The 55401-nt window shown below is 68.3% G+C and carries 53 protein-coding genes, 2 tRNA genes, 1 other RNA gene, 2 pseudogenes and 1 riboswitch (2 of these 59 running past the window's edge); of the genes and pseudogenes, 40 read left to right on the top strand and 18 right to left on the bottom strand.

Annotated elements, in window-relative coordinates; genetic code table 11:
- Nucleotides 1-425: the 3' end of a flavin monoamine oxidase family protein gene (locus tag ACWEQQ_RS01285; RefSeq protein ID WP_452346746.1), read on the top strand. It extends 925 nt beyond the left edge of the window; the window shows 425 of its 1350 coding nt (coding positions 926-1350); its start codon lies off the left edge, out of view; the stop codon is at nucleotides 423-425.
- A gap of 121 nt (nucleotides 426-546) precedes the next feature.
- Here ACWEQQ_RS01285 and ACWEQQ_RS01280 read toward each other — a convergent pair whose 3' ends face one another.
- From ACWEQQ_RS01280 to ACWEQQ_RS01265, 4 genes are all read right to left on the bottom strand, one after another.
- Nucleotides 547-1260, bottom strand: coding sequence for a maleylpyruvate isomerase family mycothiol-dependent enzyme (locus ACWEQQ_RS01280; RefSeq protein WP_452346745.1), 714 nt, complete (start codon nucleotides 1258-1260; stop codon nucleotides 547-549).
- Between the two features lie 27 nt (nucleotides 1261-1287).
- Nucleotides 1288-2013, bottom strand: coding sequence for a DUF998 domain-containing protein (locus ACWEQQ_RS01275; protein WP_452344457.1), 726 nt, complete (start codon nucleotides 2011-2013; stop codon nucleotides 1288-1290).
- Nucleotides 2014-2171: 158 nt separating this feature from the next.
- The gene (locus ACWEQQ_RS01270) at nucleotides 2172-2594 is read right to left on the bottom strand and encodes a very short patch repair endonuclease (RefSeq protein ID WP_379387570.1); all 423 of its coding nucleotides are present in this window, start codon (nucleotides 2592-2594) and stop codon (nucleotides 2172-2174) included.
- A gap of 50 nt (nucleotides 2595-2644) precedes the next feature.
- Nucleotides 2645-3787 (bottom strand): DNA cytosine methyltransferase, encoded by a 1143-nt coding sequence (locus ACWEQQ_RS01265; protein WP_452346866.1) that lies wholly within the window; start codon nucleotides 3785-3787, stop codon nucleotides 2645-2647.
- Between the two features lie 276 nt (nucleotides 3788-4063).
- Between ACWEQQ_RS01265 and ACWEQQ_RS01260 the strand changes: the two genes are divergently transcribed.
- Entirely contained in the window at nucleotides 4064-4666 is a 603-nt protein-coding gene (locus ACWEQQ_RS01260) for a putative glycolipid-binding domain-containing protein (protein ID WP_354838690.1), read from the top strand.
- 16 nt (nucleotides 4667-4682) lie between these two features.
- Here ACWEQQ_RS01260 and ACWEQQ_RS01255 read toward each other — a convergent pair whose 3' ends face one another.
- Nucleotides 4683-5633, bottom strand: a complete 951-nt coding sequence (locus ACWEQQ_RS01255) for a prephenate dehydrogenase (protein WP_452346744.1) — start codon at nucleotides 5631-5633, stop codon at nucleotides 4683-4685.
- 58 nt (nucleotides 5634-5691) lie between these two features.
- On the opposite strand from ACWEQQ_RS01255, the gene ACWEQQ_RS01250 reads away from it, so the two are divergent.
- The 3 genes from ACWEQQ_RS01250 (at nucleotide 5692) to ACWEQQ_RS01240 (ending at nucleotide 6837) form a co-directional block, all read left to right on the top strand.
- Nucleotides 5692-6231: a tRNA adenosine deaminase-associated protein gene (locus tag ACWEQQ_RS01250; protein ID WP_452344460.1), complete on the top strand. Its 540-nt coding sequence runs from the start codon at nucleotides 5692-5694 to the stop codon at nucleotides 6229-6231.
- 26 nt (nucleotides 6232-6257) lie between these two features.
- Nucleotides 6258-6695 (top strand): nucleoside deaminase, encoded by a 438-nt coding sequence (locus tag ACWEQQ_RS01245; protein ID WP_452344464.1) that lies wholly within the window; start codon nucleotides 6258-6260, stop codon nucleotides 6693-6695.
- 54 nt (nucleotides 6696-6749) lie between these two features.
- Nucleotides 6750-6837: transfer RNA gene (locus tag ACWEQQ_RS01240), tRNA-Ser, on the top strand.
- A gap of 235 nt (nucleotides 6838-7072) precedes the next feature.
- On the opposite strand, the gene ACWEQQ_RS01235 is transcribed toward ACWEQQ_RS01240, so the two are convergent.
- Entirely contained in the window at nucleotides 7073-7639 is a 567-nt protein-coding gene (locus tag ACWEQQ_RS01235) for a TetR/AcrR family transcriptional regulator (protein WP_452343990.1), read from the bottom strand.
- Between the two features lie 88 nt (nucleotides 7640-7727).
- Between ACWEQQ_RS01235 and ACWEQQ_RS01230 the strand changes: the two genes are divergently transcribed.
- The gene (locus ACWEQQ_RS01230; protein ID WP_452346743.1) at nucleotides 7728-8831 is read left to right on the top strand and encodes an FAD-dependent monooxygenase; all 1104 of its coding nucleotides are present in this window, start codon (nucleotides 7728-7730) and stop codon (nucleotides 8829-8831) included.
- A gap of 75 nt (nucleotides 8832-8906) precedes the next feature.
- Here the strand turns inward: ACWEQQ_RS01230 and ACWEQQ_RS01225 are convergent, their stop codons facing one another.
- A complete protein-coding gene (locus ACWEQQ_RS01225) occupies nucleotides 8907-11234 on the bottom strand; it encodes an MMPL family transporter (protein ID WP_452346742.1) in 2328 nt (775 codons plus the stop codon).
- A 220-nt stretch (nucleotides 11235-11454) separates the two neighbouring features.
- Between ACWEQQ_RS01225 and ACWEQQ_RS01220 the strand changes: the two genes are divergently transcribed.
- The 5 genes and pseudogenes from ACWEQQ_RS01220 to tgt all read left to right on the top strand — a co-directional run bounded on the left by ACWEQQ_RS01220 (nucleotide 11455) and on the right by tgt (nucleotide 17824).
- Nucleotides 11455-12042 carry a TetR/AcrR family transcriptional regulator gene (locus tag ACWEQQ_RS01220; RefSeq protein ID WP_452346741.1) on the top strand — a complete coding sequence of 196 codons (588 nt, stop codon included), beginning with the start codon at nucleotides 11455-11457 and terminating at the stop codon, nucleotides 12040-12042.
- A 37-nt stretch (nucleotides 12043-12079) separates the two neighbouring features.
- A pseudogene (locus ACWEQQ_RS01215) lies at nucleotides 12080-12541 on the top strand (RrF2 family transcriptional regulator); the annotation flags it as partial.
- A gap of 207 nt (nucleotides 12542-12748) precedes the next feature.
- Nucleotides 12749-14482 carry an ABC transporter ATP-binding protein gene (locus ACWEQQ_RS01210; protein ID WP_452343986.1) on the top strand — a complete coding sequence of 578 codons (1734 nt, stop codon included), beginning with the start codon at nucleotides 12749-12751 and terminating at the stop codon, nucleotides 14480-14482.
- Nucleotides 14479-16446 (top strand): ABC transporter ATP-binding protein, encoded by a 1968-nt coding sequence (locus tag ACWEQQ_RS01205; RefSeq protein ID WP_452346740.1) that lies wholly within the window; start codon nucleotides 14479-14481, stop codon nucleotides 16444-16446. The genes ACWEQQ_RS01210 and ACWEQQ_RS01205 overlap by 4 nt, the downstream gene beginning before the upstream one ends.
- Nucleotides 16447-16573: 127 nt before the next feature.
- Complete coding sequence (tgt, locus tag ACWEQQ_RS01200; RefSeq protein WP_452346739.1) at nucleotides 16574-17824, top strand: tRNA guanosine(34) transglycosylase Tgt; 1251 nt, start codon at nucleotides 16574-16576, stop codon at nucleotides 17822-17824.
- A 55-nt stretch (nucleotides 17825-17879) separates the two neighbouring features.
- Here tgt and ACWEQQ_RS01195 read toward each other — a convergent pair whose 3' ends face one another.
- Nucleotides 17880-18647 carry a queuosine precursor transporter gene (locus tag ACWEQQ_RS01195; RefSeq protein ID WP_452343993.1) on the bottom strand — a complete coding sequence of 256 codons (768 nt, stop codon included), beginning with the start codon at nucleotides 18645-18647 and terminating at the stop codon, nucleotides 17880-17882.
- Nucleotides 18648-18719: 72 nt separating this feature from the next.
- On the opposite strand from ACWEQQ_RS01195, the gene ACWEQQ_RS01190 reads away from it, so the two are divergent.
- Nucleotides 18720-19265, top strand: a complete 546-nt coding sequence (locus ACWEQQ_RS01190) for a DUF4190 domain-containing protein (RefSeq protein WP_452343983.1) — start codon at nucleotides 18720-18722, stop codon at nucleotides 19263-19265.
- 124 nt (nucleotides 19266-19389) lie between these two features.
- Here ACWEQQ_RS01190 and ACWEQQ_RS01185 read toward each other — a convergent pair whose 3' ends face one another.
- The 3 genes from ACWEQQ_RS01185 to ACWEQQ_RS01175 form a co-directional block, all read right to left on the bottom strand.
- Nucleotides 19390-20187, bottom strand: coding sequence for an RDD family protein (locus tag ACWEQQ_RS01185; protein ID WP_452346738.1), 798 nt, complete (start codon nucleotides 20185-20187; stop codon nucleotides 19390-19392).
- A gap of 50 nt (nucleotides 20188-20237) precedes the next feature.
- On the bottom strand, nucleotides 20238-21143 hold the full coding sequence (gluQRS, locus tag ACWEQQ_RS01180; RefSeq protein ID WP_452343992.1) for a tRNA glutamyl-Q(34) synthetase GluQRS: 906 nt from the start codon (nucleotides 21141-21143) through the stop codon (nucleotides 20238-20240).
- 173 nt (nucleotides 21144-21316) lie between these two features.
- Entirely contained in the window at nucleotides 21317-21814 is a 498-nt protein-coding gene (locus ACWEQQ_RS01175; RefSeq protein ID WP_452346737.1) for a DUF309 domain-containing protein, read from the bottom strand.
- A 394-nt stretch (nucleotides 21815-22208) separates the two neighbouring features.
- Between ACWEQQ_RS01175 and ACWEQQ_RS01170 the strand changes: the two genes are divergently transcribed.
- On the top strand, nucleotides 22209-22418 hold the full coding sequence (locus ACWEQQ_RS01170) for a DUF397 domain-containing protein (protein ID WP_452346736.1): 210 nt from the start codon (nucleotides 22209-22211) through the stop codon (nucleotides 22416-22418).
- A 200-nt stretch (nucleotides 22419-22618) separates the two neighbouring features.
- On the opposite strand, the gene qcrB is transcribed toward ACWEQQ_RS01170, so the two are convergent.
- Nucleotides 22619-24238, bottom strand: a complete 1620-nt coding sequence (qcrB, locus tag ACWEQQ_RS01165; RefSeq protein ID WP_452346735.1) for a cytochrome bc1 complex cytochrome b subunit — start codon at nucleotides 24236-24238, stop codon at nucleotides 22619-22621.
- A 97-nt stretch (nucleotides 24239-24335) separates the two neighbouring features.
- On the opposite strand from qcrB, the gene ACWEQQ_RS01160 reads away from it, so the two are divergent.
- Entirely contained in the window at nucleotides 24336-25745 is a 1410-nt protein-coding gene (locus ACWEQQ_RS01160; protein ID WP_452346734.1) for a wax ester/triacylglycerol synthase domain-containing protein, read from the top strand.
- A gap of 155 nt (nucleotides 25746-25900) precedes the next feature.
- On the opposite strand, the gene ACWEQQ_RS01155 is transcribed toward ACWEQQ_RS01160, so the two are convergent.
- The 4 genes from ACWEQQ_RS01155 to ACWEQQ_RS01140 all read right to left on the bottom strand — a co-directional run bounded on the left by ACWEQQ_RS01155 (nucleotide 25901) and on the right by ACWEQQ_RS01140 (nucleotide 28984).
- On the bottom strand, nucleotides 25901-26386 hold the full coding sequence (locus ACWEQQ_RS01155) for a hypothetical protein (RefSeq protein ID WP_452343977.1): 486 nt from the start codon (nucleotides 26384-26386) through the stop codon (nucleotides 25901-25903).
- Nucleotides 26386-27099: a DUF2637 domain-containing protein gene (locus tag ACWEQQ_RS01150; protein WP_452346865.1), complete on the bottom strand. Its 714-nt coding sequence runs from the start codon at nucleotides 27097-27099 to the stop codon at nucleotides 26386-26388. Before ACWEQQ_RS01150 ends, ACWEQQ_RS01155 begins: the two co-directional genes overlap by 1 nt.
- 647 nt (nucleotides 27100-27746) lie before the next feature.
- Nucleotides 27747-27832 (bottom strand) — tRNA-Ser (locus ACWEQQ_RS01145).
- A 54-nt stretch (nucleotides 27833-27886) separates the two neighbouring features.
- Complete coding sequence (locus ACWEQQ_RS01140; RefSeq protein WP_452343903.1) at nucleotides 27887-28984, bottom strand: hypothetical protein; 1098 nt, start codon at nucleotides 28982-28984, stop codon at nucleotides 27887-27889.
- 99 nt (nucleotides 28985-29083) lie between these two features.
- Between ACWEQQ_RS01140 and ffs the strand changes: the two genes are divergently transcribed.
- Both ffs and ACWEQQ_RS01130 read left to right on the top strand, forming a co-directional pair.
- Nucleotides 29084-29178, top strand: an RNA gene (gene ffs / locus ACWEQQ_RS01135) — signal recognition particle sRNA small type.
- A 140-nt stretch (nucleotides 29179-29318) separates the two neighbouring features.
- Nucleotides 29319-30626, top strand: a complete 1308-nt coding sequence (locus tag ACWEQQ_RS01130; RefSeq protein ID WP_452346733.1) for an aminotransferase class I/II-fold pyridoxal phosphate-dependent enzyme — start codon at nucleotides 29319-29321, stop codon at nucleotides 30624-30626.
- A 167-nt stretch (nucleotides 30627-30793) separates the two neighbouring features.
- On the opposite strand, the gene ACWEQQ_RS01125 is transcribed toward ACWEQQ_RS01130, so the two are convergent.
- Nucleotides 30794-31648 (bottom strand): methyltransferase domain-containing protein, encoded by an 855-nt coding sequence (locus ACWEQQ_RS01125; RefSeq protein WP_452346732.1) that lies wholly within the window; start codon nucleotides 31646-31648, stop codon nucleotides 30794-30796.
- Between the two features lie 76 nt (nucleotides 31649-31724).
- Between ACWEQQ_RS01125 and ACWEQQ_RS01120 the strand changes: the two genes are divergently transcribed.
- From ACWEQQ_RS01120 to ACWEQQ_RS01035, 18 genes and pseudogenes are all read left to right on the top strand, one after another.
- Entirely contained in the window at nucleotides 31725-32303 is a 579-nt protein-coding gene (locus ACWEQQ_RS01120) for an HhH-GPD-type base excision DNA repair protein (RefSeq protein WP_452346731.1), read from the top strand.
- Between the two features lie 117 nt (nucleotides 32304-32420).
- Nucleotides 32421-33116, top strand: a complete 696-nt coding sequence (locus ACWEQQ_RS01115) for a hypothetical protein (RefSeq protein WP_452346730.1) — start codon at nucleotides 32421-32423, stop codon at nucleotides 33114-33116.
- Between the two features lie 157 nt (nucleotides 33117-33273).
- On the top strand, nucleotides 33274-33978 hold the full coding sequence (locus ACWEQQ_RS01110) for a hypothetical protein (protein ID WP_452346729.1): 705 nt from the start codon (nucleotides 33274-33276) through the stop codon (nucleotides 33976-33978).
- Nucleotides 33979-34181: 203 nt separating this feature from the next.
- Nucleotides 34182-34877: a hypothetical protein gene (locus ACWEQQ_RS01105; protein WP_452346728.1), complete on the top strand. Its 696-nt coding sequence runs from the start codon at nucleotides 34182-34184 to the stop codon at nucleotides 34875-34877.
- A gap of 143 nt (nucleotides 34878-35020) precedes the next feature.
- A complete protein-coding gene (locus tag ACWEQQ_RS01100) occupies nucleotides 35021-35569 on the top strand; it encodes a flavin reductase family protein (RefSeq protein WP_452346727.1) in 549 nt (182 codons plus the stop codon).
- Nucleotides 35570-35671: 102 nt separating this feature from the next.
- A riboswitch (SAM riboswitch) is annotated at nucleotides 35672-35764 on the top strand.
- Between the two features lie 8 nt (nucleotides 35765-35772).
- Nucleotides 35773-36669 carry an amino acid ABC transporter permease gene (locus ACWEQQ_RS01095; RefSeq protein WP_452346726.1) on the top strand — a complete coding sequence of 299 codons (897 nt, stop codon included), beginning with the start codon at nucleotides 35773-35775 and terminating at the stop codon, nucleotides 36667-36669.
- Entirely contained in the window at nucleotides 36666-37430 is a 765-nt protein-coding gene (locus tag ACWEQQ_RS01090; RefSeq protein WP_452346725.1) for an amino acid ABC transporter ATP-binding protein, read from the top strand. Before ACWEQQ_RS01095 ends, ACWEQQ_RS01090 begins: the two co-directional genes overlap by 4 nt.
- Before the next feature lie 28 nt (nucleotides 37431-37458).
- Nucleotides 37459-38436 (top strand): ABC transporter substrate-binding protein, encoded by a 978-nt coding sequence (locus ACWEQQ_RS01085; protein WP_452346724.1) that lies wholly within the window; start codon nucleotides 37459-37461, stop codon nucleotides 38434-38436.
- Nucleotides 38433-38951, top strand: coding sequence for a GNAT family N-acetyltransferase (locus ACWEQQ_RS01080; protein WP_452346723.1), 519 nt, complete (start codon nucleotides 38433-38435; stop codon nucleotides 38949-38951). Before ACWEQQ_RS01085 ends, ACWEQQ_RS01080 begins: the two co-directional genes overlap by 4 nt.
- A complete protein-coding gene (locus ACWEQQ_RS01075; RefSeq protein WP_452346722.1) occupies nucleotides 38948-40018 on the top strand; it encodes an LLM class flavin-dependent oxidoreductase in 1071 nt (356 codons plus the stop codon). Before ACWEQQ_RS01080 ends, ACWEQQ_RS01075 begins: the two co-directional genes overlap by 4 nt.
- Complete coding sequence (locus tag ACWEQQ_RS01070; RefSeq protein WP_452346721.1) at nucleotides 40015-41649, top strand: ABC transporter substrate-binding protein; 1635 nt, start codon at nucleotides 40015-40017, stop codon at nucleotides 41647-41649. Before ACWEQQ_RS01075 ends, ACWEQQ_RS01070 begins: the two co-directional genes overlap by 4 nt.
- A 4-nt stretch (nucleotides 41650-41653) precedes the next feature.
- On the top strand, nucleotides 41654-42613 hold the full coding sequence (locus tag ACWEQQ_RS01065) for an ABC transporter permease (RefSeq protein WP_452346720.1): 960 nt from the start codon (nucleotides 41654-41656) through the stop codon (nucleotides 42611-42613).
- Nucleotides 42606-42767: a hypothetical protein gene (locus tag ACWEQQ_RS01060; RefSeq protein ID WP_452339796.1), complete on the top strand. Its 162-nt coding sequence runs from the start codon at nucleotides 42606-42608 to the stop codon at nucleotides 42765-42767. The genes ACWEQQ_RS01065 and ACWEQQ_RS01060 overlap by 8 nt, the downstream gene beginning before the upstream one ends.
- A 65-nt stretch (nucleotides 42768-42832) precedes the next feature.
- Nucleotides 42833-43702, top strand: coding sequence for an ABC transporter permease (locus ACWEQQ_RS01055; RefSeq protein ID WP_452346719.1), 870 nt, complete (start codon nucleotides 42833-42835; stop codon nucleotides 43700-43702).
- A complete protein-coding gene (locus tag ACWEQQ_RS01050) occupies nucleotides 43699-45324 on the top strand; it encodes a dipeptide ABC transporter ATP-binding protein (protein ID WP_452346718.1) in 1626 nt (541 codons plus the stop codon). The genes ACWEQQ_RS01055 and ACWEQQ_RS01050 overlap by 4 nt, the downstream gene beginning before the upstream one ends.
- Nucleotides 45325-45437: 113 nt before the next feature.
- Nucleotides 45438-46190, top strand: a pseudogene (locus tag ACWEQQ_RS01045) (LLM class flavin-dependent oxidoreductase); the annotation flags it as partial.
- On the top strand, nucleotides 46187-46999 hold the full coding sequence (locus ACWEQQ_RS01040; protein WP_452346717.1) for a DUF1684 domain-containing protein: 813 nt from the start codon (nucleotides 46187-46189) through the stop codon (nucleotides 46997-46999). The pseudogene ACWEQQ_RS01045 and the gene ACWEQQ_RS01040, both read left to right, overlap by 4 nt.
- Nucleotides 46996-48132 (top strand): LLM class flavin-dependent oxidoreductase, encoded by a 1137-nt coding sequence (locus ACWEQQ_RS01035; RefSeq protein ID WP_452339792.1) that lies wholly within the window; start codon nucleotides 46996-46998, stop codon nucleotides 48130-48132. The genes ACWEQQ_RS01040 and ACWEQQ_RS01035 overlap by 4 nt, the downstream gene beginning before the upstream one ends.
- A 184-nt stretch (nucleotides 48133-48316) precedes the next feature.
- Here the strand turns inward: ACWEQQ_RS01035 and ACWEQQ_RS01030 are convergent, their stop codons facing one another.
- A complete protein-coding gene (locus tag ACWEQQ_RS01030) occupies nucleotides 48317-49591 on the bottom strand; it encodes an ROK family protein (RefSeq protein ID WP_452346716.1) in 1275 nt (424 codons plus the stop codon).
- A 709-nt stretch (nucleotides 49592-50300) separates the two neighbouring features.
- Here ACWEQQ_RS01030 and ACWEQQ_RS01025 point away from each other — a divergent pair.
- The 6 genes from ACWEQQ_RS01025 to ACWEQQ_RS01000 all read left to right on the top strand — a co-directional run.
- Nucleotides 50301-51089, top strand: a complete 789-nt coding sequence (locus ACWEQQ_RS01025) for a GntR family transcriptional regulator (protein WP_452339791.1) — start codon at nucleotides 50301-50303, stop codon at nucleotides 51087-51089.
- The gene (locus ACWEQQ_RS01020; protein ID WP_040853885.1) at nucleotides 51090-51317 is read left to right on the top strand and encodes a 4Fe-4S dicluster domain-containing protein; all 228 of its coding nucleotides are present in this window, start codon (nucleotides 51090-51092) and stop codon (nucleotides 51315-51317) included.
- Nucleotides 51318-51326: 9 nt separating this feature from the next.
- Nucleotides 51327-52775 carry an ABC transporter substrate-binding protein gene (locus ACWEQQ_RS01015; protein WP_452346715.1) on the top strand — a complete coding sequence of 483 codons (1449 nt, stop codon included), beginning with the start codon at nucleotides 51327-51329 and terminating at the stop codon, nucleotides 52773-52775.
- A gap of 88 nt (nucleotides 52776-52863) precedes the next feature.
- Nucleotides 52864-53736 (top strand): ABC transporter permease, encoded by an 873-nt coding sequence (locus tag ACWEQQ_RS01010; RefSeq protein WP_452339789.1) that lies wholly within the window; start codon nucleotides 52864-52866, stop codon nucleotides 53734-53736.
- A complete protein-coding gene (locus ACWEQQ_RS01005; RefSeq protein ID WP_452339788.1) occupies nucleotides 53733-54494 on the top strand; it encodes an ABC transporter ATP-binding protein in 762 nt (253 codons plus the stop codon). Before ACWEQQ_RS01010 ends, ACWEQQ_RS01005 begins: the two co-directional genes overlap by 4 nt.
- Nucleotides 54494-55401 carry the 5' end (the start) of a fumarate reductase/succinate dehydrogenase flavoprotein subunit gene (locus ACWEQQ_RS01000; protein WP_452346714.1) on the top strand. 1792 nt of this gene lie beyond the right edge of the window, so only the first 908 of its 2700 coding nucleotides appear in the window; it begins with the start codon at nucleotides 54494-54496; its stop codon lies beyond the right edge, outside the window. Before ACWEQQ_RS01005 ends, ACWEQQ_RS01000 begins: the two co-directional genes overlap by 1 nt.

Genomic DNA, 55401 nt, shown 5'->3' with positions numbered 1-55401 from the left:
GCCTCAACGGCCAGGCGATCTCCGAGGCCGGCCCCGTCAAGGTGACCTTCGACGTCTCGCCTCCCGGCAGCGAGGTCGGCATCCTGCTGGGCTTCGTCGAGGGCGGCGAGGCGCGCCGGTGGCAGCGGCTGTCCGCGGCCGAACGACGCAGCGAAGTGCTCGGCAGCTTCGTCCGATACTTCGGGCCCGCGGCGGCCGACCCGATCTCCTACGTCGAGAAGGACTGGAGCGCAGAAGAATTCACGCGCGGCTGTTATGGCGCGCATTTCGCGCCGGGCGTGTGGACCAGCTATGGCGACGTGCTTCGTGAACCGATCGGCCGCGTGCACTGGGCCGGGGCGGAGTACGCCGTCGAATGGAACGGCTACATGGAAGGCGCGGTCCGATCCGGCCGCCGCACCGCCGCCGAGATTCTGGCCCGATGACCGGCATCAACATGACCGATATCGACAATGACGATCGAGCGACTCACGTCCGGTGAACGCGCGTTGGGCGTAGGCGCCGATCTCCGAGCGTCGTGACCTCCTGCTCGAGGCGGGCGCCCGGTTACTTCCAGGCGGACAGGTCGGGGAGGTCGCCGGTGAGGTCGGTGCCGGGGGAGCGGCCGATCAGCCAGGCGGCGAGGGCGGCGGTGGGCCCGGTGATGGTCGCGGCCGGGACGCCGACGGTGCCGGTGTAGCCGGAATCGGTGGCGGTGACCGTGAAGCCGGTGCCCTCGGCGGGCTCGACCTCGGTGATGGACTGGGCCAGGAGGCGGGCGGCGAAGTCGGCCGGCCAGTCGGCGGGGGTGTAGCCGATAGCGAGGTCCACGTGGTGGATCTCCACTTCCAGCAGACGCATCCACGGGATGCGGGTGGCGGGGATCTCGCCGCCCTGGCGGTTGCGGACGAGGGTGGGCCAGCGGTCGGCGGGCATGACCCGGGCCAGGTCCAGCCACCGTTCGGCGGAGGCGGTGAGGTCCTCGAGCTGGTCGCGCAGCGGGCGGGGGGCGCCCGCCTCGATGTCGGCCTCGCGGAGGAATTGGCTTGCGTACTGCGGGGTTTCGATGCCGGTGCGGGCCCACAGCAGCAGATTGACCAGGCTGTCGGCATTGCGGGAGAGGTGGGCGAGCACGTGGCCGCGGGTCCAGCCGGGCAGCAGTGAGGGTTCCACCAGGTCGGCGTCGCCGAGGGCGGCGATCGCTGGGAGCAGGCGCTCGGTCGCGGCGGCGACGGTGTCGAGCAGGGCTGCGGTGTCGGCGAGTTGCGCATCGCTGGTCACGAGTCCGACCCTACCCAGTCGGAGCGGTCAGTGACCGGATGAGCGCGTGGTGTGCCGACGCCGGGTCGGGATTCCGGAATCCCGTTCGGCCACAACGATTTGCACCGCCAGCGCCACCAGCCACAGCGACATGGCCCCGACCTGGATGCGCTGTGCGATGCCCAGGCCGTAGTTGCCGGGCAGATTGTCGGCGATCAGCATCCAGGCCGTCACCGCCGAACCGACGATCAGAATCCACAGTCCGGTGTGCCGCAGAATCGGCCAGCGCCGGTATTTGAAGGCGGCCACGGTGAACGCGATCATCGCGATGTAGATGGAGAACACCGCCAGCGTGCTGGTCAGCGCATGGATCTGGTGCAACTGCGGGAACAGGCCGGTGTCCACATACCGTTTGGGCCCGTTCGGATCGTCCGGCACGATGGGCCACTGCGCGTCCGCGATGGTGGACGCGCCGAAGCAGGCCAACGCCGCCCAGCCGATGGAGGAGTACCGCCGCCGAGAGAACAGCAGCAGGCCGCCCAGTCCCGCCACCACCAGCAGCGCGCCGGACCCGGTGTCGCCGGTGGTGAACACCCAGCTGAACGGCGCGCCCTTCTCGGCCAGCTGGCTCAGGAAGGTGTTGGTGGGATTGCTGTGGATCGGGAGGATGAATTCCAGGACCCAGGAGGAATAGCCGAGTCCGGCGACCGCGATCAAGATCGCGATGAACCACCGCAGCACCCGTCGCCATCGCGGCTGGAGACTGTTCTCCACGGGGGCCGCCTCGGCTAGTTTCTGCTCGGTTGGCATCACCGCGCTCGCTTTCGCTGGCCTCGCTTACTCGTACTGCCCTGCCCGCAGCTTCCGATCTGTCCGGACTGGTCGGCTGGTCCGGTCGTAGGACCATTGTCGCCCATGCGCCGGCGCGGACGTCAGACGCCGCGCGCCAAAGCCCGCATCACCAGGTCGGCCGCCGAATCCGCGGCCTCGTGTTCCCAGACCCGCACCACGGTCCAGCCCGCCGCGGCCAGCCGGGCATCGGTGTCGCGATCGCGCGCCACATTGCCCGCCAGTTTGTCGGCCCACCACTGGGCATTGTTCTTCGGGCGTGTCGCGTGCTGCGGGCAGCTGTGCCAGAAGCATCCGTCCACATAGACCGCCACCTTCCGCCGCGGGAACACGAGATCGGCCCGCCGCCGCAGCCCGGGCAGCGGAGCCCGGTCCACGAAGAAGCGTTTTCCGCGCCGATGCAATTCCCGCCGCAGGGCCAGCTCCGGCTTCGTCCCCACGCGCCGCTGCCTGGCCATGCGCGCGCTGGTGGCCGCATCGGTGCCGGGTCGTCGCGCATCCGCCATCGGGCCATCCTCGCCGCGCCCGGCACCGCCGGCAAGGTGCCCCGGAGCTGTCATGCGGCCTCGCGCGGTGCGCCCCCCATGCGCTCGAGATGGTTCTCCACATCGTCGAGGAAACCCTCGGGGAAGCGCAGCGAACCCATCCGGGTGCGACGCAGGAAGCCCGCGGTCGCGCGCGCGGACAGCAGCCGGGAGTCGTCGAGGAACCAGCGCAGATCCTCGTACGGCGCATGAACGGGCCAGGTGGACACCGGAACCCGATACACCTCGCCGCGATGCCCCCAGGCCGCCGTCGGCCAGCTGCGGCGGGTCAGCGGCGCGCCGTCCGGGATCGGGTCGTCGGACGGGTGGGTGACGCGCTCGGCGATCCAGGACGCCATGCGCACGCTCACCGCATTGCCGACCAGTTTCCAGCGATGCCCCGGCCGCACCCCGGGCACCGCGAGCGCGGCCGTGGTCCAATCCCGGTCGAAGCCCTGCAGCCGCTCGGCGTCGGTGATGCCGGGCGTGACCAGTTCACCCGAGGGCAGCCGCACCGCGGGCGGGCTCGCAATGCCCAGGGCCGAACCGCCTTTCAGGGTGGGCACGGCATTCACCGCCCAGCCCAGGCCGCGGGTGCCCTCGGTCCAGTAGAAGCCGCACGGATCGTGCGCCGGGTCGCCCACCTCGCGGGGCCCGGCGTCCGTGCCGAACAGGATCGGCCGCGGATCCTCGGTGCGGGAGGCCAGCATCAGCACCCGCTCCCGCCGCTGCGGCAGTCCGAAGGCGCGGGCGTCCACCACCCGGTAGGCCCAGGTGTAGCCGAGGTCGGTGAGCGCGGCGGTGATGTGCCGCATCGCCGCGCCGCCGCCGAGCTGCAGCATGAACGGCACATTCTCGATGAGCAGCCAGCGGGGGCCCTTCTTGCGCTTGACCAGCCGGAACACCTCGTCCACCAAACCCGAACGGGCCCCGGTGATTCCGGCCGTCCGCCCGGCCTGCGACAGATCCTGGCAGGGGAAACCCGCCGCCACCAGCTCCGTCCCGGACGGCAGCGCGCGCAGCCTGGTCACATCGGAATGCAATGGCACGTCCGGGAAATGCGCGGCCAGCACCGCCTGCGCTCCGGAGTCGATCTCGCACAGCAGTTCACTGCGCCATCCGTGCGCCGCGAGCCCGAGCTCCAGCCCGCCGATGCCGGCGAACAGGCCGACCATCCGCGCGCCCGTCACAACAGTCCCTTTCACCCCGGAGTCCTCCGTGCCCCAGAGCACGTTACTCGAGTCCCCGCACCCCCACCGTGACCAACACCCCTGCCCACCGCCGGTCCAGAGCGCCTCGCTATGACTCGGGCGGGTGGACGGTGGTCGATGTCGTGCGCAAACACCGAGAACCGGTCGGCACCATTGCATGTTGATCACGATGTGCCGCCGGGGCGGTGATACCGGCCGGGGATCGCGGGTGCGCGGGCGCGGGGAACTACGGTTATAGGCGTGACGGATAACGGGAGTGAGGACGCCAACCCGGCTGCGCCGCGGTGGCCGGCCATTCTCACCTGGCGGGCGCACAACGCGTCGCGCATGGAGTCGGTGCGGGTGGTGCTGAGCGGCAACCGGATTCGGGCCGCGGGCCGCATCATCGCGGGCGACTGCGAGGATCACCCGGCCTTCAGCGCATCCTACGACCTGGTCACCGACGAATCCGGGGTCACCAAGCGGCTGTCGCTGCGCAGCACCCTCGCTTCGGGCGAACGCCACGCCTCCATCGCCCGCGACGAGGAGAACTACTGGCTCATCGACGCCGGAAACACCCACGTGCGCTCCACCTTCGGCGGCGCGCTGGATGTGGACGTGGTGCTGAGCCCCTTCTTCAACACCCTGCCCATCCGCCGCTACGGGCTGGCCCATGCCAGTGAGGACGTGCAGGTTCCCGTCGTCTACGTGCGCCTGCCCGATCTCCTCGTGCAGGAAGCCGGCCTCGTCTACAGCAGCGGCCCCGACGGCATCCACGTGCTCTCGCCCGTCTCCAGCGCGACCGTCACCGTCGACGAGGACGGCTTCCTGCTCGACTACCCCGGCCTGGCCGAACGGATCTAGCCGGGGCCGGGCGCGCCTAGTCCAGGGTGGTCAGGACACCGCCGGAGCGGCCCGCGTCGATGAGCTTGGTGAGCCAGTTGTGGTCGCCGGGGCGGACATCGGTGATGACCCAGCGCTCGTTGTCCTCGTAGTCGTTGCGGGCGTCGTGCCCGGCTTCGGTGAGTTCGGCGATGGTGCCGTTGGCGCGCAGGCTGTCCCGGGCCTGGGTGAGGACCTCGAGGGTGTCGTCGAGCACGTCCAGCAGCGCGGCGGCGTTCGGTTCGCAGATGGCGCGGACCAGGTCGGGGGCGGTGGCGGCGACGCGGGTGCCGTCGCGGAAGGAGCCGGCCGCGAGTCCGAGGGCCAGCGGGCCACCGTTGGAGCCCTCGATGGCGAGGGCCTCGGCGAGGACGTGGGGCAGGTGCGAGATGCGCGCGACCGCGCGATCGTGTTCCACCGCCAGCACGGGGACCACCACCGCGCCGCAGTCCAGCGCGAGCTGCACGACACGCCGGAAGGGGTCGGCGTGTACACCCGGGTCGACGCTCACCGCCCACGCCGCGTTCTTGAACAGGTCGGGAGAGGATGCGGCCCAACCGGATTCACTGGTCCCGGCCATCGGATGGCCGCCGACGTAGCGGGCGCCCAGTTCGTGACGCTGCACGGCCGCCGCGACCGGCGCCTTCACGCTCACCACATCGGTCAGCACGCAGCCGGGAGCGAAGGTCTTCACATCCGAGAGCACAGCGTCGATGGCGGGCATGGGCACACCGATCACCACCAGCGCATCGCGGTCGGCCGCCCGCGTGAGCACCGTTTCCACATCGCTGATCACGTCGTATCCGTCCAAGCGGGCGGCTTTCGCGCCGACCTCGGACCGGTTGTAGCCGAACGCCTCGTACCCGGCGACGGCGGCGGCGCGCAGCACCGAACCGCCGATCAAACCGGTACCCAGGACGCAGACAGCTGGTTTCGGAGTGCCCGTCATGCGATCAGATTCGCATACGACTTCAACATTTCCCCCGAAGCGGACTACCGTTGCGGCCATGGCAGCACAGCGCTCGGGCACGAACAGGGCGGCGTCGGATGAGTTCGACGACGTGGAAGGGTTCGCAGTGGCGGTTGTCCGCGAGGAAGCCAACTGGAAAGTGACGCCCCTGAGCGACGCCTCACTGTCCAGTCTGTCCGCGGCCGAGCACGAGCTGCGGGCATTGCGAAGTTCCGGCGCGGTCTTCGGCCTGCTCGATGTCGACGACGAATTCTTCATCATCCTGCGCCCGGGCCCCACCGGCAGCCGCATCCTGCTGTCCGACGCCACGGCCGCCATCGACTACGACATCGCGGCCGACGTGCTCGAGGAACTCAATATCGAGATTCCCGACATCGACCCGGACGAGATCGACGACGTCGAGCCCTGGGAGGAGGGCGACCTCGGTGTCCTCGCCGATCTCGGCCTGCCCGAGCCGGTGCTGGCGGTCATCCTCGCCGAGACCGACCTGTACCCGGACGAGCAGCTCGGCATGATCGCCCAGCGCCTCGGTTTCGCCAACGAATTCTCCGCGGTCCTGGACAAGCTCCCGCGTTGATCGGCTCGCTCGCCTCGGACGAGGCGATGATGCGGGTCGCCATCGCCGCGGCAGCTGCCGCCGACCCGCGCGATGTCCCCGTCGGCGCGGTCGTCTTCGATGCCCACGGCCGGGAACTGGCGCGCGCCGCCAATGCCCGTGAGGCCCTGGGCGATCCGACCGCCCACGCCGAGATCCTGGCCCTGCGTGCCGCCGCCCGGGTGCTGGGCGACGGCTGGCGCCTCGAGGGCGCGACCCTGGTCGTCACCCTCGAACCGTGCACCATGTGCGCCGGCGCCCTGGTCCTCTCCCGCATCGGCCGCCTGGTCTTCGGCGCCTGGGAACCCAAGACCGGTGCCGTCGGCTCGCTCTGGGACGTGGTCCGTGACCGACGTCTCAATCACCGCCCCCAGGTCCGCGCCGGCGTCCTCGAACCCGAATGCGCCGCTCTCCTCGCCGATTTCTTCGATTCCCACCGCCCCTAGCCCTCTCTCCAGGCGATTTCAGAATCCGGCGGGTGCTCAGGTAAAGTCACCAGCGGTGGCGTGTCCGAGCGGCCTAAGGAGCACGCCTCGAAAGCGTGTGAGGGGTAACCCCCCTCCGAGGGTTCAAATCCCTCCGCCACCGCTGAGGAGCCCCTCACCTGTTCCGACAGGTGAGGGGCTCTTTCCATGTCCTCCATGCGCGTTCCATGTCCTCCATGCGCGCGATCACCCGCTATTCGAACGACCAAACTCGGTTGGGGTCGGCCGCCCAGGATTCCTTGCAGCGCGGGGCATTCCGCGTGAGTCGCTGCTGATCCCGATCGCTCGGGATCCGGCAGAAACACCCGCACCTGGAAACCGGTTCGGGGCTTTCTCTTTCAGGGGCGAAGGCCGTCGAGGAGTAGGTCGAGGACGCGGTTGATCGCGGTGGGGTAGGGCTCGGTGGGGGCGGCGTAGATCTGCAGGGTCATCAGGCGGGCGATGTCTTCGGGGGTGACGTCGGGGCGAAGGGCGCCTTCGGTGTGGGCCCTCGCGGTCAGGTCCGCGATGCGGTCCGTGATGGTGGCGCGGACTTCGGTGAGGGCGGGGTCGGATTTGATGTCGGAGTGGAGGGTGGGTTCGACGGCGGCGGCCAGGGCGCCCAGGCGGAGTTCGGCGCATTCGCGGAGGATGCGGGTGAGGGCTTGCCAGGCGGTGGGGGATTCGCGGTCGGCGGTGGCGGCCAGGTCGGCGAGGGCCGAGAGGTAGGAGTGGGCGGCGGCGGTGATGAGGGCGCCGCGGTCGGGGAAGCGGCGGTAGAGGGTGCCCACGCCCACGCCGGCGGCGTCGGCGATGTCCTTCATGGAGACGCTGACGCCCTGTTCGCGGAAGACCTGTTGGGCCGCGGTCAGGATCTGGTCGCGATTGCTGCGGGCATCGGCTCTGAGCTCGGCCGTTGTCCTCACCTCCGATAAAACTGGACGAAAATCTTCCGGTTAGCGTACCTTCTTGAAAGTGGACGAAAATCGTCCACTTGAATCGAGGGTGATGACGATGAGCAGGACAGTGCTGATCTCCGGGGCGGGCATTGCGGGATCGACCCTGGCGTACTGGCTGGGGCGCAACGGCTTCGACGTGACCGTGGTGGAGCGGGCGGGGGCGCAGCGGTCCAGCGGCAACCCGATCGACGTGAAAGGACCGGCTGTCGATGTGACCGAGGGTATGGGGGTGATGCCGCGGCTGCGGGCGGCCGCGTCGCGGGTGGAGCGAATGAGCTTCGTCGACGCGGCGGGGCGGGAGCGATCGAGGTTGCGGCTCAGCGCTTTTCAGGGTGGTGCGGGTGACCGCGAGATCGAGCTCGCGCGCGCAGATCTGGCCGCCATTCTCCTCGACGCGGCTCGCGACCATGCCGAAATCCGCTGGGCCGATTCGATTTCCGGGATCACGCAGGACACGGACGGCGTGGATGTCGTCTTCGAGAACGGCGCGGGTGGGCGTTATGACTACCTGATCGGGGCCGATGGCCTGCACTCGAATGTTCGTCGGCTCGTCTTCGGCGCGGAGGCCGAGTTCCTTCGCCATCTGGGCATGTACGTGGCGACCCTGCCGGTGGAGCGGGCCTTCGGCGATGAGCACGAGGTCGTCATGTTCAATCGCCCGGGACAGGCCATCACCGTGCACCCTTCGAAGGGAAGGGCGGTGGCGGCCTTCATGTTCCGCCATGCCGCGATCCCGGGCCGGCGCGATCTCGACGGACACAAGCGGCTCATCGCCGACACCTTCTCCGGGCCGATCGGTATCTTCGGCGACCTGCTCGACCAGCTGAAGGCCGCCGACGACCTCTATTTCGACTCGGTGAGCCGAGTCCGGTTGCCGCGCTGGTCCGATGGCCGTGTCGCCCTGCTCGGTGACGCCGGATCCTGCCTCTCCCTCTTCGGTGACGGCTCCACCCTCGCCATCGCGGGCGCCCACACCCTCGCTGAGGAAATGACCCGTACTCCCGGTCGCCCGTACACTGCCTTCGCCGCCTACGAACAGCGTCACCGGAAACTGGTCGAGCCCAGGCAGCGCGGCATGCGCGCCGCGTCGGCCCTCATGGTGCCCGCCACTTCCGCGGGCATCGTGGTCCGCAACGCTGTCACCCGCTTCATGCGGTGAAACGAGAAGTAGCACAAAAGAACTCGGCCCCCACCCGGGTAATCGGGTGGGGGCCGAGTGGATTTCGTGCGGAGGTCAGCCGACCGTGACGGGCTGCTTGTCCTCGACGGGGGTGGCGGACTGCTTCAGCTCGGCGAGCTTGGCGCCTTCCACGTCGATGTCGGGGAGGATGCGGTCCAGCCACTTCGGGAGCCACCAGGCCCACTTGCCCAGCAGGGCGAGCAGGGACGGGATGAGGACCATGCGGACGATGAAGGCGTCGAAGAAGACACCCGCCGCCATGGCGAAGCCCATGGACTTGGCCACCACGTTGTCGTCGAGCATGAAGGCGCTGAACACCGAGATCATGATGATGGCGGCGGAGGTCACGACGCGGGCGCCGTGGTGGTAGCCGCTGATCATGGCGTCCTTGGCGGACTTGCCGTGCACGTACTCCTCACGCATACGCGTGACCAGGAAGACCTGGTAGTCCATGGCGAGACCGAAGACCAGGCCGATCAGCATGATCGGCAGGAAGCTCACCAGCGGGTGCGCCTCCACCAGGCCGAAGTGGCCCTCCTGGAAGATCAGCACGGTCGCGCCGAAGGTGGCCGCCATGGAGAGCAGGAAGCCCAACGCGGCGGTCAGCGGCACCAGGATGGAGCGGAACACCAGGAGCAGCAGGATGAATGCCGCGCCGGCCACGATCGCCAGGTACGGAATGATCTTGTTCAGCAGCGCCTGCGAGACATCCGCGTAGATGGCCGTGGTACCGGTGATGCCGTACTCCATGCCGTACCGGTCATGGAACTCGGACTCGGCATTGCGGGCGTTCTTGACCAGGTCCTTGGTCTCCTGGTTGTTCGGCCCGGACTTGGGCACGCCCATGAACATGGCGGCCTGCTTGTCCTCGCTGGGCCGGGCCAGGGTCAGGTAGTCCATGCCCGGGTAGGAGGCCAGCTTGGAGCGCAGCGCGTCGAGGGCCTCGGTGCGCTGGTTCTCCGGCGTCTTGCTGAGGTCGACGGCCACCAGCAGGGTGCCGTTGGCGCCTTCGCCGAAGCCCGCGGTCTGCAGGTCGTACGCCTTGCGGACGGTGGTGTGCTTGGGCATGGAGTCGCCGCCGGGCAGACCCAGCTGCAGGTTCACCGCGGGCGCGGCCAGCAGGCCCAGCAGCACGATGGAAATGCCCAGCGTCAGCGCGGGCGCCTTGCCGATGAGGCGGGCGAAGCGCATGCCGTTGGTGACCGACTTCTCGTCCTCGGGATCGTGCTTGGCGACCAGCGGCAGCTTCGGCTTGAACAGGAAGCGGCCGAACGCGCCCATCAGCGCCGGCATCAGGGTGACGGCCACCAGCACCGCCATCGCGGCCGAGACCGCGCCGAAGATGCCCATGTAGGTGAGGAAGCTGACACCCACGAAGCTCAGGCCCGCCAGCGCGATGATGACGGTCAGGCCCGCGAAGATGACGGCCGAACCCGCGGTGCCGACCGCGGTGCCCGCGGCCTCCTCCGGCGAATTCGACACGGCCAGTTCGTGTTTGTAGCGCGAGACGATGAACATGGCGTAGTCGATGGACAGCGCCAGGCCGATCATGGAGGCCAGGATCGGGGTGAAGGTCGGCACGGTCAGGAAGTGGGTGCCGAACATGATGATGGAGATGGCGGTGCCGACACCGACGAGTGCGGTGAGGATCGGCACGAAGGCCGCCACGATCGCGCCGAACGCGATCACCATGACCACCAGCGCCACCGCGATGCCGATCAGCTCGGAGGAGCCGTTCGAGCCGCCCGGATCCTGCGCGATCGAACCGGTGAGCTCGACCTGCAGCCCGGCCGCGCGCGCCTCGTCGCCCACCTGGTAGGCGGCGTCGCGGTCGGCCTGCTTGATGTCGGAGAACTTCGCGATGGTGAACTTGGCCTGGACCGTCGCCACCGAATCCGGGTTGGTCTTGTTCAGCACGTTCAGGGGCGCGCTGGAGCAGATCGCGGAGAAGTTCGGGTTGGAACGGTCGCCGCCCAGGCAGTCGATGCCGGCTGGCTGACCGATCTTCTTGGTGGTGTCGATGGGATTCATCAGCGGCGACGACTTGTCCACGATGGGCAGGTCACCGAGCTTGGTCAGGAACTGCGAGAGCGCGGCCTGCGGCCCGGGATCGGTCAGTTTCTGACCCTCCGGCGCGGCGATCACATAGGTGCCGCTGACGGCATTGGGGTCGAACTCCTTGGATGCCCCCGGGAAATGCGCGTCGAGGATTTCCGTGGCCCGCTCCGAAGGCAGGTTCGGCATGGTGAAGGAGTCCTGGAACGGCTTGGCGAGGGCCCCGCCGAGTCCGCCGATAACGAGTAGCGCGGCGATCCACGCCGTGATGACTATCCATTTCCGGCGGAAGGCGAACTTTCCCCACCGATAGAGGTATACGGACACGAGGGGTTCTCCTGGGCGATGGTTTGTGCGGGCGAAAACAGGGTGCTGGTGCGAGCGCGTAGACAGCACTGCCGCCGGGAGCTCTGCGGGCTCCCCGCCTCCACGAAACTAAAATCTGCCTACCGTGCGGTAGGTAGACTACCGAGCGAATAAGCGGAGGAACAACCTCGACTCTAGGTGGCGTTGATCGCACACCGAGCGCGGGTGAGAGGATGAGAACATGGGTGGCCAGGTCGGTTCCGGAACAATTGTCGCAGCTAGAAGCACCAAGGACGCGATCCGGGACGCCGCTCTACAGCTGTTTTCGACCAAGGGGTTCGATCACAGCAGCCTGCGCGAGGTCGCCGATGCGGTGGGAATCACAAAAGCCTCGCTCTACTATCACTACGCCTCGAAGGTCGATCTTCTGGTAGCGATCATCGAGCCGATGTTCGACGAAGTGCGTGATCAGGTCGAGGGTCTCGATGACATTCCGCACACCCAGGAGAACGTCCGCGAGGTGATCCGCCGGCGCCTGCAGTCGACGCTGGCCAATCGTCAGGTCGGCGTGCTCTGCATGCGGGACACCGTCGCGATCGTGAATGCCCTCGGCAACCGCTATCCCGACATGATCGAACTGCATCACCGCATGTGCCGCTGGATGGCCGGGCCCGATGCCGACAATGACACCCTGCTGCGCGCCGCCGCGGCCATGCAGGTGCTCAGCACCGCGATGATGTCCCAGGAGATCGTGCCCGGCGCCGATGCCGATCACGTCGAGACGACATTGTTGAATGCCGCACTCGGCGTGCTGAATCCGGCGCGATAGGGTTCTCGCTCACCACCGATCTGTCTCAGGAGTTCTCGTGCACATCACCGCGAAGGTCGATTACGCGGTGCGCACCCTTGTGGAAATCGCGAAGGCGCAACCGGATTCGGTGAAGGCCGACGCCATCGTGGCCGCCCAGGACATTCCGCCCAAGGTGCTGGAATCGGTGGTGGCGGATCTGCGCAAGGGCGAACTGGTGGTCAGCCGCCGCGGTCCCGACGGCGGTTATCGCCTGGCCCGCCCGGCCGCCGAGATCAGCATCGCGGATGTGATTCGCGCGGTGGAGGGTCCGCTGGCCTCGGTGCGCGGGCAGCGGCCGGAGGATGTCAGCTACCCGGGTGCGGCCGAACCACTGCAGCGAGTGTGGATCGGGCTGCGGGTGAACATCCGCTCGGTACTGGAGCGGGTCACCGTCGCCGATATCGCCCACGATCTGCTGCCGTCCTTCCTGGACGAGCTGCTGCACGATCCGGATGCCTGGACCCGCCGTCCCCGCCCCGCGGGCGGACCGGTCGCGGCCGGATCGGCGTCCAATGGCGGATCGCCGAGCGCGCCCGCGGCGGGCGGGTGGCGAGATCTGGATCAGCCCGACATCTGAGCGAACCTGCCGAGAGCAGCCGATCCGCGCCGTGACCCGGGCCGTTGCCCGCCGGTGCCGCAAAACGTCGCGGCGGGCTCCGGAGGATGGCGGTAGCCTGCCACCATCATGTTGATCCGACTTCTACGCACCTTCCTCTGGCCCTACCGCAAGCAGTTGGCGGGGGTCGTCGTGCTCCAGCTGATCTCGGTCATCGCCATGCTGTACCTGCCCACGCTGAACGCCGACATCATCGACAAGGGCGTCACCAAGGGTGATATCGGCTACATCTGGTCCACCGGCGGGTGGATGCTGCTGGTGACGGGCATCCAGATCGCCGCTCAGGCCGTCTCGGTGTACCTGGGCGCGCAAGCGGCCATGGGCGCGGGCCGCGATATGCGCGCGGCGCTGCTGCACCGGGTCGGCACCTTCTCCGCGCGGGAGGTCGGCGTGTTCGGCGCGCCGTCGCTGATCACCCGCAATACCAATGACGTCGGCCAGGTGCAGCTGCTCGTGCTGATGAGCGCCACCATCCTGGTGATGGCGCCGATCATGTGCATCGGCGGCATCTTCATGGCGCTGCGCGAGAGCTTGCAGCTGTCGTGGCTGCTGCTGATCGCGGTGCCGGCGCTGGGCCTGTCGATGGCCTTCATCATCAGCCGCATGGTGCCCGGCTTCCGGCGCATGCAGGAGCGCATCGACGCGGTGAACCGGGTACTGCGCGAACAGATCACGGGCATTCGCGTGGTGCGGGCCTTCGTGCGGGAGCGGCAGGAGACCTGGCGCTTCGGGGTCGCCAATACCGAGCTGACCGAGCAGTCGCTCTATGTCGGCAAGTACATGGCCCTCATGTTCCCGGCCGTCATGCTCATCTCGAACGTCACCACGGTCGGCGTCATCTGGTTCGGCGGCCACGCGATCGACAACGGGGAGATGCAGATCGGCTCGCTCACCGCGATGCTGGCCTACATCATGCAGATCCTGATGGCGGTCATGATGGCGTCCTTCCTGGCCATGATGGCCCCGCGCGCCGCCGTCTCGGCCGAGCGCATCGGCGGGGTACTGGACACCGAGTCCTCGGTGTCGGAACCGCGGCTGCCGCAGCCGTTCAAGGGTGATCCGGGCACGGTGGACCTGGCCTTCGCGGAGTTCAAGTTCCCGGGCGCCGAGAAGCCGGTGCTGCGGGCCATCCGCTTCGAGACCCGGCCGGGCACCACCACCGCCATCGTGGGTGCGACCGGTGCCGGAAAGACCACGCTGATCAACCTGATTCCGCGGCTGATCGATGTCACCGACGGCGCGGTCTACGTGGGCGGCACCGACGTCCGGCACCTGCCCCTCGAGACACTGCGCTCCGAGATCGGCCTGGTGCCGCAGAAGGCGTACCTGTTCTCCGGCACCGTGGCCTCCAATCTGCGCTACGGCAAGCCGGACGCCACCGATGCGGAGCTCTGGCACGCGCTCGAGATCGCGCAGGCCGCCGATTTCGTGCGCGAGATGCCGCAGGGCCTGGAAACGCCTGTGGCACAGGGCGGTACGACCGTCTCCGGTGGTCAGCGCCAGCGGCTGGCCATTGCCCGCGCGCTGGTGCGCAAGCCGCGCATCTACCTGTTCGACGACTGCTTCTCCGCCCTCGACGTCGCCACCGACATGCGGGTGCGCGAGGCGCTGCGGCCGGAGACCTCGGACGCGTCGGTCGTCATTGTGGCGCAACGGATCTCGACGATCCGCGACGCCGATCAGATCGTGGTGCTGGAGGACGGCGCGATGGCCGGCATCGGCACCCACGAGCAATTGCTGCGCGACTGTCCCGAGTACCGCGAGATCGTGGAGTCGCAGTTCAGTGCGGAGGAGGTGCGATGAGGCCCGGAGCCGTCAATCCCGGTGCGCCGGATGCCAAGGCGAAGTCCTTCGGCCCGTCGCTGAAGCGCCTGCTGCGCATGCTCGCGCCCGACCGGTTCTATCTGGTCGTGGTCTTCGCGCTGGCCGTGGGTTCGGTGGTGCTCAACACCCTGGGCCCGCAGATTCTCGGCAAGGCCACCAACCTCATCTTCGACGGTGTGGTCGGCAAGCAGCTGCCCCCCGGGCAGAGCAAGGACCAGCTGGTCGAGGGGCTGCGCGCGAACGGCAACAACACCTTCGCGGACATGCTGGCCAGCATGAACGTGATTCCCGGTACGGGAATCGATTTCACCGCGGTCGGCCATGTGCTGGCCTGGGTGCTGGCGCTCTATATCGGCGCCTCGGTGTTCGGCTGGCTCGAAGCCCAACTGCTGATCATCGTGATCAACCGGACCGTGAAGCGGTTGCGCGCGCAGATCGAGGAGAAGATCCACCGGCTGCCGCTGCGGTACTTCGACTCGATGCCGCGCGGGGATGTGCTCTCCCGCGTCACCAATGACGTCGACAATGTGGCGCAGACGCTGCAGCAGACCATGTCCCAGCTGATCATCAATGTGCTGTCGGTGATCGGCATCCTGATCATGATGTTCTGGATCTCGTGGCTGCTGGCCCTGATCGCGCTGCTGACGGTGCCGCTGGCGGTCATCGTGACCGCGCAGATCGCCAAGCGCTCCAAGCCGCACTTCGTGGACCAGTGGAAGCTCACCGGCGAGGTCAATGCTCAGGTCGAGGAGGCGTTCACCGGGCACGAGGTGGTCAGTGCCTTCGGCCGGGTGCGCGAGGTCGGCGAGAAGTTCGACGAGACCAACGGCAAGCTCTACCAGTCCTCGTTCAAGTCGCAGTTCATCTCCGGCCTGATCATGCCCGCCATCATGTTCCTCGGGAATCTGAACTACGTGCTGATCGCCGTGGTCGGTGGTCTGCGGGTGGCGTCGGGCAATCTGTCGCTGGGTGAGGTGCAGGCCTTCATCCAGTACTCGCGCGGGTTCACCCAGCCGCTCACCCAGATCGGCTCGATGATGAACCTGCTGCAGTCGGGTGTGGCCTCGGCGGAGCGGATCTTCGAGATCCTCGACGCCGAGGAGCAGTCGGCGGATCCGGATCCGGAGGATTCACGGCCGGTGGATCGTGGCCGGGTGGCGTTCGAGGACGTGTCCTTCCGCTACGAGCCGGAGACCCCGATCATCGAGGATCTCTCGCTGGTGGCCGAGCCCGGTCACGTGGTGGCCATCGTCGGCCCGACCGGCGCGGGCAAGACCACGCTGGTCAATCTGCTCATGCGGTTCTACGAGGTGGATTCCGGCGCCATCACCATCGACGGCGTCGACATCACCCGCATCACCCGCGACCACCTGCGGTCGCGCATGGGCATGGTGCTGCAGGACACCTGGCTGTTCGGCGGCACCATCCGGGAGAACATCGCCTACGGCAATCCCGCCGCCACCGAGGAGGAGCTCCTCGAAGCCGCCCGGGCCGCCTACGTGGATCGGTTCGTGCACGCGCTGCCGCACGGGTACGACACCGTCATCGACGAGGAGGGCTCCGGCGTCAGCGCCGGTGAGAAGCAGCTCATCACCATTGCCCGCGCCTTCCTGGCCAAGCCGTCCATCCTGATCCTGGACGAGGCCACCAGCTCGGTCGACACCCGCACCGAGCTGCTGGTGCAGCACGCCATGGCGGCGCTGCGCCGGGATCGCACGAGTTTCGTGATCGCGCACCGGCTTTCGACGATCCGCGATGCCGACACCATCGTGGTGATGGAGAAGGGCAAGATCGTCGAGCAGGGGACGCACGAGACGCTGCTGCGGTCCCGGGGCGCGTACTACCGGCTCTACGACGCGCAGTTCGCCGCCGCCCTCACCGATGGCGAGGGCAACAATGTGGACGATCCGGAACCGGACGCGGTCGGAGCGGCCGCGAACTGAGCCCTCGGCAAGCCGCATCGGCTGCCGCCCGCACCGGGCGGGCTCTGCCCTGATCGACCCGAACCGGCCCGGCCCGCACCCTCCGGTGCGGGCCGGGCCACTTTTCACGAAGTGAGAAGATGGCTCGGTGTCTGCTGCTTCGGAGTTCTCGTTCAAGGTCGGTGCGCGCCTGGAAGGGCGGCACGGCCGAACCGGCGTGATCAGCACTCCGCACGGTGACATCGCGACCCCCGCCTTCATCCCGGTCGGCACCAAGGCCACGGTCAAGGCGGTGCTGCCCGAGACCATGAAGGAACTCGGCTCGCAGGCCCTGCTCGCCAACGCCTACCACCTCTACCTCCAGCCCGGCCCGGACATCGTGGACGAGGCCGGCGGTGTGGCCGAGTTCATGAACTGGCACGGCCCGACCTTCACCGACTCCGGCGGCTTCCAGGTCATGTCGCTGGGCGTCGGCTTCAAGAAGGTGCTGGCCATGGAGTCGGTCGGCGTGCAGAACGACGATGTGATCGCCAAGGGCAAGGAGCGGCTGGCACACGTCGACGACGACGGCGTCACCTTCCGCTCGCACCTGGACGGCTCCAGGCACCGCTTCACGCCCGAGGTGTCCATGTGCATCCAGCATCAGCTGGGCGCGGACGTCATGATGGCCTTCGACGAGCTCACCACGCTCATGAACACCCGTGGCTACCAGGAGGAATCGCTGGAGCGTACGCGGCTGTGGGCCCAGCGCTGCCTCGACGAGCACGAGCGGCTCACCGCGGCCCGCTCGCACCGGCCGTACCAGGCGCTGTTCGGCGTCATCCAGGGCGCACAGTACGAGGACCTGCGCCGCAAGGCATGTCGCGATCTGGAGGACCTGCGCGGCGCGGCCGGAACGGGATTCGACGGCTACGGCATCGGCGGCGCGCTGGAGAAGCACAATCTGGGCACCATTGTCGGCTGGTGCTGTGACGAGCTGCCCGAGGGCAAGCCGCGGCACCTGCTCGGCATCAGCGAGCCGGAGGACATCTTCACCGCGGTGGAGAACGGCGCGGACACCTTCGACTGCGTGAATCCCTCCCGCGTGGCCCGCAATGCGGCGCTGTACACCGACGAGGGCCGCTTCAATATCAATACGGCCCGTTTCAAGCGGGACTTCACGCCCGTCGACGAGACCTGCGACTGCTACACCTGCGCCAACTACACCCGCGCCTACATTCATCACCTGTTCAAGGCGAAGGAGATGCTCGCGTCGACGCTGTGCACCATCCACAACGAGCGCTTCACGGTACGGCTGGTGGATCGGGTGCGGGAGAGCATCGACGGCGGCTACTTCGACGATTACAAGACCGAGTTCCTCGGTCGCTGGCGCGGTCGGATCAAAGCCCCTGGGCTGTAAGGGAATTCGATACGACCGCGCCGCGTGTTCCGGACGGTGGCCCTTGGGCTCACGCTCACTCGTAGATGGCGGACCGTTCGCGCGGCCGGTACGAGGGCTCGCGCTTCTTCAGGAAGGCGATGCAGCGGTAGCTGATCGGCAGCACCATCATCTCGACGAGGGTCTTCCAGATGAAGCCCACCAGGGTGTAGTTGATGTAGTCGCCCCAGGTGTGGATGCCGATGGCGGTGGCGGCGATGGAGCAGAACACGAAGGTGTCGCCGAATTCGCCCGCCACGGTGGAGCCCAGCAGCCGCGCCCACAGGTGCTTCTCCTTGGTGCGCTCCTTGATGAGCACCAGGGTGACGGAGTTGAGGAACTGACCCACGAAGTAGCCCGCGATGCCGGCGAACGCCAGCTGCGGGGTGTGGCCGAGCACGTCTCCGAACGCCGAACCGTTCTGATCCAGGTCTCCGGTGGGCAGCTTGATGACGATCTGGAAGCAGACGATCATCAGCAGCAGCGCGCCGAACCCGTAGTAGACGATGCGGCGGGTCGCGCGGAACCCGTAGACCTCGCTGAGGACGTCACCGATGACGTAGGCGAGCGGGAAGAGGAAGAATGCGCCGTCCATGGTGAGCGGCAGCACGGTGATGGGGCCGAAGGACACGTGGTGTCCGGTGAAGAATTGGACGCCTTTGGCGACACAGACGTTCGAGATCAGCAGGACAGCGGTGAAGGCCACCGCCACCGGCGTGAAATATCCCCCCGCCGCGTCCGCGAATGCCGCGTGCTCGGGCGTGGGGTGTCCAGATCGGTCGGTGCCGATGTCGCTCTTTTCGATTTCACTCACGCCGAAAAGTATCCCTGCCTCGACCGATGGGTACGGACCGATGGGTTGCCCTAGGCTGAGCGAATGACGAATCCCGGCGATTCCGACGAGTGGTGGAAGCAGTACGGCGGTGAGGGCGTGACGCCCGAGACCCCGCCCGAAACGCCACAGCAGCCGGCCCCGCCCCCGGCCGGCTACACCTCCGCTCCGCAGTACCAGAATCCGCCGCTGACCCCGCCGCCGCAGCCGGTCTATCCGAATTATCCACCGCCGCAGGCGAATCCGACGCCGTCCTATCCGGCCGCCGGGCAGCAACCCCCGGCCTACGGGTATCCGGGCTATCAGCCCTACGGCTACGGTCCGCCGGTGCAGCAGACCAATTCGCTGGCCATCGCCTCGCTGGTGGTGTCGATCATCGGCGTGCCGGCCATGTTCTTCTGCGCCTTCCTGCCGGTCGTCTCGATCGTCGGCCTGGTGCTCGGCATCGTGGCGCTGAACCAGCTCAAGAACACGCAGCAGCAGGGCCGCGGGCTGGCGCTGGGTGGCGTCTGGGTGGGTGCCATCAGCATCGTGATCGGCCTCGCGCTGTTCCTGATCCTGATCATCGCGGGATCGACCGGATCGTCCTGACGAAAGGCTGTGCGCAGCAATGAAAAAGGGCTGTGCGCAGCAATGAAAAGGGCCGTGCGCGGCAATGAAAATGGGGACGCATCCGTCGGGATGCGTCCCCATTTCGCGCTCAGCGGAGCCGGGCTCAGCCCTTCAGCACCTGGGTGCCGCCGGCGAACTTGTCGTGCCAGCCCTGCTTGTTCGGGTCCTGCTCGATGGTGATGGCGATGTAGATCGCCATGCCGAGACCGATCAGCCAGCCCAGGCACGGGATCAGCTGGACGACCACGTACAGGTTGCGCTTGGCCGAGGTGGCCGGGTCGATCGGGCCGCCGCCGGGGCCGACCACGCGCAGGCCCAGCAGCTTCTTGCCGAGCGTCTGGCCGCCCTGCTGGGTCTCCATCAGGATGAAGTAGCCGAACAGGATGATCGGCAGCAGCACGTCCCAGGCCCAGGCGATGTTGTTGGGCAGCAGCGCCGCGATGATGCCGCCCGGGATACCGATGATCAGGCCGTCGATGATGCGGGCGGCGAACCGGATCCACAGGTCACCCGGCTGCCCGCCACCGAAACCGCCGGCGCCGAACCCGGGCTGGCCGCCGCCCGGGTAGGGCTGGTACGGCTGCTGGCCATAGGGCTGCTGCTGGCCATAGGCGTCGGACTGACCGAACGACTGCGGCTGCTGCCCGTACGGGTCGGGCTGCTGTCCGTAGGGCTGCTGCGGCTGCTGGCCGTAGGGGTCGGGCTGCTGTCCGTAGGGCTGCTGCGGCTGCTGGCCGTAGGGGTCGGACTGCTGTCCGTAGGGCTGCTGCGGCTGCTGGCCGTAGGGATCGGACTGCTGTCCGTACGGCTGCTGACCGTACGGCTGCTGGGGCTGATGCGGCTGCCCGTACGGCTGGCCACCCTGCGGATACTGGTTGGGGTCGTACCCACCGCTCGTCATTGTTTCGCCGTCCTCGTCGAATTCGTTCGGGATCTGGTCGAGTGCGTACGTTACGGATACGAACTGGGTTGCAACAACCCGTCGGGGTCGAGTGTCCACGGTTCGCGCGGCAGGTTTTCCGGATCGAATTGCGCCAGCAAGGCGGACGGCGTAGTTGCGCCCGAGTAGCCCAATGACGCCGCGAGCAATCCCAGCACGTGTTGCGGGGATTCGCCGAGGGCCATCCGGTCGCGCAGGGTGACGGCGCCGTCGCGTTTCGCGAGCCGTTGCCCGGAAGTGTTGAGTACCAAGGGGACATGGGCGTATTCGGGCACGGGCAGCCCGAGCAGGGTCGCCAGATACGCCTGCCGTGGCGTGGAGGGCAGCAGGTCGTCACCGCGCACCACCTGGTCGATGCCCTGTTCGGCGTCGTCGACCACGACCGCGAGGTTGTAGGCGGGGGTGCCGTCACCGCGCCGCAGCACCAGATCGTCCACCGCGCCGCGGTATTCGCCGAGCAGGCGATCGGTGACGGTGAATTCGCCGACCTCGGCGCGCAGCCGCAGCGCGGCGGGCCGGCCCGCGTCGCGCCGGCGCTGCTTTTCGTGCTCGGTGAGGTCGCGGCAGGTCCCCGGGTAGGCGCCCATCGGGCCGTGCGGTGCGGTCACCGCCTGCTGGATCTCCTTGCGGGTGCAGAAGCATTCATAGGTATGGCCCGCGGTGGTCAGGCGCTCGATGGCGGCGGGGTAGAGCGGCAGCCGCTGTGACTGCCACACCACCGGCGAATCCCAGTCCAGCCCGATGGCCGCCAGATCCTCCAGCTGCCGCTGGGCCGCACCCTTCTTCACCCGATCCAGGTCTTCCACCCGCATGCGGAATCCGCGGCCGGTGGAGCGGGCGAACAGCCAGGCCAGCAGTCCGGTGCGGAGGTTGCCCAGGTGCAGGTCGCCGGACGGGCTGGGCGCGAAGCGGCCCACGCCGCGGGTGGTCGGACCGTGGCCGGGGTGGGGAGCCCGGCGGCCGGTTGTTGCGGTGGCGGGGTCGGTGGGCACGGTTGTCGATGGTAGTTCGCATGCTTCGCAGCGCCGCTGGTCCTTCGCCTTCTTGCGGGCGCACACGCCGGGTGCGGTGCGACAGCGGGCTTGCGAATTCAGTGCGGGATTGTGAGCCGGGGCCGAAGATCGTTGTCGGAGATGGGTTTTCCCTGGTCGAGCGCGGTGAGCAGGGCGTGCGCGCGGACCTCCAGGCCGGGTGTGTCGATGTCGTAGGGCGCGGGTCCGTATGCGGCGAGCCGTTGTGCCGCGCGCTCGAGCAGGGTGCGCGCGCCCTTCGGATTCCCGCGCTGAATGTGGGTCAGTCCAACGGCAAATTGCGCGAGGCCCTGCCACAGCGATTTCTCGGCGAACGGACCGCTCTTCCAGGCGGCCTCGAGGACCTCATGGGCGTTGAAGGCCAGGCCGTCGTCGAGCAGCCGCTGGGCGTAGTCGAGGGTTTCGAGGGGCGGCAGGTCGAGATCATCGGGTATGCGGGGGATGCCGGCGCTGCCGAAGGGGAGGGGTCGCCCAAAACGGTCACGAGGTCGGGCATTCCGGGCGCGTCCGTTCTCGTCGCGGTCCCGTCCGGTGTCGTCGTGGGTCGGCTGGGGCATGCCCTCCATGATTCCCCATGGCCGGTGCCGGCGGCCCGCGCGGAGTTTGCCTGCGGGTGCGCGAATGGCTGGGTAACGGAATTCGGACTTCTGAAATCGAATAGCCTCAAATTAAAGCTAATTCTGTGCAAATAATTAGCTGGCTAACCTTGCCACAAATTTGCTGGTTGAAAACGAAAGAATGCGATCTCCCTATGACGAACCCTGCTAGGGTTTAGCGCGGGAACGGCCATCGGGGGTGCATTCCCATCGCGAAGTGCAGAGAACGGGTTGTACGGAGCGTTTGCGTGCGACCCGAAGCACACCTGGGATTCGTGATTAAGGATGGATCCCGAGGTCGCCAAGATCGATGCCAGCAAGATTCCAAGCTTGACGCAGAAAAGGAGCTAGTACCGTGAAGGTGGATTTCACCGGCGCCGTGTGGCGCAAGAGCAAACACAGCGGGCCCAACGGCAACTGCGTGGAGGTGGCTTTCCTCGGAGACGGCAATGTCGCGCTCCGCGACAGCAAGAACCACGGTGCCGGGCCGATCCTGGCCTTCACCCCCGGCGAATGGGATGCCTTCGTGGCGGGCGTCTCCGATGGCGAGTTCAAGCGGGCCTGACCGCTGCGCCACCGGGAACAATTGAAGCCCCCCGAGTCCCGGAGACTCGGGGGCTTCGCTCTGTGTCAATTTGCCCTCCGCTTCGCTCCGGGCGGGTTCGCGGCCCCGAGGTCTCGATTCTTCCTTCCTCCGCTCCTCCGGTTCGCTCCCCCACTACGTCAGTCCAGAATCGAGACGGCCGCGAACCTGTAGGTGCGGTTTCAGTGGGCGCGGTCTTGGACCTTGCGCAGCACCGCCAGTTGCGCGTGCTCGGCCGCATGATCGTTGGCGGCGTTGAGTTCGCGCTCCTCGGGTGGATCGGACCAGAAGAACGCGCCGGTGCCGGGGCGGCCGGCGATCCCGAGTTCGTTCATCTTCCGGGGTACCCGGGCGCCCTGATACGCCAGGGGAATCGGATGGCCGTGCTCGTCCACCGGCCCGAGCGGCTGGTGCACCTCGATGTACTCGCCGTGCGGAAGTCGCCGCACCACACCGGTTTCGATGCCGTGCTCGAGCACGCTGCGGTCGGCGCGTTGCAGACCCACGCACAGCCGATAGGCGATGGTGTAGGCCAGCGGTGGGACGGTCAGCAGCGCGATGCGGAAGGCCCAGGTGGTGGCATTGAGCGAGATGTCGAACTTGAAGGCGATGATGTCGTTGACGCAGGCCAGGGTGAGGATCAGGTAGAAGCTCAGCGACATGGCCCCGATGGCGGTTCGCACCGGCACGTCGCGCGGCCGCTGTAGCAGGTTGTGCCGGGCCCGGTCGCCGCTGAGCCGCTTCTCGATCCACGGGTAGGTGATGATCAGCGTGAAGATGAGCGGCATGAACAGCGCCACCGAGAACGCGCCCGGGACGGTGTGCCCGAAGGGATAGGCCTCCCAGGCCGGGAACAGGCGCAGGAAGCCGTCGGTCCACATCATGTAGAAGTCGGGCTGGGTGCCGGCGGAGACCTGAGAGGGGTTGTAGGGCCCCAGGTTCCAGATCGGATTGATCTGCAGCAGCCCGCCCATGAGCGCCAGCACGCCGAGGGTGAAGGCGAAGTACGCGCCCTGGTCCAGCGAGAAGACCGGCACGATGCGGGTGCCGATGACGTTCTTCTCAGTGCGGCCCGGGCCCGGGTACTGGGTGTGCTTCTGGTACCAGACCAGCGCGATGTGAACTCCGATGAGCGCCAGCATGATTCCGGGCAGCAGCAGCACGTGCGCGATGTAGAGGCGCGGGATGATGATGCTGCCGGGGAAGTCCCCGCCGAACATGAGCCAGTGCAGCCAGGTGCCGATCACCGGACTGCCCAGGGTGATTCCGGCGAAGGCGGCGCGCAGGCCGGTGCCGGAGAGCAGGTCGTCGGGCAGCGAGTAGCCGAAGAAGCCCTCGAACATGGCCATGATGAACAGCAGTGCGCCGATCACCCAGTTGGCCTCGCGGGGCTTGCGGAAGGCGCCGGTGAAGAAGACCCGGCACATGTGGATGATCATGGCCGCGGTGAACAGCAGTGCGGCCCAGTGGTGCACCTGCCGGACGAAGAGTCCGCCGCGGACGTCGAAGGAGATGTTCAGCGCGCTCTCGTAGGCGCGCGACATGGTGACCCCGCGCAGCGGCTGATAGGCGCCGTTGTAGGTGACATCCTGCATGGACGGGTCGAAATACAAGGTCAAATAGACGCCGGACAGCAGCAGAATGATGAAGCTGTACAGCGCTATTTCACCGAGCAGGAACGACCAGTGTGTCGGAAATACCTTGTTGATCGATCTTTTGAGGAATGCGGCGCCTTTGTAGCGCTCGTCCATGCCATCGGCTTGTTGCGCAAGTCGACCGGCGAGCCTGCTGGTGGTTGCCATCGCGGTCACCCCGCCCCCGGGAGAATGGTAAGGCTTCTACTACAAACGGTAGCACCCGGAGGCGCTGCGCCGTACGGGGTTTCGTTATGGTCATCGGGTGAAATCCCTGGCCGCCCGGGACGCCACCATGTACTGGCTGTCCGCGCGTACCCGCAACGACCTGTTCCTGCTCTACTGCTTCGCCGACACCGGACGCGAGGCCGGCGAGCTGCGGGCGGCCGTCGCCGGCCGGGTGGTCCACATTCCGGATTTGCTGATCCATGTGCTGGATACTCCTGCAAATATTGCGTATCCGATTTGGGCGACTTGCGAATTCACGAACGAGCAGTTCGTCGACCATCGACTCTCGGACGCCACGTGGGTGAATGTCACCGCCGCGGTGGGCGATCTGCTCGGCGCGGGCCTGAATGCGAACGACCGCCCCTGGCGGCTGCACGTGTTCCGAAATGTCCGGGACGTCCCGGGATTCGCTACCGGTGAGTGTGCGCTGGTAGTGGTGCTCCAGCTATCCCACGCTCTGGCCGACGGCCGCCGCGCCGCTGCCATCGCGCGAGCGTTGTTCAGCAGCAGTGAATTTCCGGCATCTGCCACCGGGGTCCCCTCGCGCCGACTCGTCGGTCGGTACCTCCCGCGCAGCCTTCGTGATGCCGTGACGAGCGCCCTCGCCGCTACTGTTGCGCTGCCCGGCATCCCGATCGGCATGGCGCGCACCGTCGTTCGCGGTCTGGCCGCCGCCCGGGCCCAGCGCCGGCTGGCCGAGCTCACGGCGGCCGGGGAACTGCCGCCGCCCGCACCCGATACCGAACCGACGGCCCTGAACGGCACCGGCGCACCGCCTGCCGCGCATATCGTGCGCATGCTGGTGTGCGACCAGGATCGGCTGCGGGTACCGGACCACTCGGTAACGGTGGTGGCGCTCACCGCCATTTCCATCGCGTTGGAGACCTATCTCTCGGAGCGCGGCGCCGCGGTCGCCGACCTGCGCGCCCAGGTCCCCATGGCGATCGCCACCGCGGCAGCCGGCCGCAACGGCTACCGCGACCTGTCGGTGGATCTGGCCGTCGCCGCACCCCTGCCGCGCACCCGCGCCGACCGCATCGCCGCCGACCTCGCCGCGCGCCGCACTCGCGCCGCACATCCGCTCCAGGACGCGCAGGATTCGGTGACCGCAGTCCTTCCCGCCCCGCTGCTGCACCATGATGTGACGCACGCCCCGATAGATGTGCTCCCCGAACGAGTTTCGGGTCATACCGTCGTCTCCAGCGTCGACCGCGGTCCGGCGGACCTCCGATTCGGCGGCGGCGCAGCCCGATTCACGGCCGGCTTTCCAGCGCTCGGCACGGTCATGCACCTGACTCACGGCATCCACGGCCTCGGCGACACGGTCACCGTCTCCATCCACGCCGATCCCGCGGTAATCCCCGACGTGGACCGCTACAGCGCCCTGCTGGATTCGGCGATCGACGAGATCACCTGCGCATTGCGGGAATCCGGCGGCACGGGCTGACCGGGGCCGGATGTGTTGCGGGGCTGGATATGCGGAAGGCTCCGGCCGGACCGAGTCCGGCCGGAGCCTTGCGGGCCCAGCAATGTTGCCTGTTTGCCCGAATCACCTCTGATGCTTTCGATCAAGCGAATGGATCGTCGAGTTCAACAGCGGGATCAGACCATACCGTTGACCAGCGGATGCTCCGAGACGCCCTCGGGGACGCCCCATTGACTATGTGCGAGTGCTTCGAAAACGCAGATCAACAACAATTTTCGGGCGCGATGCCCGGCATTGACTTCGGATTCGACACCGGATTCCTGGCTGCGCATGCTGACCACCGGGCCGCGCCGCGGGCCGGGCTCGGACAACATCCAGAACAGTTCCGGCCCCATCAGTGTCGAGCGTCCGCCCGTCTCACTGAACCACCGACCGGAGTATTCGATCATCAGATCGGTGAATGCTTCGACGTTGCCGACTGCGTCGGTGAACTGTGTCATCGCACCCGATCGATCCAGACTGTTCTGGATGATCGAAGCCAGCCGGCTCGCGATTTCCCGGAACTGATCTACTCCTTGGTCCTGCCACATGTTCATCGCCATTTTTCGCTCCAGAGAGGGTTTCAGAGGTGACTGAGGGGTCGATCGAGCTGCATCCGCCATTACATTTGCGCGGCGGTCATCGAGACCTGGGGTCGTTCGACGCCGTCCGGCGCAGCTGACCTGTGCTGTGCACCGATGCCTGCGGTCTGCCCGCGGGAATACCCGGGCCCGATGGATTCGAGCGGGTAGAGCCTGGGCTGACGCGCTGCCAAGGCTTCCGCGGAGTGCTCCGGATCCGGTGAGGTGAACGACTCGGCCTCGAGCTCGGTGGCCTCGAGGTCGGCTTCGAGCTCGGCGGTCCCGAGGTCGGGCTCGGGCTCGGCGGCGCCGAGCCCGGCGGCTTCGAGCTCGGCTGCCAGCTCGGCCGCGACCTGCTTGCCGCGTTGCCAGAGCATCAACGTGAGGTGCACCGCGAAAAGCATGGTCAGCGGCATGCCGGCGTAAATGAACATGGCCACGACACCGCCACCGATCTCGTGGGCGTACTGGATATTCCCGGCAATCGAGAGCATGGTCGACAGAACGAACAGCACGGTCGAATACCACCAGCCGACGCTCCATTGCCGGAACGAGGCGGTGGCGATGATCGAACCGATTACCAGGCCGTCGACGGCGATCGGCACATTCGAGGCCAGGTCGGGCGGTACCAGATTGCGTATCGAGAGTTGGTGCAGAGCGGAAAAAGACATTTGAAACGACTTGACTGCTACTACGCCCGCGACAATTAGCGAAGCATGTGCCAACCGGGGTCTGAACGAACTCAGTCGCCCCATGACGCCCCCCGCCCTGTGCAGCGCGGGCGCTTGCACGTCGCCATCTGTGGATCTCGCGGATGTGATCTCCATCATGGCGGCGAGGGTACTGTGCGGCCGGTCCCCGGATTGTGCACCGCGCCAGTTTCAGATTCGGTGCTGTGCGGACGCGCGCAATGCGCTCTCGACAGTTAGCCATCGATTAACTCGAATCCCCAGGGCTGCAACACATCACGCCCGACTGCACCGATCGGGCCAACGCAAGGACGCAACCAATAGGTGTTTCGTGCCAATCATCCGGTTTGGTCGGTCATCTCGTCGCACCCTGACGAGAACCCAACTGCACCTTGGCCAAAGCCCATCGCATGATCTCCACCGGCGTGCCCTCGCGCGGACCGTGCCGCCACCGCCACCACGAAAGTCATTGTGCCCGCGATGAACAGAGCATGTGGGCACGACGAGCACCAGGACCCCGGCCAGTGCCGGGCGCGCGATCCGTGCGATCCGGCTATTGAGATCCATGGCCGCGACCAGTGCGTGCCGCTGGTCCACGTCCACCAGATCGGGCACCAGAGCGCCGGGGGAGCGATGGCGACCTCGCTCACGACCGCCGGGCCGGGATATGCGGAAGGCCCCGGCCGGACTGGGTCCGGCCGGGGCCTTCGAAGCGGAGGATAGGGGATTTGAACCCCTGAGGGCTGTTAACCCAACCCGCGTTCCAGGCGAGCGCCATAGGCCACTAGGCGAATCCTCCGTCGAGCAATATACCGGGTGCCCCCCTGGTGGAAGCAAATGCCGTGGTCGGGGGCTACTTCTTCTTCAGATTGGTGAGGGCTTTCTGGGCCTGGTCCTTGCAGACCTGGGCGATCTCGTCCTTGCTGACGTCCTGGCCCTTGGCCATGCGCAGGCGGATGTTGACCTTGACGGAGGCGTTGTCGTCCTTGACCGCGACCGTGTAGTCGGTGGTGGTCCAGTAGGTCCAGTCGTCGACCTTGGCCGACCAGTAGCCCGCCTCGCCGATGCCGTTCACGTCGCCGGCGGTGCGGCCGCTGCCGGTGGTGCCGGTGTCGGACGTCTTCCAGGTGTCGTATTCGGGCTTGTTGTAGGCCGTCGACGCGCCGCTCAGGAAGGACACGTCGAGGGTGAGGTCGGCGGTGTTGGTGGTGTACTTGTCGGTCTTGCTGGCCTCTTCGTTGCCGGCGCGGCAGTCGAAGCGCCCGCCCGAGTAGTCGGTGGGCTTGGTCTCGGAGTGCTCGGGGGTGCCCTTGGAGGTGGACACCCACTTGCTGAGTACCGAGGTGTCGATCACGCTGCAGCCGTTGGTGACACCGTCCATCGTGTACTTGCCGGCGTTCTTCTTCTTGTCGTCGCTCAGCGGCGAGGGGCCGTCGCCGCCGGAGAGGGCGACCGCGCCGATGATGACGCCGACGATCACCACCAGGCCGATGACGCCGCCGACGATCCAGCCGGTCTTGCTGCCGCCCGAGCGGGGCGGCTGCGCCGGGTAGCCGTAGGCGGGCGCGATCGGCGGGGTCGGAGGCGGCGGGGCGTACTGCTGCTGGGGGAAGCCGCCGGACATCGGTTGCTGCGCATAGCCCCCGGAGGCCGGTTGCTGCGGGTAACCGCCCGGCATCGCCTGCTGCGGGAATCCCGCCGACATCGCCTGCTGCGGGAATCCACCCGACACCGCCGGGTAGCCGCCGGAGGGCTGGCCGGTCGAAAGCGGCTGGGCGGGCGGCGTGTATGGCGGGATGCCGCCGGCGTTGTAGTTCAGCATGGTCGGGTCCGCGCCCTGGACCGGTTGGCCGGCGTCGGTTCCGCTGGGCGGGGTGGCCCACCACTGCGCGGTTTCCTGGGCTTTCGCCGGGTCGTGCGGCCCGCCCGATCCTGGATCGGAACTCGTCATCTCGTCTTTCCCCTCCGGAATTTCGCGGGTGACCCCGCTTATCGCAGGCATCGTATCGACCCGATGGCGCACGGGGTGCGGTGAGCCGCTACACTGGCCGACGGATCCAGCGCGGCGCGCATCCTGTGAACTCCCCCAGGGCCGGAAGGCAGCAAGGGTCAACGGGCTCTGCCGGGTGCGCTGGGTCCCCTTTCATTTTCGGGGCCCGATCGGGTGGCGGCGGAACTGTATATATCCCTGCCGAATCGGCGCGGCCGCCTAGTAACGTGGTCGGTTGGGTTCGCGGTGCGCGCAACCCTGGACAAACATCCCACGCCATTGGAAAGGCTGTCAGATGCCTCGGCAGACGCAATTCGGTTTGATGAGCCATGCGGAACTCGTGACGGAACACGAGACGCAGACCGCGAACTACGCGAAGCTCAAGACCGAGAAGCTGACGCTGGACATTACGAGGGGAAAGCCCTCGCCCGAGCAGCTGGACCTCTCGCAGGAACTCCTCGAGCTGCCGGGCACCGCCGACTACCGCGACGCCAACGGCACCGATGTGCGCAACTACGGTGGTCTGCACGGCCTGCCGGAGCTGCGCGCGATCTTCGGTGAGCTGCTCGGCATTCCGGTGTCGAATCTGCTCGCCGGCAACAACGCCAGCCTGGAGATCATGCACGACCTGCTGGTGTTCTCGATGCTGCACGGCACCGCCGATTCGGTGCGCCGCTGGGCCGACGAGCCGGTGCTCAAGTTCCTGTGCCCGGTGCCGGGGTACGACCGGCACTTCGCCATCACCGAGTCGCTGGGCTTCGAGATGATCCCGATCCCGATGAAGGGTGACGGCCCGGACACCCACCTGATCGCGGAGCTGGTGGCGTCCGACCCCAGCATCAAGGGTCTGTGGGCGGTGCCGAACTACTCCAACCCGACCGGCGTCACCTTCTCCGAAGCCGTTACCCGCGAACTGGTTTCGATGCCGACGGCCGCGCCGGACTTCCGCCTGTTCTGGGACAACGCCTACGCGGTGCACCCGCTCACCGACACCGCGGAGCCGGTGCTGGACGTGCTGGGCCTGGCCGCGGCGGCGGGGCACCCGAACCGCCCGTTCGTGCTGGCCTCCACCTCGAAGATCACCTTCGCGGGTGCGGGCGTGAGCTTCTTCGGCTCGTCGACCGCCAACCTGGAGTGGTACCTGAAGCACCTGGGCAAGAAGACCATCGGCCCGGACAAGGTGAACCAGCTGCGGCACCTGCGCTTCTTCGGGGACGCCGAGGGCGTGCGGGAGCACATGCAGAAGCACCGCGCCATCCTGGAGCCGAAATTCAAACTGGTGCTGCGAATTCTGGAGGACCGGCTGGGCGCCTCGAAGGTGGCGTCCTGGACCGAGCCCAAGGGCGGCTACTTCATCAGCCTGGACGTGCTGGAGGGCACCGCGAGCAAGGTGGTGGCGCTGGCCAAGGACGCGGGTATCGCGCTGACCCCTGCCGGATCGTCCTACCCGTACGGAAAGGACCCGGAGGACAAGAACATTCGCATCGCGCCCAGCTTCCCATCCGAGGGTGAGCTGGAGCAGGCGATGGACGGCCTGGCCACCTGCGTGCTGCTGGCCGCGTCCGAGAAGCTCATGAACTCCTCCGCCTCCCCGAGCTTTTAGCGGGCGGCTCGGGTGCCGTGACCGGTCGGCAACCCGTGCCGGCGGTTGGGTGCCGCTAGCATTTCGGGGTCCGCGATGAGTTACCCTCGAGCTCCGAAATCAGTTGTTGCGAAACATTTTTCGCGCGTCGGGCGCGCACCGAAACCGGTGCGCGCCCGGGCTGTTTCTCAGTGCGGCTTGTGGGCCAGCACCGCGAAGATGGTCACCGACAGGTGGATGTCGCCGCTGGCGGCGCCGGCCTCCAGGTCGGCGAGCAGTTGGTCGCGCTGGCGCTCGGTTATGGCGCTGCGCGCGACGGCCCGATCCGCTACCCGGGCGAGGAGCGGGCCCGCACCGACGCGGCCGTCCTGCACCAGCGCGTGCGAGCCGATGTCGTCGACGACCAGCCCGGCCTTGGTGAGCTGACCCGCCAGCCGGCGGCCCGCGTAGGGATTGGTGGTGCCCGCGATCATGGTCTCGATGACCTCGTGCACCACGTGCCGGTCGCCCGGATGCACGATGGCCGTGCCCCAGTCGCTGTCCATGACCACCACGCGCCCGCCGGGGCGCAGCACCCGGGCGATCTCCCCGGCGGCCCGGGCGGGTGCGGTGAGGTGCTGGAAGACGCGCTCGCACAGCGCCACGTCGAAGCTCTCGCTGCCGACGGGCAGACCGTAGGCGTCACCGCTGACGAATTTGGCGGCGGATCCGGCCTGGGCGGCGCGGCGTTCGGCGGCGCTCAGCAGGTGCGGGTCCGGTTCGACGCCGAGCGCGGTGCCGGTGGGGCCGACCAGGTCGGCGAAGGTCAGCACCTCCGACCCGGAGCCGGACCCGATGTCGACGGCGCTCTCGCCGGGCCGGGTGGCCAGGGCCTCGTGGGCCCAGGCGCGCAGGCTCCGGATGCCCGGCAGCGCTGCCTGGAGATCGTGAACGTCGACGAGCTGGTCTTGTCCATCGCGGTCGAAACGGTCCGGTCGCAGTCCGGACTCAGCGGCAGGGTGCGCCGCGGCTCGCACTGAAGAATTAGCCATGGTGTCGGGCATGGCCGCAGCCTAGTCCTTCTGCGGGCACGGCGTGACCCGCGTCACCGCGACCGGGGATGAATGGGATGATCGATACATGGTGAGCCGCACGCTGTGTATTGCGCAGGAATCCGATGCCGACGAGCTGCTTTCGACCGATGATTTCGCCCTGTTGGTCGGAATGATGCTGGATCAGCAGTTTCCGATGGAGCACGCGTTCCGCGGCCCGTGGAAACTCGCCGAACGCATGGGCGGGTTCGATATCCACAAGATCGCCGCTGTCGATCCCGCGGAATTCGAGGAGCTGGCCGCGACCCCGCCGGCCATCCACCGCTACGGGCGTTCCATGGGCCGGCGCGTCCAGGAGCTGGCTCGATTCATCGTGGAGAACTACGACGGCACGACCGCGGCGCTCTGGACCGAGGGTGATCCGGACGGCAAGGAAATCCTGAAGCGGCTGAAGAAGCTGCCGGGTTTCGGCGATCAGAAGGCGCGGATCTTCCTGGCGCTCCTGGGTAAACAGCGCGGGCTGACCGCCAACGGCTGGCGCGAGGCCGCGGGCGCGTACGGCGAGGACGGTTCCCGCCGCTCGGTCGCCGACGTCACCGATGCCGAATCCCTCACTCAGGTGCGGGAATTCAAGAAGCAGGCGAAGGCCGCCGCCAAGGCGAAGTAACCGGTGTCCGGTTCGCCCGGATCGAATCAAGCTGGTTTTTAACCTCCAGAAACCTGGGAGGTTGCTTAATGCTTGCCGCCGACAGTTCAGTTCGCGGCAGTGGGAAGCAGTACCAGCATGAAGATGAGGAAATTCGCCGGAATCGCGGCATTGACGATCGCGGCGACCGGCGTGACCGCCGGAACCGCCTATGCCGGTCCGGCCAAGGCCGACGATGGCGCGATCAACTACACGGCCCAGACCACCGATGCCGGCACGGTCATCCGGACCGACGCCGGTTCGATCGTGGTCGAGGACGGCGCGCTGAAGATCAAGGCCGCCAATGGCACCACCGTCGCGGGTACGGAATTGAAGTTCCGCGTCGACGAATTCGAGTTCCCGATCGCGGCGCAGGTCAGCGACCGCACGGCCACCCTGACACCGCAGCTCGACGTGGACCACGCGGTCTACAAGCCGGTCGCGCTGCCCTACGAGGACCAGGCCCCCTGGAAGACCCAGTACGACCGTGAGCAGGCCGCCTGGAACCGCCTGCGCGACACCATCAGCCTGGGCGCGACCGTGGGCACGCTGGTCGGCGGCCTCGGCGGCGCCGCGCTGGGCTGCATCGCGGGCATCGGCGTCGGCCTGGTAGCCACCGGTGCGCTGGCCACCCTCTTCGGCGCGGGTCCGCTCGCGGGCTGCGTGGTGGGTGCGGCCACCGTCGGCTTCCTGGGTACCATCGGCGGTCAATTGTTCGTCACGGCTCCGGTCGCGATTGCCGCTGCGTTGCAATACTTCACGACTATCAATCAGCCGTTCACGCCCGCTAAGTAGGCAATTTCGGCAACCGATGGGCAAAGGTTCACCGGCAAGGAACCAACGTGCCACGTTGTGTTTGAAAAGCCGGGTTTCCATCACAGCGTCCCAGGGCTACACCTGACCTTGTTGCCCTGGGACGCATCCGCTCATCTGAAGAGGAATTCCAGAACACATGCGTCTCAAGAAATTCGCCGCGGTGTCCGCGCTGGTCGTCGCCGCCCTCGGCGTCACCGCCGGTACCGTGAACGCGGCCCCGGCCGCCGACAACGGTGCTATCGACTACGCCGCCACCACCTCGGAAACCAACACCATCATCCGCACGGATGCCGGTTCCATGGTGGTCGAGGACGGTGCCTTCAAGATCAAGGCCGCCAATGGCGCCGTGGTTGCCGGCACCCCCCTGACCTTCCGGGTCGACGACTTCGAGTTCCCGATTGCGGCCGAGATCGCCGATCACACCGCGACCCTGACCCCGCAGTACGACATGGACCACGCGGTCTACAAGCCGGTCGCGCTGCCCTACGAGGACCAGGCTCCGTGGAAGTCGGACTACGACCGTGAGCAGGCCGCCTGGAACCGCATGAAGGACACCATCAGCCTGGGCGCCACCATCGGCACCACGGTCGGTGCCCTCGGTGGCGCGGCCCTGGGCTGCCTCGCCGGTATCGGCGCGGGTCTGGTCGTCACCGGCGCCCTGGCCACCCTGTTCGGTGCGGGCCCGCTGCTCGGCTGCGTCGTCGGTGCGTCCACCGTCGGCTTCCTGGGCACCATCGCCGGTCAGCTGTTCGTGACCGCGCCGGTCGCCATCGCCGCCGCGATCCAGTACTTCACCACCATCAACCAGCCGCACGTCACCGCTCCGGCTCCGGCCAAGTAAGACAGCGGTTCTATAGGAGCGAGGGGCTCTATAGGCATCAGCTGATACCTCATCGGGACAGCCCGCTCGGCCGTATGGCCGGGCGGGTTTCCCATTTCAACTGTTCACCGCGCCAGCACCCCGGATCCATATCTCGTTCGGGTCGGCCCGTTTCGATCATTCGGTCCACACCTGCGGACTGTCTGATGAGGAAACAAAGGGAAATGCGCTTCAAGAATTTCGCCGCGACCGCGGCGCTGGTCATCGCCGCCATGGGCGTCACCGCCGGCACCGTCAATGCGGCCCCGGCCGCCGACAATGGCGTGATCGATTACGCGGCAACGACTTCCGACACCAACACCATCATCCACACCGATGGTGGCTCGATGGTGGTCGAGGACGGCACCTTCAAGATCAAGGCCGCCAATGGCACGGTGCTGGCCGGCCTGCCGCTGAACTTCCGGGTCGACGACTTCGAGTTCCCGATCGCCGCGGAGATCGCCGACCACACCGCGACCCTGACCCCGCAGTACGACACGGATCACGCGGTCTACAAGCCGATCAACCTGCCCTACGAAGACCAGGCTCCGTGGAAGTCGGACTACGACCGTGAACAGGCCGCCTGGAACCGCCTGAAGGACACCATCTCCACCGGCGCCACCATCGGCACCACGGTCGGCGCGCTGGGTGGCGCGGCCATCGGCTGCATCGCCGGCATCGGCGTGGGCCTGGTCGCCACCGGCGCCCTGGCCACCCTGTTCGGCCTCGGCCCGCTCGGCGGCTGCATCCTGGGCGCCGCCACCGTCGGCTTCCTGGGCACCATCGCCGGTCAGCTGTTCGTGACCGCGCCGATCGCCATCGCCGCCGCCTACAACTACTTCGTCACCATCAACCAGCCGCACATCGAGGCGCCGAAGTAATCATCGCGAGGATCCCCGACCCCCGTCCGGCGCCTGCCGGGCGGGGGTTTCGCATTGTCCCGCACCGGGATCGCGGCCGCCGACTTGCAATCGAGGTGAATGCAATCCTGTCCTGGCGCGTACGGCGGTGCTGAAGTGGGGCAATGGGCGAGCTGACCTCGATTCACGGCGCGGCTGCCGCGCTCACTCCGGTCGACGGGACCGATCTGCGGCGGACCTTTTCGCACTTTCCCAGCGGGGTGGTGGCCGTGTGCGCGCGCCTCGGCGGGACACCGTACGGCCTGGTGGCGAGCACCTTCGTGCCGGTCTCTCTGGACCCGCCGCTGGTGTCGATCTGCATTCAGTATTCGTCGGAGACCTGGCCGCGGCTGGAGCAGGCGAGCCGTTTGGGCCTGAGCCTGCTCAGCAGCGAGCAGGAGCCGGCGGCGCGCGGGCTGAGCTCGCGGCGGGGAGACCGCTTCCGCAATGTCGACCTGCACCCCGGGAACGGGAACGCGGCGTTCGTCGCCGGGGCCACGGCATGGCTGGAAACCTCGGTGCACGAACAGGTTCCGGCCGGTGATCACGCGGTGGTGCTGCTGCGGGTGCACCGGCTCGGCACGCACCCCGATTCCGAGCCGCTGGTCTTCCACCGCAGCGGTTTCCGCGCCCTCTACGACCGGGCCCCCGAGCGCGACGAGGCCGCGGGCTGATTTCCCCGTTTCCACCGGAATTCCGGAAAACGACTGTCATGCAATTGAATTCACGTTGATCGGGACCGGCGACATACGCCGTCGGAATTCGTAGTGTCGTCTACACCATCCAGAGCGATCGAGAGACCCGGCTCGCAGACATCGCAGCAACCCCCGCGCACGTGGTGCGGGTGCTTCCGCCGGGACCGATGGAGGACGAATCCATGAGTACGCTGGCGGCGCCCACGCAGACGGAGCCCGGAGCCGAACACCGCGACGGGGATCTGCCGATCGTCCGCGCCCGCCACCCGTGGCGCTGGGTCACCGCGGCGATCGCGCTGGTGCTGGTCGCGCAGTTCGCGCACGGGCTGATCACCAATCCGGGCTGGGACTGGGGAACCTTCGCGCAGTATGTCACCGCGAAGTCGGTGTTGTCGGCGCTGAAGGTGACGCTGGAGCTGACCTTCTGGGGCACCCTGCTGGGCTTCTTTCTCGGTGTCTGGCTGGCCGTGGGCCGGCTGTCGAAGAACCCGGTGCTGCAGGCGATCTCGTGGACCTATGTCTGGGTCTTCCGGTCGATCCCGCTGATCGTGCAGTTGCTGTTCTGGTTCAATCTGGCCTACCTGTACAAGACGCTGTCGCTGGGCGTTCCGTTCGGGCCGGAGTTCGCGCGATTCCAGACCAATGGCGTGATCAGCGGATTCAGCGCGGCTGTCATCGGTTTGGCGCTGCATCAGGCCGCGTATTCGGCGGAGATCATCCGGGCCGGGATCGTCTCGGTCGACGAGGGCCAGTGGGAGGCGGCCCGGTCGCTGGGCCTGCCCTGGCGGCGGCAGTTCTTCACGATCGTGGCGCCCCAGGCGATGCGCGGAATTCTGCCGAATGCCGCCAACGAGGTGATCAGCCTTTTCAAGGGCACCTCGATCGTGTCGACCATGGCGATTGCCGAGCTGTTCTATCAGGTGCAGGTCATCTACGGCCGCAATGGTCGGGTGGTGCCGCTGCTCATGGTGGCCACGGTCTGGTACATCCTGCTGACCACCGTGCTGAGCGTCATTCAGTTCTATATCGAACGGCACTTCTCGAAGGGCCGTCGTTCGAAGGCCGGTGATCGGCGATGACCGAGTTCGCGATCGAATTGCGCGGCATCCGAAAGTCCTTCGGCCGCACTGAAGTGCTCCGAGGCATCGACTTGGCGGTGCGCCCCGGCGAGGTGACGGTGATCCTGGGCCCGTCGGGTTCGGGCAAGTCGACGCTGCTGCGCACGATCAACCACCTCGAGCAGGTGGACGGTGGCACCGTGCGGGTCGGCGGCGAGCTGGTCGGCTACCGGCGCAAGGCTGGCAAGCTGCACGAGCTGCACGAACGCGAGATCCTGCGGCAGCGGGCGCGCATCGGATTCGTGTTCCAGAACTTCAATCTCTTTCCGCACCTGACGGTTCGGGAGAATGTGGCGCTCGCGCCCGTGGCCGCGCAGGGCCGCTCGAAGGCCGAGGTGAACGCCGAGGCGCTGGAGTTGCTGGCGCGGGTCGGCCTGGCGGACAAGGCGGACGAGTATCCGAGCCGGTTATCGGGTGGGCAGCAGCAGCGCGTGGCCATCGCGAGGGCGCTCGCCCTGCGGCCGGAGGTGGTGCTGTTCGACGAGCCCACCTCCGCGCTGGATCCCGAGCTGGTCGGTGAAGTCCTCGATGTCCTCGAGGATCTGGCGCGCGGTGGTTCGACCCTGGTGATCGTCACCCACGAGGTCGGTTTCGCTCGCGAGGTCGCCGACACCGTGGTGCTGATGGATGCCGGCCGCATCGTCGAGCAGGGTCCGCCCGCGCAGGTGCTGGACAACCCGTCGCACCCGCGCACCAAAGCCTTTCTCGCGCACGTCCTCTGACGTGTTCCCACTAGGTAAGGAAGAGCCCATGTCCCTGGCGAGCCGTCGCAGACGGACCAGAGTCCTGATCGCCGTCACGCTGCTGAGTCTGCTGGCGGGCGGCTGTGGCAAGGGTGATGGCGGCACCAGCGACACGCGCAGTGTGAACGGCGTTACCTATGACCTGTCACCGGAGCAGAAGGGGCGCATTCACGCCGGCAAGGTGGATTCGATTGCCGCGCAGGTCCCGCAGGCCATTCGCGACCGCGGCACGCTGGTGGTCACCGGCACTGTCGGCGCGACGCCGCCGCTCGGTTTCTACGCCACCGACGATCGCACCGTCATCGGTTCCGAGGTGGATGTCGCCGCGCTGATCGCCGACATTCTCGGCCTGAAGCTGGAGCGCCGGGACGGGGACTGGTCACAGAACTTCGTGAAGATCGACTCGGGCGAGGTCGACCTGTTCGTCAGCAATGTCACGGTCACCGAGGAGCGCAAGCAGAAGTACGACTTCGCCACCTACCGCAAGGACAATATCGCCCTGGAGGTGCCGAAGGATTCGACCTGGACCTATCAGGATCGGAAGTCGCTGGCGGGCAAGAAGATCGGCGTCGGCTCCGGCACCAATCAGGAACAGCTGCTGGTCGCCTGGAACGACCGGAACGTGGCCGAGGGGCTGCCCGGACTGGAACTCGCCTACTACCAGCAACCCGCGGACTACTACCTGGCGCTGTCCTCCGGCCGGATCGACGGCTATGTGGGCCCCAACCCGGCGGCGCAGTATCACTGCGCGACGATCGGCAACAAGGTGCTCACCACCTGGTCCGGAGCGGGAGACGTACTGCAGGCCGAGATCGCGGCACTCACCCGCAAGGACAACGGGCTCATCGGCCCCGTGCAGCAGGCCATCCAGTACGCCATCGACCACGGGACCTACAAACAGGTCCTCGACCGCTGGGGCCTCGGTAACGAGGCCGTGCCGCAGTCGCGGATCAATCCGCCCGGACTACCCAAGAAGAAGGGATGAGCGTGTCGCGCACCGTATTCCACGTCGCTCAGCACGATCCGCTGGCCGCGCCGCTGCTGGCGGAGCTGGCCATCGAATACAGCAGCCGCTACGGCCGTACCCCGGGCGAGGTGCACGCGGATCTGACCGGCTATTCGGCCAGTCATTTCGCGCCGCCGCACGGCGATCTGCTGATCGTGGTGGAGGACGGCGAACCGGTGGCGGGCGGCGCCTTCCAGCGCCTCGACGCGGAAACAGCGGAGCTGAAACGGATCTGGACGTCGAGCGCGCACCGCCGCCGGGGGCTGGGCCGGTTCGTGCTGGAGCAGCTGGAGGCCGAGATCGCCCGGCGCGGCTACCGGCGCATCTACCTGACCACCGGTCCGCGTCAGCCGGAGGCTGTGGCGCTGTACGCGGCCGCGGGCTACACCGCGCTGCCGCGCGACATCGTCAAGGAGGTCGGGCACGTGCACCCGTTCGAGAAGTACGTCGCCGCCGGCCGGCGCTCCGGCGACACCGCGGCGGTCCCGGCATGAAATTCCTGCTCCTGACCCTGATCACGCACACCCCCGACCCGGTGACCGGCACTGCCGAGACGCCCCGCCAGCGGTTGCGCCGCGTGGTCGACAGCGCCCGGCTGGCCGAGGACCTCGGGTACGACGGCTTCGCGGTGGGGGAGCGGCACGAGGATCCGTTCATCTCCGCCGCCCCGCCGGTGGTGCTGAGCCACGTCGCCGCGGTCACCTCACGCCTGGCCCTGTTCACCGGTGTCACCACGCTGAGCCTGCTGGATCCGGTGCGCGCGTTCGAGGACTACTCCACCCTGGACAATCTCTCCGACGGGCGCCTGGAACTGATCATCGGCAAGGGCAATGGCGCGGCGCAGGCCAAGCTGTTCCACGTCACCACCGATGACCAGTGGGATCGCAATCGCGAGGGCTACGAGCTGTTCCGCAAGCTCTGGGATAGCGACAGCGTGACCTGGTCCGGCCGCTTCCGGCCGGCGCTGACCGAGGCCAAGGCGCTGCCCCGGCCGCTGCAACCGCGCCTGCGCATCTGGCACGGCAGCGCGACCAGCCGGGAATCCGCGGATTACGCGGCGCTCCACGGGGATCCGCTGTTCTCGGCGAATGTCACCTATCCGATCGAGCCGTACGCGGAACTGGTGGACCACTACCGGGAACGCTGGGCGGCCTACGGGCACGATCCGGCTGAGGCGCTGGTGGGCGCGGGTACGGCGGGCTTTCTGGTGACCCGGACCTCGCAGCAGGCCGTGGACCTGTATCGCCCGGTCTTCGAGGCCCGTCAGGCCGTGGCCCGGAAGTTCGGCGGACCCATCGTCTTCGAGACGGTGGAGGATTTCGTCGAACGCTCCTCGGCGCTCATCGGCAGCCCGGAACAGGTGCTGGACAAGGTGAGCCGCTATCACGAGCGGTTCGGCCACGAGGTGATCCACCTGAGCGCCGACGCCGACGGCCGCACCGAGGCCCAGCATCGCGACAGCCTCGAGCTGTTCCAGGCCGAGGTCGCATCCGAACTGCGCCACCGCATTCCGAGCCGTCCGCTGGGCGGCGATCGCTACCTGTCCGGAGACCCCGCATGAATCACCTCCTCGCCGCCCGCGCGACCCGTCCCCTCGCGCTCGCGGGCGCGCTGGCCGCCAGCCTCGCGCTGACCGCGTGCGGTGGCGGCGGTACCGCCGGTGGCAATGGCGAGCCGTCGGGCCCGCCGCAGTCCGGCGGCACCCTGCGCTACGGTCTGTCGTCGGCCCCGACCTGCTCGGATCCCGCGCAGTCCGGCACGAATCAGACCATCTACGTGACCCGGCAGGTTGTCGACTCACTGGTCGATCAGGACCCGGAAACCGGTGCGCTGAAGCCGTGGCTGGCCGACAGCTGGACGGTTTCCCCGGACGCCAAGTCGTTCACGTTCCACCTGAAGGGCGGCATTACCTTCAGCGACGGCACCCCGCTCACCGCGGACTCGGTGCGCAAGAACTTCGATTCCATTGTCGCGCTCGGCGGGGCCAAGGCGCCGCTGGCCGCGAGCTACCTGGCCGGATACACCGGCAGCACGGTGGTGGATCCGCGCACGGTGCGGGTGGACTTCGCGGCGCCGAATGCCCAGTTCCTGCAGGCGACGTCGACGCCGCAGCTGGGGATCCAGTCCGACGCCTCGGTCGCCAAGCCCGCCGACGACCGCTGCCTGGGCGCGAATATCGGCAGCGGCCCGTTCACCTATGCGGAATGGAAGCAGAACGCCTCGGCCACGCTGGCCAAGCGCGCCGGATATGCCTGGGGCTCTGCGGTCTTCGCCGGACAGGGTGAGGCGTACCTGGACAAGATCGTGTTCACCGTGGTCCCGGAGTCGGGGGTCCGCACCGGCAGTCTCGCCTCCGGTCAGCTCGATGCCATCAGTGACGCCCTGCCGCAAGATGTTTCGCAGATCGAAGCGGGTGGTGGCCGGGTGCAGTTCACCGCGAATCCGGGCGTGCCGTTCGGCCTCCAGGTGAATGTCACCCGCGGACCGCTACGGGACCCGGCGGTGCGGGCGGCGCTGGTGCCCGCCCTCGACCGTAAGGAACTGGTGGACACCGTGCTGGGCCCGCAGTTCAAACCGGCCACCAGTGTGCTCGCCTCGAAAACCCCGGGGTATGTGGACCTTTCATCCCGCGTGAAGTACGACCCGGACGCGGCGAAGAAGCTCCTCGGCCAGGCCGGATGGGTGCCCGGCGCGGACGGGATCCGGGTCAAGGACGGCCAGCGGCTGGCCGCGGGCGTCATCTTCTCCGCGGTCTTCGCGGGTAATCAGGCCATCCTCGAACTGACCCAGCAGCAATTGAAGGCGGTCGGATTCGATCTCCGCCTGGAGCCGCTGTCGGTGGCGGAATCGAATGTGCGCCAGAACAACAAGGACTTCGACTTCGACTACTACAACTCCACCCGTGCCGACGGCGACATCCTGCGCACCACCTTCGCGGTGGACCAGCGCAACCTGAACGCCCGCGGCCCGGCCGAGCCGCTGGACTCCCTGCTCGCCCAGCAGCTGTCGGCCACCGACCCGGCCACGCGGGCCCGCGTCATCGGCGACGCCCAGTCGGCGGTGCTGGATCAGGGCCTGTGGATTCCGACCATCGAACTGTCCCAGGCGATCGGCGTGGGCAAGGGCGTGGCCGGGGTGAAGTTCGAGGCGTCGGCCCGGTTGCAGTTCCATGACACCTGGCTGCAGCGGTAATTCCATGGGCCGCTATGCGATCGGACGGGTACTCCAGGCGGTAGGCGTGCTGTGGGCAGCGTTCACGCTGTCGTTCGTGGTGCTGTACCTGCTGCCGGGCGATCCGGTGGAGATAGCCGCCAATACCGCCACCGGCACCCCCGTGGACGCGGCGGCCATCGCGGAGATGCGGGCCAGATACGGCCTGGACCGACCGCTCTGGACGCAGTACTGGACGGCGCTCACCCACGCGGTGCGCGGCGATCTGGGCCATTCCATCTTCAGCGGCCAGACCGTCGCCCGCGCCGTGGCCGAGGCGCTGCCCTCGACCCTCGCGCTGGCCGGGCTCGGCCTGCTGCTGGCGGTGCTCGGCGGCACCGGGCTCGCCCTGGCCGCCGCCTACACCGAGCGGCCCTGGCTGCGCGGATTGCTCACCGCGCTGCCGCCGATCGGGGCTTCCATGCCCGGCTTCTGGGTGGGATTGCTGCTGCTGCAGCTGTTCTCGTTCCGGTTACGCCTGGTGCCCGCGCTCGGCGGGACCGGGTTCAGCGGCACCATCCTGCCCGCGGTCACCATCGCCATCCCGGTCGGCGCGGTGATCGCCCAGGTGCTCTACAGCAGCCTGGTCGCCACCTGGCGGCAGCCGTTCGTGGCGGTCGCCTTCGCCAAGGGCGCGTCGCGCTGGTGGGTGCAGCTGCGCCACGTGCTGCGGCCCGCCGCGACCCCCGCGTTCACGGTGGCGGGCCTGTGGGTAGGCCAGGTGCTGGCGGGCTCGGTCGTCACCGAGACCGTGTTCTCCCGGCCGGGACTGGGCCGCCTCACCCAGGAATCGGTGCTGAACCAGGACATTCCGGTGGTGCAGGGCATCGTCGTGTTCGCCGCGCTGGTCTTCGTCACGGTCAACCTCCTCATCGATCTCGCCTATCCACTCTTGGATCCCCGTGTGGCGCACCGGGATACCCGCAAGGAGCGCGCCCATGCCTGACCTCCTGCCCGCTCACCTGATCCGGAACCTGCGCGACAACCTGCGCGTCCCCTCCGGCCCGCGCTCCCGGCTGCGAGTCATCACCCTGACCCACCCGCTCCTCGATCCCGGCATCGCCTACTGGGTCGGCGAAGAGGAGGCGTCCGATGCGTGAGGACCTGTTGCCGTGGCCGGCACCCGCGCTGAGTCGGCGGGCGTGCGAAAGTAGGTGGCCCGATCATGTCTGACGCTGTGGCGCTGTCGGATACGCCGTCGCTGCCTATCGTCCCGATGCGGCGCGCAGTGGCGTGGGTGCGCGGAAATTTCGGACTGTTGGCGGCGAGTGCTGTGGTGCTCCTGGTGCTGGCATGGGCGATCGCCCCGGCGGCATTCGCCGGTAGCGATCCCCTGCACGGCGTGCCGGCGCAGAAGCTGCGCGGGCCCAGCGCGGGGCACTGGTTCGGGACCGACAATCTCGGCCGGGACCTGTACGCCCGCGTGGTGCACGGCACCGGTCTCTCGGTGAGCGCGACCGTGTTCGCGGTGCTGCTCGGGCTGATCGCGGGCTCGCTACTGGGGCTGGTGGCGGGCACGGCGGGCGGCGCGGTGGACACGGCGATCATGCGGGTGGTCGACGTGTTGCTGTCCATACCGGATCTGCTCGTCGCGCTCGCCATGATCACCGTGCTGGGGCTGGGCACCCGCAATGTGGCCATCGCCGTGGGTGTTTCGCTCATCGCCCGGTTCGCGCGGGTGATGCGGGGCGAGGTGCTGCGGGTGCGGCGGGCCCCGTACGTGGAGGCGGCCTTCGCCTCCGGGGTGCGCTGGCACACGGTGTTGTTCCGTCATGTGCTGCGCAATGCCTACGGTCCGGTGGCGGCGCTGGCGGCGGTGGACTTCGGGGTCGCGGTGCTGTTCGTGGCCTCGCTGAGCTTCCTCGGCTACGGCGCGGTGCCGCCGACGCCGGAATGGGGATCGCTGGTGTCCGACGGCCGCGGGTTCCTGGCCACCGCGTGGTGGCTGACGACCATGCCCGGGCTGGTGATCGTCGTGCTGGTGCTGTCCACCCAGCGGATCGCCCGCGCACTGCAGCAGGACGGTGCCCGATGACCGATCTGCTGTTGAGTATCGAGGGACTGCGGGTCGAATACCGGGGCAGTACCGGGACGACGGCCGCCGTGCGCGGCGTCTCGCTGCAGGTGCGGCGCGGTGAGACGGTCGCGCTGGTGGGCGAATCCGGTTCGGGCAAGTCGACTCTCGCGCACGCGGTGATCGGGCTGCTGGACGGCGGCCGGATCACGGCGGGTGCGATCGGCTTCGCCGGGGAGCGCCTCGAGCACGCCTCGCAGCGGGCGCTGCAACGGATCCGGGGTGCGCGCATCGGTCTGGTCCCGCAGGACCCGGGCACCTCGCTGAATCCGGTGCTGCGCATCGGCGATCAGGTGGGGGAGGTGCTGCGCATTCACGGCCGGGCGGATCGCCGCACCGCCCGGCTCGAGGCGGTGCGGATTCTGGAGCAGGCCGGACTGGATCGGCCGGAGGTGCGGGCCGGGCAATATCCCCAGGACCTGTCCGGCGGCCAGCGCCAGCGCGTGCTGATCGGCATCGCCCTGGCCTGTGGCCCCGAACTGGTGATCGCCGACGAGCCGACCAGCGCTCTCGACGTCACCGTGCAGCGTCGTATTCTCGACCACCTCGCGCAGCGCACCGCGGAATCCGGTGCGGCGGTCCTGCTCATCACCCACGACCTGGCGGTGGCCGCCGAACGCGCGGACCGCATCGCGGTCATGCAGAACGGACTGATCGTCGAAACGGGTACGGCGGCAGAGGTTCTCGGCAATCCACAGCACGAGTACACGAAGCGGTTGATCGCCGCCGCCCCCACCCTCGACCGGGGTCAGCATCCGCGACCCGTCCGCGAGCCCGCGACGCCGCTGGTGTCGGCGACCGGGCTGCGCAAATCCTTCGGTGTCACCAGGGATTTCACGGTCACCGCGGTCGACGACGTGTCCTTGGAGATCAATCGGGGCGAAACCCTGGCCGTGGTCGGCGAATCCGGTTCGGGCAAGTCCACCACCGCCCGCATCATCGCCCGGCTGGCCGCACCGGACGCGGGCACCGTCACCTTCGACGGGCAGGACATCACCGCGCTGAAAAGGGCCGGGCTGCGGGCGCTCCGCCGCCGCGTCCAGGTCGTCTATCAGAACCCGTACGTGTCGCTGAACCCCAAGCTGAGCATCGGCACGATCGTGTCGGAACCCCTGCAGGCGTTCGGAATCGGCGATCGCCGGTCCCGCCGCGCGACGGCCGCCGAACTCCTGGACCAGGTCGCGCTGCCGGGCGCCTACCTGGATCGCCGCCCCGCCGAGCTCTCCGGCGGCCAGCGGCAGCGCGTCGCCATCGCCCGCGCGCTGGCCCTGCGCCCGGACCTGATCGTTCTCGACGAACCGGTGTCGGCCCTGGACGTCTCGGTGCAGGCCCAGATCCTGGATCTGCTCGAACGGCTGCAGACCGACCTGGACCTGGCCTACCTGTTCATCTCCCATGACCTGGCCGTGGTCCGCCGCCTGGCCGACCGCGTGGCCGTCATGCGCCAGGGGTGTGTGGTCGAAACTGCCACCACCGCAGAGCTTTTCGACAATCCGCAGAACGACTACACCCGCGAGTTGCTCGCGGCCGTCCCCCGGGCGACCCCGCCCGAGGTCCCCCTTCCGCTCGAAAGGACAGCCTGATGCCGCATCTCTCTCCGCTGCTGCTGGGCCTGGAACTGTCCGGCACCGGCGTGCACCCGGCCTTCTGGCGGCGCGCCGACTCCCGCGCCGAGGACCTCTTCGATGCCCGCTCCCGCTGGCGGGAGGCGGACGAGGCCGTCGAGGTGGTGTCGCGGCTGTGGGACAGCTGGGAGGACGACGCCGAGATCCGTGATACGTCCACCGGCCGCTTCATCGACCGCGACAAACTGCACTACATCGACTTCGCCGGTGAGCACTTCTCGGTGAAGGGCCCGTCCATCACCCCGCGTCCGCCGCAGGGGCAGCCGCCGGTGGCGGTGCGCGCGGCCGATCCGCACAGCACCCGGGTAGCGGTGCACCGCGCCGATCGCATCCGCCGGCAGCAGGTGACGCCGCAGACCGCGATCGCCTTCCTCGAACAGGTCTGGAGCCGTGACCTTTCCGCCTACGATCCGGACGGCCCGCTGCCGGACATCGATCCGGCCGAGGATGTGAACATCACCCGGGGCAGGGTCCGGCACGCTCGCGATCCGCGCGTCATCGCGGAGGCGTGGCGGGCCAGGGCCGAGGCCGAGCAGCTCTCCATTCGCGAGCTCATCATCGCGACCACCGCCCGCCGGCAGTTCGTGGGCACGCCCCGGCAGGTGGCCGCCGAGATCGACCACTACGTCCAGTCCGATGCCGCCGACGGTTTCGTGCTGGTCCCGCCTCTCACACCGACCGGTCTCGACGAGTTCGTCGAGAAGGTCGTCCCGGAACTGCAGTCCCTGGGCAGTTTCCGCACCGAGTACACCGGCGCGACCCTGCGTGACCACCTGGGTCTGCGCCACCCCCACCACGGCACCGAAGGAGTCCGCGCCTCATGACCGCCACCGCCACCGAATTCGACCAGCAGTGGGTCGCGTTCCGCGCCGAGCGAGCCGCCTGGGCCCGCCAACCGCTGGGCTGGCTCAGCCTGACCGGCCTGCACTGGCTCGGGGAGCACGACGAGACCGTCGACGGCCTGCCCGGCCGCTGGCGCGCCGAGGGCGAGAACGTCCATGTGATAGTGCAATCCGAGGAGGCCGGGCAGCTGCTGCTGAACGGCGCGGCACTCGCCGGTTCGGCGGTGCTCACCCCGGGCGAGGGCGCCCCGGGGCTCGAGGTTCGCACCGGTGACCGTGTCATCGAGGTGATCCGCCGGACCGGGCAGTTCGCGCTGCGTGTCCACGATCCGGCGTCGCCGGCCCTGGCGGCCTTCACCGAGATCCCTGTCTACCGGCCGGATCCGGCCTGGGTCGTGACCGGCCGGTTCGAACCCTTCGAGGTGGCCCGGGTGGTCACCACGGGTGCGGTGGTCGAGGGTCTCGAACACCACCACGCCGCCACCGGAACCGTGACCGTCGAACTGGACGGCGAGCAGCGGCAACTCGTCGTCTTCGGTAACCAGACGCGCGGCCTGCACGTGCTCTTCACCGACGCCACCAGCGGCGTCACCACCTACGGCGGCGTGCGGCGGCTGGATCTGTCCCGGCCCGCCGCCGACGGCACCGTGGTCCTCGACTTCAATCGCGCGGTCAATCTGCCCTGCGCGTTCACCGACTACGCCACCTGCCCGGTCGCTCCGGCCGAGAACCGGCTCCCGCTGGCCGTCGAAGCGGGCGAACAGGATCCGCGTAAGGAGCACACCGCATGACCATTCCGCTATCCGTCCTGGACCTGGCCCCGATCAGCGCCGGCTCCACGCCGCAGCAGGCGGTGCGCAACAGTATCGACCTGGCCCAGCAGGCCGAACGGCTCGGCTACCACCGGTTCTGGGTCGCCGAGCATCATTTCGTGAAGGTGGCCGGCGCCGCGCCGACCACGCTGATCGGATTGATCGCCGCCGCAACCGAATCCATTCGCGTCGGGTCGGCGGCCGTGCAGCTCGGGCACCACACCTCGATCTCGGTGGTGGAGGCCTTCGGCACCATCGACGCCCTCTACCCGGGTCGCCTGGATCTGGGGCTGGGGCGCTCCGGTCACCGTGCGGACCAGGTGCGGTCGGCGGGTGTGCCGCCGGTGCCCGCGCCGGATCGCCCCACCGAGGTTCGTGACGGCGTGGTCATCCCGCCCCCGTTCTTCCCCGGCCAGCTGCTCGACTTCTCCAGGGTGCGAGCGGGTTTGGGCGCGTTGCACCTGCCGGGCGCGCAACCGCTGCCCTACACCGAGCAGATCGCGGAGATTCTCGCGCTGCTCGACGGTACCTATGTCACGCCCGACGGCGTCGAGCTGCACGCCGTTCCCGGCGAGGGCGCCGATGTGCAGCCCTGGCTGTTCGGCAGCAGCGGTGGTGAAAGTGCGCAGCTGGCAGGGCGATTGGGCCTGCCCTTCGCGGCGAACTATCACGTCTCGCCGGGCACCGTCGTGGAGACGGTCGAGGCCTACCGCGCGGCCTTCCGCCCGTCCGCCCGCTTCCCACGCCCGTATCTGGTGGTCTCCGCCGATGTGGTGGTCGCCGCGGACGACGCCACCGCCCAGCACCTGGCCGCCACCTACGGCCACTGGGTCTACAGCATTCGCAGCGGTGCGGGCGCGGCGGAATACCTCGATCCCGACACCGCGCCGCCACTGCCCGACCAGCAGCGCCGCCTGGTCGACGACCGGATCACCACCCAGTTCGTCGGTTCCCCGGCCACCGTCGCCGAACGCCTGCGCGCCCTGCAACGGCTCACCGGGGCGGACGAAATCCTGGTCACCAGCGTGACTTTCGACCATGAGAACCGGGTGAACTCGCACCGCCTGCTGGCTCGCGAGTGGGGACTGTCCCCGCAGGTGCGCGCCGCCTGAGACCACCGCCGCCCGCCCGGAAGGGGACTCCGGGGCGGGCGGCGGGGAAACCCGCAGTACGCGCAAGGGCCTCGCGTGCTTGCGGGACCGGGGGCCGGGCCGGACCGTGGACCGTCCGGCCCGACCCCCTCGGCCACAAGGAAATCCCCGCCGGACACGCCGGCGGGGATTTCGTCGTATCGGGCTAGCGGGCCCGGGTGGCCCGGCGCATGGCCGACAGCGGATCGGCGTAGAACACGCTCACCGACGTCACCGCCGCCGCGAATTCCTGCACCCGTCCGCCGAATCGGCTGATCCGCAGATCCGCCGCGGGCAGGGTGGTCGACTCCGCGAAGGCCTTGGCGACCCGCTCCATGCCGGGCCGCCAGCCGGTGAACGCCTGACCGCCCAGCACCACCCGGTCCGGGTTGAACATGTCGCGCACCAGAGCCGCCGTGCGGCCCAGGATTTCGGCCCGCTCGACGAGCAGGTCACGGGCGGCGGCATTGCCCGAGTCCGCGGCCCGGTACAGATCGGTGATCGCCGGGCGACGCGGGGCCTCCGGCTTGGGCAGTACGCCCTTGCGCACCGCGCGCTCCAGCAGGGCGCGCTCACCGATGGCGGCCTCCAAGCAGCCGCGCCGGCCGCAGGTGCAATCCACCTCCGAGCCGGTCGGCAGGTGCGCGATCGAGCCGGGGCCGTTGGCGGGCGTGTGGACCCGATCGTGCAATGTCACTGCCACACCGGCGGTTTCGCGGGCGTAGACGAACAGGCTGCTGCCCGGTCGCGCCTCCTCACCCGGCTCGCGCGGGGTGAGCAGCAGCTCCGCCGCCGCCATCGCCTCGACGTGTGCGGACACCGAGACCGGCAGATCCAGCACGCTGCTGAAGACCGCCGCCACCGGCGCGGCCTGCCAGCCCAGGCGGGGATGGTCCACCACGCCCGCGCCGGGATCCACCCGCCCGGCCAGCGCCACGCCGGTCCACAGCGGCCGCCGCCGCGGCAGCCGGTCCAGGAACGCCTTGGCGCTGCGGGCCACTATGGTCAGCGCCGCGTCCTGACCCGTTTGGGGCGTGGCGATTTCGAGTCCGCCCAGAATGCGGCCGGACAGGTCCGCGGCCACGATGCGGGTGACGGTGAAGCCGATGTGCACACCCAGCGTCACGTAGGTGTCGGTGTCGACCTCGAACGGCACCCGCGGGCGGCCCACCGCGCCGGACGCGGTCAGATCGGCGCGCTCGCGCAGCAGTCCGGCCGAAAGCAGCGCGGACACTTGGCGATTCACGGTGGCGATGCTCAGACCCGTGGCCTGTGCGGCGATATCGCGGAAGATGGGTCCGCGGGTGGCGGCGCGCAGCACGGCGGCCGCCGGATTGTCGGTGATGCGCAGCTCCGGCGGCACCGCCGGGCGGGCCGGAGCCAGCCGTGCGGTCGCGGTGGAGACGGCGGTATGGGGACGTTCGAGCGTGGGGCTGGACACTTTTCGCAATCCTTGCTGCGGTCCCGCCTGCCGACAGGGGGACGAATGCCTACATGGAGGAATCAGCGGTGCAGCGAGGAACCCGGATCCGGGTGGGCGGTGAGGCTTGAACGATCCGGGTCAGAACTCGGCTGCGCGACGGCAGGGACAACACAGTTCCCGTTGCCGCGGCAGCCGAACGCCCAGCGCGATGGTCACGTAGGTGACCCGCGGCGCGGAGAGAGGGCGACTGGCAGACATAGGATCAAAGTATCATTCCGATCACGACGAACGGAAGGCGCGCGCGTCCGTCCCGGCAGCCTCGGGCCTGTCGGCCCGTCTCGGCTGCAAACCCTCCGAACAACCTGCTGTACGGCCGAATCTTTTGTGCCGGTTGATATTTCACGCCACCGAACCGGTCGGGCAGAGCCGACGGAAAATGTGGTGCACGCCACGTCGCCGTCCCGCATCTCGAGAAAGCGGGCCTGCCCCGAGCCCACTCCGGACCCGGGTCCGGTGCACGCATTCCGCTCAGCGTGATTCCAAGTCCGCCACCCGCGGTCGCGGTGGCGCAATAGCTCGAATCACCGGCATTTCGGCAGGCCGCGCGGACGGCCGGGCGGCGTAGAAACGCACCGCCCGCGCGGCCCTCCGGTGCGTGCCCCGGTGCCCTCCCGCATCGCCTCTACAGTTCTGAAACCACAGGTCAAAGGCGTTGAGAGGAGTCGAGGTGTCGCCGGAACCGGTACCGCTGCGCGCACCCCTGCGCCGGGCCGATCGTGCCCGTCAGGTGGCGGATGTGCTGCGTCAGCAGATTCACGCGGGCGCGTTCGAGGGGGCGCTGTCCCCGGAACACGAGCTGGCCGCCGAATTCGCGGTGTCGCGGAACACGATTCGCGACGCCCTCACCCTGCTCAAGGACGAGGGCCTGATCGAACGCGCCCCGAAGATCGGCACCCATGTCGCCCAGCGCAAATACGACCACGGACTCGACGCCCTGCTCGGTCTGAAGGAGACCCTGCGCGGACACGGCGAGGTCCGCAATGAGGTGCGTGCGGCCCGGCGGCTGCTGCCGCCGCCCGCGGTCGCCCGCAAGCTGCGGCTCGAACCCGGCGAACAGGCGGTGTACATCGAGCGCCTGCGATACCTCGGCGACCTGCCGTTGAGCCTGGACCTCACCTATCTGGCCCCCGACATCGGCGACGAGGTCGTCACCCGCGATCTCGAGAGCAATGACGTCTTCGCCCTCATCGAGCAGATCAGCGGCGGCCCACTCGGATCCGCCGATCTCGCGCTCGAGGCCATCACCGCCGACGCCCATTCGGCCATGACCCTGCAGATGCCGGAGGGCGGCGCGCTGCTGCTGCTCGAGCGGCTCACCAAACTCGAGGACGGCCGCCCGGTCGACCTGGAATACATCCGCATGCGCGGAGACCGGATCACCATGCGCGGCAGCCTGATCCGGCCACCGGAGCGCTCACCCGGTGCCGAAGCGGGCACCGACTGGAGGTTGATCTAGATGGCTGTGGTCGAGCACCGGGCCGACGTGCCCGTGACCATCGACGAATCGCTGTGCATCCAGGGCTGCACGCTGTGCGTGGAGATCTGCCCGCTGGATTCGCTGGCGATCAACCCGGACAACGGCAAGGCGTACATGCACGTCGACGAGTGCTGGTACTGCGGCCCCTGCGCGGCCCGCTGTCCCACCGGCGCCGTCACCGTCAACATGCCCTACCTGCTGCGTTGAGGAAAACCCATGCTGTCGACCCTTCGTGAGAACCGCCCCGCCCGCCTCGCTACGGCCGCCCTGGCCGCCGCCCTCGCCCTGACCGCGTCCGGCTGCTCGCTCGAGAGCACCGGCGACGGTGACACCGTCAAGGTCGTCATCGGCTACCAGTCCAAGACCATCAATACCGTCACCGCCGGAACCCTGTTGAAGGCCAAGGGCTTTCTGGAACAGCGCCTGAACACCCTGAGCGCCGCGGGCGGCAAGAAGTACGCGGTGGAATGGCAGGACTACGACACCGGCGCGCCCATCACCGCGCAGATGGTGGCCGAGAAGATCGACATCGGCTCGATGGGCGACTATCCGCTGCTCATCAATGGCTCCCGCACCCAGGCGAGCGAGCGATCGAAGACCGAACTGGTCTCGATCACCGGCTACAACCCCAAGGGCGCGCTCAATATGGTGGTGGTCGCGCCCGACTCCAAGGCGCAATCCCTGAACGATCTGGCCGGTCGGAAGATCTCGGCCAGCGTGGGCTCCGCCGGGCACGGCACCCTGGTGCAGGCGCTGACCCGCGCGGGCATCGACCCCAAGTCCGGAGTCGAGGTGCTCAATCAGCAGCCCCAGATCGGTTCCTCCGCACTGGAATCCGGGCAGGTGGCGGCGCTGTCGCAGTTCGTGGCCTGGCCCGGGCTGCTGGTCTTCCAGAACAAGGCCAGGCTGCTCTACGACGGCGCGGAACTGAACGTCCCGACCTTCCACGGCGTGGTCGCCCGCCGCGACTACGCCGCGCAGCATCCCGAGGTGCTCGATGCCTTCCTGCAGGCCCAGCTGGACGCCACCGATTTCATCCACCAGCACCCCCTGGAAGCGGCGCAGGTGGTCGCCGACAACGCCGGGCTGGCCCCGGAGGTCGTGTACCTGTACAACGGGCCGGGCGGAACCTCCTTCGACACCACGCTGAAGCCCTCGCTCATCGCCGCGTTCAAAGGTGATGTGCCGTACCTGAAGTCGATCGGCGACTTCGCCGACCTCGACATCGACAGGTTCGTCGACCCGGCCGCGCTGAAGCAGGCGTTCGCGGAACGGGGCCTGAACTACGACGCGGAGCTGGCGCGCACCACCAACCCCGCCCCCGTCGCCGGCACCGATCCGGTGGCCAACCGGGCTGCCGACAATCCGGCGCTGGCCGGCGAGATCTGGCTCACCGGCCAGGACGTCACCCAGCCCGCCGCCGACCCCACCAGCCTGCTCCGCGCGATCAAACAGGCACGGGCACAGGGGAAGACGGTCCGCGCCGCCTACGTGCCGGATGCCGAACTCGGCACCCGCTGGTTCGCCGACAAGGCGCTGTGGGTCCGCGACGGGGACAGTTACCTGCCCTTCACGACCGCGCCGGCCGTGCAGCGCTATCTGGGCGGACACCCGTCGGGTGTGACGGTGTCCTTCGACCAGGCCGTCAGCGAGGTCCGGCCGTGAGCGCCCGGCCACGGAACGATGTGATCCCGGGTCGGCGGCGAACGGCCGAAGCGGGCCGAAGCATTCGGTGGCGCAACGGAGTTGGACGATGACCGCGTCCACGGCGGTAGCGGCCCGTCCGGCGTCGCCGGCCGCCGCACCCGCACGGGCGGTGGGCGCGGCCGGCTCCGGGGCCGGCCGGACGGTATGGCGGTCGCGCCTGGTGCGCGCGCTGTCTGTGCTGGCCGCGGTGGGTGTCTGGCAGTTTCTGACCGCCTCCCACCTCCGGCTCTGGGTGCGGTTCGACACCCTGCCGACGGTGACGCAGATCGTGCGGGCGTTTCAGCATCAACTGGGGACCGACACCTACTATCTCGATCTGGGGCAGTCGCTCATCCGAATCCTCACCGGATTCGGGTTGGCGGCCGTCGCCGGGGTGGCATCCGGTGTGGCGCTGGGGCGTTCGCGGTGGATCGCCGACACGCTGGGGCCGCTCACCGAGCTGGCCCGGCCGATTCCGGCCATCGCCATCGTGCCGGTGGCCATTCTGATGTTCCCCGACGACGAGGCGGGAATCGTGTTCATCACCTTCCTGGCCGCGTACTTCCCCGTCATGGTCGCCACCCGGCACGCGGTGCGCGCGCTGCCGGTCATCTGGGAGGAATCGGTGCGGACACAGGGCGGGACGCGCTGGGACGTGCTGTGGCGAGTCGTGCTGCCGGGCAGCCTGCCCGGCGTCTTCGGCGGACTGTCGACCGGCATCGGCGTGGCCTGGATCTGCGTGGTCTCGGCCGAGATGATCTCGGGCCGGCTGGGCGTCGGCTACCGCACCTGGCAGGCGTACACCATCGTCGACTACCCGGGCGTCTTCGTCGGCATCATCACCATCGGCGTGCTCGGCTACACCACCTCCGCCGCCGTGGAACTGCTCGGGCGGCGCGTCACGCACTGGCTGCCCCGCGGTGAGGAGTCCGTGAAATGAGCACCGCCGGAATCGATCTGACCCTGGACCGGGTCGGGCTGTCGTACACGGTCGCGCCGGTGATCAGCGACCTGTCGCTGACGGTGCGACCGGGCGAGATCCTGATCCTCACCGGACCCTCCGGCTGCGGGAAGTCCACGGTGCTGCGCGCCCTGGCGGGACTGCTGCGGCCGGACACCGGCCGGGTGCTGGCGGACGGGCTCGAGGTGACCGGCACCGATCGCGACCGCGCCGTCGTCTTCCAGGACAATGCCCTGCTGCCCTGGAAGTCCGTGCGCGCCAATATCGAACTGGCCCTGAAACTCCGGGGCGAACCCCGGGCCGGACGACGCGCGCTGGCCGACCGCTGGATCGCCGAGATCGGGCTCACCGGCTTCGCCGACTTCCTGCCCAAATCGCTGTCCGGCGGCATGCGCCAGCGCGTACAGCTCGCCCGCGGACTGGCGGGCGCGCCCCGCGCGGTCATGATGGACGAGCCCTTCGGCGCGCTGGACGCCCAGACCCGGAACACCATGCAGCGCCTGCTGATCGACACCTGGCGCGAGCATCCCGCCACCCTCGTCTTCGTCACCCACGACGTGGACGAGGCGCTGCTGCTGGGCGACCGCATCGCGGTGCTCGGCCGCGCCGGCGAACCCCTGCGCGCGCTGCTGGAGGTCCCGCGCCCACGCGAAACCGGGGTCGATCGCAGCGCGCTACGCACCGACATCATTGCCGCCCTGGATCATTCGGGCGACCTCACGGAGGCAACCAAGTAATGGACATCCCCGATCTCGCCGACACCACCCGCCTCGACTGCGACGTGCTGGTGATCGGCGGCGGCACCGCCGGCACCATGGCCGCGCTCACCGCCGCCGAAGCGGGCGCGAACGTACTGCTGCTGGAGAAGGCGCACGTCCGCCACTCCGGCGCGCTGGCCATGGGCATGGACGGCGTCAACAATGCCGTCATCCCCGGCAAGGCCGAACCCGAGGACTACGTCGCCGAGATCACCCGCGCCAATGACGGCATCGTCAACCAGCGCACCATCTATCAGACCGCCACCCGCGGCTTCGCCATGGTGCAGCGGCTGGAGCGCTACGGCGTGAAGTTCGAGAAGGACGCCTACGGCGAATACGCCGTGCGCCGGGTGCACCGGTCCGGGTCGTACGTGCTGCCCATGCCGGAGGGCAAGGACGTGAAGAAGGCGCTGTACCGCGTGCTGCGGCAGCGGAAGATGCGCGAGCGCATCAGAATCGAGAACCGGCTGATGCCCGTGCGGGTGCTCACCGAGAAAGGGCGTGCGGTCGGCGCGGCCGCCTTGAACACGCGCACCGGTGAATTCGTCGCGGTCGGCGCGAAGGCCGTCATTCTGGCCACCGGCCCGTGCGGCCGCCTCGGGCTGCCCGCCTCCGGGTACCTCTACGGCACCTACGAGAATCCGACCAATGCCGGTGACGGCTACGCCATGGCCTACCACGCGGGCGCGGAGCTCTCGGGCATCGAATGCTTCCAGATCAACCCGCTCATCAAGGATTACAACGGCCCGGCCTGCGCGTATGTGGCCAATCCGTTCGGCGGGTACCAGGTGAACGCGCTCGGTGAGCGCTTCGTGGACTCCGACTACTGGTCCGGCCAGATGATGTCCGAGGTGAAGCGGGAGATCGAATCCGCCCGCGGCCCCAT

Source organism: Nocardia sp. NPDC004123, assembly GCF_053603795.1.
Note: the sequence above shows the minus strand (reverse complement) of the source record. Positions and strands in the feature narration are given on the sequence as shown.

What these genes read in the sequence shown, in the direction of transcription:
- qcrB (WP_452346735.1), bottom strand. Translation starts at nt 24,238, where the DNA reads ATGGCAACCACCAGCAGGCTCGCCGGTCGACTTGCGCAACAAGCCGAT.
- ACWEQQ_RS01210 (WP_452343986.1), top strand. Translation starts at nt 12,749, where the DNA reads ATGTTGATCCGACTTCTACGCACCTTCCTCTGGCCCTACCGCAAGCAG.
- ACWEQQ_RS01070 (WP_452346721.1), top strand. Translation starts at nt 40,015, where the DNA reads ATGAATCACCTCCTCGCCGCCCGCGCGACCCGTCCCCTCGCGCTCGCG.
- ACWEQQ_RS01080 (WP_452346723.1), top strand. Translation starts at nt 38,433, where the DNA reads ATGAGCGTGTCGCGCACCGTATTCCACGTCGCTCAGCACGATCCGCTG.
- ACWEQQ_RS01185 (WP_452346738.1), bottom strand. Translation starts at nt 20,187, where the DNA reads ATGACGAGCGGTGGGTACGACCCCAACCAGTATCCGCAGGGTGGCCAG.
- ACWEQQ_RS01205 (WP_452346740.1), top strand. Translation starts at nt 14,479, where the DNA reads ATGAGGCCCGGAGCCGTCAATCCCGGTGCGCCGGATGCCAAGGCGAAG.
- ACWEQQ_RS01120 (WP_452346731.1), top strand. Translation starts at nt 31,725, where the DNA reads ATGGTGAGCCGCACGCTGTGTATTGCGCAGGAATCCGATGCCGACGAG.
- ACWEQQ_RS01105 (WP_452346728.1), top strand. Translation starts at nt 34,182, where the DNA reads ATGCGCTTCAAGAATTTCGCCGCGACCGCGGCGCTGGTCATCGCCGCC.
- ACWEQQ_RS01115 (WP_452346730.1), top strand. Translation starts at nt 32,421, where the DNA reads ATGAAGATGAGGAAATTCGCCGGAATCGCGGCATTGACGATCGCGGCG.
- ACWEQQ_RS01155 (WP_452343977.1), bottom strand. Translation starts at nt 26,386, where the DNA reads ATGGCGGATGCAGCTCGATCGACCCCTCAGTCACCTCTGAAACCCTCT.
- ACWEQQ_RS01015 (WP_452346715.1), top strand. Translation starts at nt 51,327, where the DNA reads ATGCTGTCGACCCTTCGTGAGAACCGCCCCGCCCGCCTCGCTACGGCC.
- ACWEQQ_RS01130 (WP_452346733.1), top strand. Translation starts at nt 29,319, where the DNA reads ATGCCTCGGCAGACGCAATTCGGTTTGATGAGCCATGCGGAACTCGTG.
- ACWEQQ_RS01060 (WP_452339796.1), top strand. Translation starts at nt 42,606, where the DNA reads ATGCCTGACCTCCTGCCCGCTCACCTGATCCGGAACCTGCGCGACAAC.
- ACWEQQ_RS01050 (WP_452346718.1), top strand. Translation starts at nt 43,699, where the DNA reads ATGACCGATCTGCTGTTGAGTATCGAGGGACTGCGGGTCGAATACCGG.
- ACWEQQ_RS01005 (WP_452339788.1), top strand. Translation starts at nt 53,733, where the DNA reads ATGAGCACCGCCGGAATCGATCTGACCCTGGACCGGGTCGGGCTGTCG.
- ACWEQQ_RS01245 (WP_452344464.1), top strand. Translation starts at nt 6,258, where the DNA reads ATGATGCGGGTCGCCATCGCCGCGGCAGCTGCCGCCGACCCGCGCGAT.
- ACWEQQ_RS01075 (WP_452346722.1), top strand. Translation starts at nt 38,948, where the DNA reads ATGAAATTCCTGCTCCTGACCCTGATCACGCACACCCCCGACCCGGTG.
- ACWEQQ_RS01270 (WP_379387570.1), bottom strand. Translation starts at nt 2,594, where the DNA reads ATGGCGGATGCGCGACGACCCGGCACCGATGCGGCCACCAGCGCGCGC.
- ACWEQQ_RS01255 (WP_452346744.1), bottom strand. Translation starts at nt 5,633, where the DNA reads ATGACGGGCACTCCGAAACCAGCTGTCTGCGTCCTGGGTACCGGTTTG.
- ACWEQQ_RS01095 (WP_452346726.1), top strand. Translation starts at nt 35,773, where the DNA reads ATGAGTACGCTGGCGGCGCCCACGCAGACGGAGCCCGGAGCCGAACAC.
- ACWEQQ_RS01150 (WP_452346865.1), bottom strand. Translation starts at nt 27,099, where the DNA reads ATGGGGCGACTGAGTTCGTTCAGACCCCGGTTGGCACATGCTTCGCTA.
- ACWEQQ_RS01220 (WP_452346741.1), top strand. Translation starts at nt 11,455, where the DNA reads ATGGGTGGCCAGGTCGGTTCCGGAACAATTGTCGCAGCTAGAAGCACC.
- ACWEQQ_RS01040 (WP_452346717.1), top strand. Translation starts at nt 46,187, where the DNA reads ATGACCGCCACCGCCACCGAATTCGACCAGCAGTGGGTCGCGTTCCGC.
- ACWEQQ_RS01085 (WP_452346724.1), top strand. Translation starts at nt 37,459, where the DNA reads ATGTCCCTGGCGAGCCGTCGCAGACGGACCAGAGTCCTGATCGCCGTC.
- ACWEQQ_RS01140 (WP_452343903.1), bottom strand. Translation starts at nt 28,984, where the DNA reads ATGACGAGTTCCGATCCAGGATCGGGCGGGCCGCACGACCCGGCGAAA.
- ACWEQQ_RS01100 (WP_452346727.1), top strand. Translation starts at nt 35,021, where the DNA reads ATGGGCGAGCTGACCTCGATTCACGGCGCGGCTGCCGCGCTCACTCCG.
- ACWEQQ_RS01125 (WP_452346732.1), bottom strand. Translation starts at nt 31,648, where the DNA reads ATGCCCGACACCATGGCTAATTCTTCAGTGCGAGCCGCGGCGCACCCT.
- ACWEQQ_RS01265 (WP_452346866.1), bottom strand. Translation starts at nt 3,787, where the DNA reads ATGGTCGGCCTGTTCGCCGGCATCGGCGGGCTGGAGCTCGGGCTCGCG.
- ACWEQQ_RS01230 (WP_452346743.1), top strand. Translation starts at nt 7,728, where the DNA reads ATGAGCAGGACAGTGCTGATCTCCGGGGCGGGCATTGCGGGATCGACC.
- ACWEQQ_RS01065 (WP_452346720.1), top strand. Translation starts at nt 41,654, where the DNA reads ATGGGCCGCTATGCGATCGGACGGGTACTCCAGGCGGTAGGCGTGCTG.
- ACWEQQ_RS01055 (WP_452346719.1), top strand. Translation starts at nt 42,833, where the DNA reads ATGTCTGACGCTGTGGCGCTGTCGGATACGCCGTCGCTGCCTATCGTC.
- ACWEQQ_RS01010 (WP_452339789.1), top strand. Translation starts at nt 52,864, where the DNA reads ATGACCGCGTCCACGGCGGTAGCGGCCCGTCCGGCGTCGCCGGCCGCC.
- ACWEQQ_RS01110 (WP_452346729.1), top strand. Translation starts at nt 33,274, where the DNA reads ATGCGTCTCAAGAAATTCGCCGCGGTGTCCGCGCTGGTCGTCGCCGCC.
- ACWEQQ_RS01250 (WP_452344460.1), top strand. Translation starts at nt 5,692, where the DNA reads ATGGCAGCACAGCGCTCGGGCACGAACAGGGCGGCGTCGGATGAGTTC.
- ACWEQQ_RS01020 (WP_040853885.1), top strand. Translation starts at nt 51,090, where the DNA reads ATGGCTGTGGTCGAGCACCGGGCCGACGTGCCCGTGACCATCGACGAA.
- ACWEQQ_RS01035 (WP_452339792.1), top strand. Translation starts at nt 46,996, where the DNA reads ATGACCATTCCGCTATCCGTCCTGGACCTGGCCCCGATCAGCGCCGGC.
- ACWEQQ_RS01090 (WP_452346725.1), top strand. Translation starts at nt 36,666, where the DNA reads ATGACCGAGTTCGCGATCGAATTGCGCGGCATCCGAAAGTCCTTCGGC.
- ACWEQQ_RS01175 (WP_452346737.1), bottom strand. Translation starts at nt 21,814, where the DNA reads ATGCCCCAGCCGACCCACGACGACACCGGACGGGACCGCGACGAGAAC.
- ACWEQQ_RS01190 (WP_452343983.1), top strand. Translation starts at nt 18,720, where the DNA reads ATGACGAATCCCGGCGATTCCGACGAGTGGTGGAAGCAGTACGGCGGT.